General features: G+C 58.9%; 39 protein-coding genes (1 of these 39 only partly in view). 8 read left to right on the forward strand and 31 right to left on the reverse strand.

Going from position 1 to position 43,246, the window contains the following annotated elements:
* Positions 1-111: the end of a hypothetical protein gene (locus BK662_RS11200; protein ID WP_123358092.1), read on the forward strand. 213 nt of this gene lie to the left of the window's left edge; the window shows 111 of its 324 coding nt (coding positions 214-324); the start codon falls outside the window, past its left edge; its stop codon occupies positions 109-111.
* Between the two features lie 449 nt (positions 112-560).
* Here BK662_RS11200 and BK662_RS11205 read toward each other — a convergent pair whose 3' ends face one another.
* The 5 genes from BK662_RS11205 to treP form a co-directional block, all read right to left on the reverse strand.
* Positions 561-851, reverse strand: coding sequence for a PTS sugar transporter subunit IIB (locus BK662_RS11205; protein WP_123358093.1), 291 nt, complete (start codon positions 849-851; stop codon positions 561-563).
* 2 nt (positions 852-853) lie between these two features.
* Positions 854-3,388, reverse strand: coding sequence for a phosphoenolpyruvate--protein phosphotransferase (ptsP, locus tag BK662_RS11210; protein ID WP_123358094.1), 2,535 nt, complete (start codon positions 3,386-3,388; stop codon positions 854-856).
* Positions 3,389-3,548: 160 nt separating this feature from the next.
* A complete protein-coding gene (locus BK662_RS11215; protein ID WP_123358095.1) occupies positions 3,549-4,772 on the reverse strand; it encodes a maltoporin in 1,224 nt (407 codons plus the stop codon).
* A gap of 107 nt (positions 4,773-4,879) precedes the next feature.
* The gene (gene treC / locus BK662_RS11220) at positions 4,880-6,529 is read right to left on the reverse strand and encodes an alpha,alpha-phosphotrehalase (protein WP_123358096.1); all 1,650 of its coding nucleotides are present in this window, start codon (positions 6,527-6,529) and stop codon (positions 4,880-4,882) included.
* Positions 6,530-6,646: 117 nt separating this feature from the next.
* Complete coding sequence (treP, locus tag BK662_RS11225; RefSeq protein WP_123358097.1) at positions 6,647-8,089, reverse strand: PTS system trehalose-specific EIIBC component; 1,443 nt, start codon at positions 8,087-8,089, stop codon at positions 6,647-6,649.
* 237 nt (positions 8,090-8,326) lie between these two features.
* On the opposite strand from treP, the gene treR reads away from it, so the two are divergent.
* Entirely contained in the window at positions 8,327-9,031 is a 705-nt protein-coding gene (treR, locus tag BK662_RS11230; protein ID WP_123358098.1) for a trehalose operon repressor, read from the forward strand.
* 99 nt (positions 9,032-9,130) lie between these two features.
* The gene (locus tag BK662_RS11235; RefSeq protein WP_123358099.1) at positions 9,131-12,100 is read left to right on the forward strand and encodes a membrane-targeted effector domain-containing toxin; all 2,970 of its coding nucleotides are present in this window, start codon (positions 9,131-9,133) and stop codon (positions 12,098-12,100) included.
* 76 nt (positions 12,101-12,176) lie between these two features.
* On the opposite strand, the gene guaA is transcribed toward BK662_RS11235, so the two are convergent.
* The 4 genes from guaA to BK662_RS11255 form a co-directional block, all read right to left on the reverse strand.
* Positions 12,177-13,754 (reverse strand): glutamine-hydrolyzing GMP synthase, encoded by a 1,578-nt coding sequence (gene guaA, locus BK662_RS11240; RefSeq protein WP_007903619.1) that lies wholly within the window; start codon positions 13,752-13,754, stop codon positions 12,177-12,179.
* 93 nt (positions 13,755-13,847) lie between these two features.
* Positions 13,848-15,317 (reverse strand): IMP dehydrogenase, encoded by a 1,470-nt coding sequence (gene guaB / locus BK662_RS11245; protein ID WP_123358100.1) that lies wholly within the window; start codon positions 15,315-15,317, stop codon positions 13,848-13,850.
* A 216-nt stretch (positions 15,318-15,533) separates the two neighbouring features.
* Positions 15,534-16,082, reverse strand: a complete 549-nt coding sequence (locus BK662_RS11250; protein ID WP_123358101.1) for a sugar ABC transporter ATPase — start codon at positions 16,080-16,082, stop codon at positions 15,534-15,536.
* 163 nt (positions 16,083-16,245) lie between these two features.
* Positions 16,246-17,013, reverse strand: coding sequence for a sulfite exporter TauE/SafE family protein (locus tag BK662_RS11255; protein ID WP_123358102.1), 768 nt, complete (start codon positions 17,011-17,013; stop codon positions 16,246-16,248).
* 100 nt (positions 17,014-17,113) lie between these two features.
* Between BK662_RS11255 and BK662_RS11260 the strand changes: the two genes are divergently transcribed.
* The 3 genes from BK662_RS11260 to BK662_RS11270 all read left to right on the forward strand — a co-directional run bounded on the left by BK662_RS11260 (position 17,114) and on the right by BK662_RS11270 (position 20,355).
* The gene (locus BK662_RS11260) at positions 17,114-18,061 is read left to right on the forward strand and encodes a LysR family transcriptional regulator (RefSeq protein WP_123358103.1); all 948 of its coding nucleotides are present in this window, start codon (positions 17,114-17,116) and stop codon (positions 18,059-18,061) included.
* Positions 18,062-18,150: 89 nt separating this feature from the next.
* On the forward strand, positions 18,151-19,530 hold the full coding sequence (gene xseA / locus BK662_RS11265; RefSeq protein ID WP_123358104.1) for an exodeoxyribonuclease VII large subunit: 1,380 nt from the start codon (positions 18,151-18,153) through the stop codon (positions 19,528-19,530).
* A 3-nt stretch (positions 19,531-19,533) separates the two neighbouring features.
* On the forward strand, positions 19,534-20,355 hold the full coding sequence (locus tag BK662_RS11270; protein WP_123358105.1) for a peptidoglycan DD-metalloendopeptidase family protein: 822 nt from the start codon (positions 19,534-19,536) through the stop codon (positions 20,353-20,355).
* 136 nt (positions 20,356-20,491) lie between these two features.
* On the opposite strand, the gene BK662_RS11275 is transcribed toward BK662_RS11270, so the two are convergent.
* Positions 20,492-20,848 carry a hypothetical protein gene (locus BK662_RS11275; protein ID WP_123358106.1) on the reverse strand — a complete coding sequence of 119 codons (357 nt, stop codon included), beginning with the start codon at positions 20,846-20,848 and terminating at the stop codon, positions 20,492-20,494.
* 396 nt (positions 20,849-21,244) lie between these two features.
* Between BK662_RS11275 and leuA the strand changes: the two genes are divergently transcribed.
* Positions 21,245-22,924 carry a 2-isopropylmalate synthase gene (gene leuA, locus BK662_RS11285; RefSeq protein ID WP_123358107.1) on the forward strand — a complete coding sequence of 560 codons (1,680 nt, stop codon included), beginning with the start codon at positions 21,245-21,247 and terminating at the stop codon, positions 22,922-22,924.
* A 205-nt stretch (positions 22,925-23,129) separates the two neighbouring features.
* On the opposite strand, the gene BK662_RS11290 is transcribed toward leuA, so the two are convergent.
* From BK662_RS11290 to trmJ, 21 genes are all read right to left on the reverse strand, one after another.
* Entirely contained in the window at positions 23,130-23,921 is a 792-nt protein-coding gene (locus BK662_RS11290) for an amidohydrolase (RefSeq protein ID WP_123358108.1), read from the reverse strand.
* Positions 23,909-25,057: a pyridoxal phosphate-dependent aminotransferase gene (locus BK662_RS11295; RefSeq protein WP_123358109.1), complete on the reverse strand. Its 1,149-nt coding sequence runs from the start codon at positions 25,055-25,057 to the stop codon at positions 23,909-23,911. Before BK662_RS11295 ends, BK662_RS11290 begins: the two co-directional genes overlap by 13 nt.
* Before the next feature lie 292 nt (positions 25,058-25,349).
* Positions 25,350-26,819 (reverse strand): ribosome biogenesis GTPase Der, encoded by a 1,470-nt coding sequence (der, locus tag BK662_RS11300; protein ID WP_123358110.1) that lies wholly within the window; start codon positions 26,817-26,819, stop codon positions 25,350-25,352.
* A gap of 140 nt (positions 26,820-26,959) precedes the next feature.
* Positions 26,960-28,111 (reverse strand): outer membrane protein assembly factor BamB, encoded by a 1,152-nt coding sequence (bamB, locus tag BK662_RS11305; RefSeq protein ID WP_123358111.1) that lies wholly within the window; start codon positions 28,109-28,111, stop codon positions 26,960-26,962.
* Positions 28,104-28,745, reverse strand: a complete 642-nt coding sequence (locus BK662_RS11310; RefSeq protein ID WP_007903605.1) for a tetratricopeptide repeat protein — start codon at positions 28,743-28,745, stop codon at positions 28,104-28,106. The genes bamB and BK662_RS11310 overlap by 8 nt, the downstream gene beginning before the upstream one ends.
* Positions 28,746-28,785: 40 nt before the next feature.
* The gene (gene hisS, locus BK662_RS11315; protein ID WP_123358112.1) at positions 28,786-30,075 is read right to left on the reverse strand and encodes a histidine--tRNA ligase; all 1,290 of its coding nucleotides are present in this window, start codon (positions 30,073-30,075) and stop codon (positions 28,786-28,788) included.
* A 37-nt stretch (positions 30,076-30,112) separates the two neighbouring features.
* The gene (ispG, locus tag BK662_RS11320; RefSeq protein WP_010457850.1) at positions 30,113-31,222 is read right to left on the reverse strand and encodes a flavodoxin-dependent (E)-4-hydroxy-3-methylbut-2-enyl-diphosphate synthase; all 1,110 of its coding nucleotides are present in this window, start codon (positions 31,220-31,222) and stop codon (positions 30,113-30,115) included.
* Positions 31,223-31,225: 3 nt separating this feature from the next.
* A complete protein-coding gene (locus BK662_RS11325; RefSeq protein ID WP_123358113.1) occupies positions 31,226-32,257 on the reverse strand; it encodes a RodZ domain-containing protein in 1,032 nt (343 codons plus the stop codon).
* Positions 32,257-33,015, reverse strand: coding sequence for a type IV pilus biogenesis/stability protein PilW (pilW, locus tag BK662_RS11330; RefSeq protein WP_007903601.1), 759 nt, complete (start codon positions 33,013-33,015; stop codon positions 32,257-32,259). Before pilW ends, BK662_RS11325 begins: the two co-directional genes overlap by 1 nt.
* Before the next feature lie 12 nt (positions 33,016-33,027).
* The gene (gene rlmN, locus BK662_RS11335; RefSeq protein WP_007903600.1) at positions 33,028-34,176 is read right to left on the reverse strand and encodes a dual-specificity RNA methyltransferase RlmN; all 1,149 of its coding nucleotides are present in this window, start codon (positions 34,174-34,176) and stop codon (positions 33,028-33,030) included.
* A gap of 28 nt (positions 34,177-34,204) precedes the next feature.
* On the reverse strand, positions 34,205-34,630 hold the full coding sequence (gene ndk / locus BK662_RS11340; protein ID WP_007916882.1) for a nucleoside-diphosphate kinase: 426 nt from the start codon (positions 34,628-34,630) through the stop codon (positions 34,205-34,207).
* A gap of 202 nt (positions 34,631-34,832) precedes the next feature.
* Complete coding sequence (gene iscX, locus BK662_RS11345; RefSeq protein WP_123358114.1) at positions 34,833-35,033, reverse strand: Fe-S cluster assembly protein IscX; 201 nt, start codon at positions 35,031-35,033, stop codon at positions 34,833-34,835.
* Between the two features lie 14 nt (positions 35,034-35,047).
* The gene (gene fdx, locus BK662_RS11350; RefSeq protein ID WP_008014719.1) at positions 35,048-35,389 is read right to left on the reverse strand and encodes an ISC system 2Fe-2S type ferredoxin; all 342 of its coding nucleotides are present in this window, start codon (positions 35,387-35,389) and stop codon (positions 35,048-35,050) included.
* A complete protein-coding gene (hscA, locus tag BK662_RS11355) occupies positions 35,389-37,254 on the reverse strand; it encodes a Fe-S protein assembly chaperone HscA (RefSeq protein ID WP_123358115.1) in 1,866 nt (621 codons plus the stop codon). Before hscA ends, fdx begins: the two co-directional genes overlap by 1 nt.
* 51 nt (positions 37,255-37,305) lie before the next feature.
* A complete protein-coding gene (gene hscB, locus BK662_RS11360) occupies positions 37,306-37,827 on the reverse strand; it encodes a co-chaperone HscB (protein WP_030129844.1) in 522 nt (173 codons plus the stop codon).
* Between the two features lie 8 nt (positions 37,828-37,835).
* On the reverse strand, positions 37,836-38,159 hold the full coding sequence (gene iscA / locus BK662_RS11365) for an iron-sulfur cluster assembly protein IscA (protein ID WP_007903589.1): 324 nt from the start codon (positions 38,157-38,159) through the stop codon (positions 37,836-37,838).
* A 34-nt stretch (positions 38,160-38,193) separates the two neighbouring features.
* Complete coding sequence (gene iscU / locus BK662_RS11370; RefSeq protein WP_003443374.1) at positions 38,194-38,580, reverse strand: Fe-S cluster assembly scaffold IscU; 387 nt, start codon at positions 38,578-38,580, stop codon at positions 38,194-38,196.
* 85 nt (positions 38,581-38,665) lie between these two features.
* Positions 38,666-39,880 (reverse strand): IscS subfamily cysteine desulfurase, encoded by a 1,215-nt coding sequence (locus BK662_RS11375; protein WP_123358116.1) that lies wholly within the window; start codon positions 39,878-39,880, stop codon positions 38,666-38,668.
* A gap of 50 nt (positions 39,881-39,930) precedes the next feature.
* Positions 39,931-40,422, reverse strand: a complete 492-nt coding sequence (gene iscR / locus BK662_RS11380) for a Fe-S cluster assembly transcriptional regulator IscR (protein WP_007903581.1) — start codon at positions 40,420-40,422, stop codon at positions 39,931-39,933.
* 238 nt (positions 40,423-40,660) lie between these two features.
* On the reverse strand, positions 40,661-41,437 hold the full coding sequence (cysE, locus tag BK662_RS11385; protein WP_123358117.1) for a serine O-acetyltransferase: 777 nt from the start codon (positions 41,435-41,437) through the stop codon (positions 40,661-40,663).
* 2 nt (positions 41,438-41,439) lie between these two features.
* Entirely contained in the window at positions 41,440-42,210 is a 771-nt protein-coding gene (trmJ, locus tag BK662_RS11390) for a tRNA (cytosine(32)/uridine(32)-2'-O)-methyltransferase TrmJ (RefSeq protein WP_123358118.1), read from the reverse strand.
* Between the two features lie 146 nt (positions 42,211-42,356).
* Between trmJ and suhB the strand changes: the two genes are divergently transcribed.
* On the forward strand, positions 42,357-43,175 hold the full coding sequence (gene suhB / locus BK662_RS11395; protein WP_123358119.1) for a type III secretion system regulator SuhB: 819 nt from the start codon (positions 42,357-42,359) through the stop codon (positions 43,173-43,175).
* Positions 43,176-43,246: the final 71 nt, after the last annotated feature.

The following is a 43,246-nucleotide window of genomic DNA, read 5'->3' on the forward strand; positions in this document are numbered from 1 at the left end:
GATTCGGTGATTCTCAGCGACTTCGCTTTACTCTGCGCCATTCCGTTACGGGATGGGTGTGATGTGCTGGATGTGATTGGGCGGCGGTTGCGGGCTCGGCCTTCGGACTAGAGCCGAGTGGCTTTTGTGGTGAGGGGGCTTGCCTGTGGCGAGGGAGCTTGCTCCCGCTGGGCTGCGGAGCGGCCCCAAAGTCAGCAGCCCGGTTTTGCCAGGCATACCGCGGTGTTTGGTTTGGCGACTGCTGCGCAGTCGAACAGGGGCGAGCTCCCTCGCCATAGGGTTTTGTGGTGGTCTCAGGTTTCTTGGGGCTGCTGCGCAGCCCAGCGGGAGCAAGCTCCCTCGCCACAAGGGCAAGATCAAAAGATCGCAGCCTTCGGCAGCTCCTACGAGAGGCCTTCTTATGCTTCTGTGTCGAGAGAGGGGCCGCGCTGCGACCCAACGGGGGCGAGCCCCCTCGCCACAGGGTTTTGTAGTGGCCTCAGGTTTTTTGGGGCTGCTGCGCGGCCCAACGGGAGCAATCTCCCTCGCCACAGGCAAGCCCCCTCACCACAAAGGTCCGGTTATGGCTGAAGACCGGTGACCAGATGAACCACTCCATCCTCCAGCATCATCACTCCCGGCACCCCTGCCACCGTCAACGCCTGCCGATCCATTTGCGTCATATCCCGCAATTCCACCCGCACCCGGGTCAGCGCCACCGGCTGTTGCGACTTGAGGTTATCCATACCGCCAAGCGCGGCCACGACATTCGCGGCCAAACTGCAAACAGGCTGAGCCACCACTTTCGGCTCATCCACCACCAGGTCCGGCGTCAACGCTTTCCAGAACGCCCGCTGCATTTTCTCGAACATGCTCAGTTCTCCAGAACCAGTGAAGTATCGACCGTCGCCTCATGGTGCAGCCGCAATGCCTCGCGTACCTGCTCGGCACTTTCCAGCCCCAGTACTTGCTGGGCGATGGCTTGGCAATCCAGCAGGTCCACTTCGCGAACCGCCGCTTTGATCGCCGGAATCAACGGCACGCTCACCGACAGTTCATCCACCCCAAGTCCCAGCAATAGCGGCACCGCCAGTTTTTCCGAAGCCAGGGCGCCGCACACTCCGACCCATTTGCCATGGGCATGAGCGGCTTTCACAGTGTTGGCGATCAGGCGCAGCACCGACGGATGAAAACTGTCGGCCTGACTGGCCAGCCGTGGGTGATCGCGATCCATGGCCAAGGTGTACTGGGTCAGGTCGTTAGTGCCGATGGAGAAGAAATCCACCTCGGGCGCAAACAGATCAGCCATCAGCGCCGCCGCCGGTACTTCGATCATGATCCCCAGCTTCGGCAATTCAGTGAGGCCCAATGCCAGCGCCTCTTCTTCAAGTAGCTGACGAGCCAGCCGCAACTCCGACAACTGCGTGACCATCGGCAGCATGATGTGCAGGCGCGCCAGCCCGGCGCTGCTCAGAATTGCCTTGAACTGATCGCGCAACAGCTGCGGACGCTCCAGGCACAAACGAATCCCGCGCATACCCAAAAACGGGTTGGTTTCATGGTCCATCGGCACATAGGCCAATGGTTTGTCACCGCCGACATCCAGGGTCCGCACCACCAGATTGCGCGTCGGCCCCAGGGCACGGGCGATGGCGCTGTAGGTGGAGGCCTGCTCGTCATGGCTCGGCGCGTGATTGCGATCCAGATAAAGAAATTCCGAACGCAATAGACCGACGCCCTCGCCACCCAGCGCCATGGCCTGTTCGGCTTCGGCCAGCGAAGCGATATTGGCGGTGATTTCAACGTGATGCCCATCACGGGTACAGGCAGCCAGCCCTGCATGTGCCAGCTCATATTGCTGGCGCTTCTTTTGTTGCTGGCGATTGGCTTGCAACTGCTCAATGGTAGCCAGGTCAGGATCCAGTTGTAGTTCGCCTTTGTCGGCATCGAGCAAAACCCGGGTGCCATTGATCAGTGTCAGCACCTGAACCGGCAACCCACAGATCGCCGGCAAACCAAAGGCCCGCGCGAGAATTGCCACGTGGCTGGTAGCGCCACCGCCGACCGTGGCGAACCCCAGCACCTTATGCGTGTCCAGGCCAGCCGTTTGGGAGGGCGTCAGTTGCTCGGCAATCAGAATCGCCCCGTCCGGCAACTCCATCGCACGATCCTCCACGCCAAGAATCAGCTTGAGCACCCGTTGACCGACATCGGCCAGGTCTGCGGCCCGTTCGGCCAGCAAGGCATTGCCCAGGCTTTTGAACAAGGCTGCCGTCGACTCGGTGGCCGCACGCCAGGCGAAAGCGGCGCTTTTGCCTGCATCGATCAGTGCCAGGGCCTGATCCAGCAGGCCTGGGTCTTCGAGCAGTTCCTGATGAGCCTTGAAGATGTCTGCCTGGGCGTCACCCGTGGCCTTGTCTCGCAACTGCTGCAAGGACAGAATCGCTGCCGCCAACGCTTGGGACAGGTGCTCACGCTCAACCTGAGAACTGACGCCGAACTCACTCACCTCAAGGGGCTGCTCGGCAATCTGCACCACCTGCCCAAACGCCGACCCCGGCGAGGCACAGACGCCGCGCAGCATCTTCAGCGATGAGGCCTCAACGGCAACCGTCTCAACTTCTGCCAACACCGTCACGGCTTCCCCGCAACCGGCGGCCAGCAACTCGGCCAGCGTCTTGATCGCCACTTCGGCATCCGCGCCCGCCGCGCTGACCTGCAGGACATCACCATGGGCGGTCTGCAAAGCCATGATCGCCACCAGGGATTTGGCGTTCGCGCTGCCCTGCTGTTTATGCAGGCAAATGCTCGCCGAAAAACCTTTCGCCACTTGGGCAAACACTGCCGCAGGGCGCGCGTGCAAGCCGTTGGCATTGGGCAGCGTCACCGGTTTGGAGAATAGCGCCTCGCCCTCTTCCGGCATCGGCTCATCGACCGCCACTTCGGATGGATTCAAACTCAGCAGTGGCTGACCGCTTTCCACCACACCCGTTGCGGGCGTCAGCCAGGTGAACGGCTCGCCGCTGACCACCAGCATCAAGGTCAACAGACTGCGGGCGTTCAAGGCAATGTAATCGGCATCAAACTCGATCAGCGCCTGCCCCACCGCCACCCGCTGACCTTCCTCCACCAACCGGGTGAAACCCTTGCCGGCCAGGTTCACGGTATCGAGGCCGATGTGCATCAGCACCTGCACGCCATTGTCGTCGGTGATGCTGACGGCATGCCCACTGACTTGCACATTGCTGATCACGCCAGCCAGCGGTGCATGCAAGGTTTGCGAAGTCGGATCGATGCACAGACCGTCGCCGATCACGCGACTGGAAAACACCTGATCGGGCACTTGGTCCAGCGGCATCAGCACGCCGGACAAAGGTGCCAGCAGTTGCAATTGTTGGGGTGTGGCCATGACGTCACCTGCTGTTTTGTTCTTTAAAAGACGCTTGCGATCTCGCGGTACCTGGTAGGAGCTGCCGAAGGCTGCGATCTTTTGATCTTCCGCTTGAGATTCAAGTGAGCCCAAGAGAAAGATCGCAGCCTTCGGCAGCTCCTACGGGGTTATGCGGCGTTTATTTCCACCAATACTCGACCTGCAATCCGACGTTCGAACCGTGTCGCGCCGTGCCGAAGGTGCCGGTGTCGGACAACGCCGAGCCCGCCGCCAGTTCATTGGCCGCCCGTTTGGCCGCCTCGTTCCAGCTGGCATAGGTGTAATACAGACGCACCTCGGGGCGCGCCCAGAATTCCGGGCCCTTGGGCGACCACGTCGGGGCGAAGGTGAACTTGCTCAGCTTGCGCGTCCCGCCCGTGGCTTCAACCTGATCGTGGCCCAGTTCGGTCACCAGTTTGAACTGCTCGGTGATCGCATACGCCGGACGAATCCCAAGGGAAATCCAGTTCTGGTCGGCACCGTCCGGGCGAATGTCTTTCTGGTAGACCGCTTCGACCTGCCCGCCGAAACGCGGCGTCACTTGCCAGTCGAAGAACTCCACCACCCGGTAGCTTTTGCTGCTGTCATCCAGCTTCACGTTACCGGTATAGCCCAACCCGGTGCCCGGACCTTCGCCGTACTGAAAGGCCAGTTTATTCTTGCCGCCCAGAAAGCCCTTCTGCACATGCTGGGTGGTAATCGCCCAACCGTGATGAGCGTCGAGGCTGTCGGGTTTGTCGATGTAGCTCAAGCCGAATTCCAGCTCACCGCCAGGATTGGTGTTGAAGCCGGCGACGTTGAAATCGTGACGGTTGATGTAGTCCTTTTGGTACAGGTTGTCCTTGCGCGAAAAGGCGTAGCTGTACTTCAGATCACCGATCAGCACATCTTCGATACCGCCGCCGGTGGCGCTCTGGTTCCAGTAGTAGAAGTCGGAAATGTGGATATCGTTCCGTTTGTAGTAACGCCGACCGGCCCACAGCGAACCGCCGTTAAGACTGGGCATGTTCGACCGTTGCGCATACAGCTGCGGCAGCCGCACCGAGCCGTTGTCGCCGTTGAACGTCAGGTCCTTGTCGTACTGGTTATACAACGATGCCATGCCGTCGACGCTGAGCACCGAACCATCGTCCAGGGTGTACAGGTCCTGGCGCAATTCAAGTTCAGCGTATTGCTCGCATTCGTTACCCAAGCGGTATTTGGTCTGCGCTCCCGGCAGCTGGAAACACTGCTGTTTACCGCTGTTAACCGAGGTCCCGACGCCGCTGCGCAAGTAACCGGCGAATTCCAGCGCCTGGGCCGACAGTGGTAATGCCAGGCACACGCCCGCCGCCACAAGGCTGCGATTTATTGTTGTTTTCAAGAACCACCTCATTATTTTTATTGTGTGATGCAGCAAAAACGGCGCGCAAAACTCCCCCGCGCAGCGTTCTGCGTGTTTTTTAAAACGGTGTTTTTATTGGTTAAGCGTTAGTGGTCGCTCAGGTGCAGAACGAACGACTCATAAGGCCGTAAAAAGACCTGTCGGCTTCGATCCGGACAGTCCGGGTAGTTGCTGATTACCAGACGTCGAGCCATCGCTTCGCTGATCACCTCATCCGGCAGTTCAACTTCGCACGGCGCGCCGTAGAAGTTGTTCAGCACCAGCAAACGCTCGCCATGACCTTCACGCATATACGCCCATATTCGCGTGTGCTCAGACAATAACTGCCGATACACGCCGTCGGACATCAGCGTTTCACGGCGGCGCAGGGCAATCAGCTGACGGTAGTGATGCAGCACGGAATCCGGATCGTCGAGTTGATGCGCGACGTTGATCTGCGCCGCGTTGGCCGGCACGCCGATCCAGGGCTCGACCGCACTGAAACCGACATTCGGCTCGGCGTTCCAGTGCATCGGCGTGCGACCGTTGTCCCGGGACTTCTGCATGATCGCCGCCATATTGTCGGCGTCGCTGCTACCGGCTTCGCGCTTGAGCCGGAAGATGTTCAGGGTTTCGACATCGCGGTACTGATCGATGTGATCGAAGCCCGGATTGGTCATGCCCAGCTCTTCACCCTGGTACACGAACGGCGTGCCCTGCAGGAAATGCAGCGCCGTGCCGAGCATCTTCGCCGACACCACCCGATGCTCACCGTCATGACCAAAACGCGAGACCACACGCGGCTGATCGTGGTTACACCAGAACAGCGCGTTCCAGCCGCCGCCAGCCTGCATCCCGGTCTGCCAGTCGGAGAGGATGCGCTTGAGTGCGAGGAAGTCGAAATCGGCGCGAACCCACTTTTGCAGGTTCGGGTAATCAACTTTCAGGTGATGAAAGTTAAAGGTCATCGAGAGCTCTTTCGACTCCGGTCGCGAGTAGCGAATGCAGTGTTCCAGGCTGGTGGATGACATCTCGCCGACGTTGATCAGGTCATGGCCTTCGAACACTTCGCGGTGCATCTGCTGCAAGTATTCATGGACGTTCGGGCCGTCGGTGTAGAAGCGTCGACCGTCGCTGTTGTCCTCGGGGAAATCCGCCGGTTTGGAAATCAGGTTGATCACGTCCAGTCGGAAACCGCCCACGCCTTTGTCGCGCCAGAATCGCATCATCTTGAAGACTTCGGCGCGCACCTGGGGATTGTCCCAGTTCAGGTCGGCCTGCGTGTGGTCGAACAAGTGCAGGTAGTACTGACCGGTCTGGGCCTCGTACTCCCAGGCCGAACCGCCGAACTTGGATTCCCAGTTGTTCGGCTGGTCGCGCCAGATGTAGAAATCGCGGTAAGGGTTATCGAGGCTGCTGCGGGCCTGCTGGAACCAGGTGTGCTCGATCGAGGTGTGATTGACCACGATGTCGAGCATCAATTTGATCCCGCGCTTGCCGGCTTCGGCGATCAGCAACTCGCAATCGGCCATGGTCCCGTAGCTTGGATCAATGCCGTAATAATCGCTGATGTCGTAACCGTTGTCGCGTTGGGGCGAACGCAGGAACGGCGTGATCCACAGGCAATCGACACCCAGCCAGTGCAGGTAGTCGAGCTTGGCCACGACGCCGAGCAAATCCCCTGTGGGGTTGCCGGCGTGGCTGTGAAAACTCTTCGGGTAGATCTGATAGATCACCGAACGTTGCCAGTCTTGCATGGCGGGATTCCTTCAATAAGTTTTGTATTGGGCTTGAGGGCCCCTTCGCGAGCAGGCTCGCTCCCACAGTTGATCGCATTCCAATGTGGGAGCGAGCCTGCTCGCGATAGCGATCTATCAAGCGACCCGATACCCAGGCCGGACAATCCTCATGCTCAACCCGCAGGTCAGAACAAACGGCACGACCATGGCAATCACCATCCCGACCACGAACATCGGAATGAACTGCGGAATGATCGAGATGAAACCGGGCAAGCCGCCGACACCGATTGCCGAAGCCTGGACCTTGTTCAGCGACAGGAAGATGCAGCCCATCGCCGAGCCGATCAGGGCCGCATAGAACGGAAACTTGTAGCGCAGGTTGACCCCGAACATGGCCGGCTCGGTGATGCCGAAGTAGGCAGAAATCGCCGAGGTCGAGGCCATGCTTTTGTCCCGCACACTGCGGGTCATGTAGAACACCGCCAGTGCCGCGCTACCCTGCGCAAGGTTCGACATGACGATCATCGGCCAGATGAAAGTGCCGCCCTGGGTGGAGATCAGTTGCAGGTCGACCGCGAGAAACATGTGGTGCATGCCGGTGATCACCAACGGTGCGTAGAGCAGCCCGAAAATCGCGCCGCCGACCATGGGCGCCAGGTCGAACAGGGCGACCACGCCTTCGGTGATGAGAATCCCCAGATGGCGGGTTACCGGGCCAATCACTGCCAGCGCCAGCACCCCGGTGACGACGATGGTGGTGATCGGCACCACCAGCAATTGCACCGCGTTAGGCACCCGCGCCCGCAGCCACTTTTCGATGACGCTCATCACATAGGCCGCCAGCAGGATCGGCAGGATTTGCCCCTGATAACCGACCTTCTCGATCTGAAACATACCGAGGATGTCGAAGTACGGCAGGCTCTGCCCCTCCAGCCCGGCCACCGCTTTGCCGTAGTTCCAGGCATTGAGCAGATCCGGGTGAACCAGCATCAGGCCAAGCACAATGCCGAGGATTTCGCTGCCGCCAAAACGCTTGGCCGCCGACCAGCCCACCAGCGCCGGGAGAAACACGAACGAGGTATTGGCCATCAGGTTGACCAGGCTCCAGAGCCCGTCAAGCTTGGGGTAGGCGTCCAGCAGGGTCTTGCCCTCGATGAACATGCCCTTGGCGCCGATCAGGTTGTTGATGCCCATCAACAGGCCGGCAATGATCAGCGCCGGGAGGATCGGCATGAACACGTCGGAAAACACCCGCACCAATCGCTGCATCGGGTGGATCTTGTCAGCGCTTTTTTGTTTAACGTCGGCGATGGTCGAGGCGGCGAGACCGGTTTGCCGGCGCAGCTCGGCGTAGACCTTTTCCACTTCGCCGGGGCCGATCACCACCTGGAACAGGCCACCGGTAAAGAACGAACCCTTGACCAGATCGATCTGGTTCAGCGTGGCGCTGTCGACCAGTTTCGGGTCCTTGAGGGCCAGGCGCAGCCGTGTGACGCAATGCGCGGCCTGCTCGAGGTTGTCGCTGCCACCGAGGCTGTGCAACAGCTCAGAGGCGATATTCGGATAGTCGTGGCTCATGCTTGTTCTTCCACTGTAGTTTTTTGTTATTGGCAGCACGCCGAAGCGGAAAGTACTCGTCTGTACGAGTTATTGCAACAACTCGTACAGACGAGTTTGATTTTGTTTACCCTGAACCCGACAGGCGGCGACATTTCCTACCTCCGAAGTCAAAGAAACCCAAAGCCGCATGGACAAACCCCTACCCTGCCCTTAAGGTTCAAAACCTTGAGCACAGCGCGGCACAGAGCCATCCCCATGAGTAAATACAACCAGATCTACAGCGATCTGCTTGCCAGCATCACGACCGAACGTCTGGAGCGCGGCGCACGACTGCCTTCCGAAACCGAACTGATGGACAGCTATCAGGCCAGCCGCGGCACCGTGCGCAAGGCCATCGAGCAATTGCAGGAGCGCGGTTTCGCCCAGAAAGTCCATGGCAAAGGCACCTTCGTGCTGTCGACCAACCCGATCGAATTTCAGCTCGGCGGCATCGTCAGCTTCCAGGAAACCTACCCACGACTGGGCAATGACGTCAGCACCGAGGTGGTCGAATTCGCACAAATACCCCTCGAAGGCCCACTGCTCGAACACATCAAGGCCAAAGAAGGCAGCCTGATCACACGAATCAAGCGAGTGCGGCGGATCGACGGCAAACGGGTGATCCTCGACATCAACCATTTCGTCAGCGACGTGATTCCCGGCCTGTCCCGCGATATCGCCGAACAATCGATCTACGCCTTCATCGAGCAGACCCTGCAACTGCAAATCGCCTACGCCCAACGAACTATCGAAGCCGTACCGTGCAGCAAGGATGATCAGCAGCATCTGGACCTGGACGGCCAGAGTCATGTGATTGTGGTTAGCAACCAGACTTTTTTGCAGGATGGACGGCAGTTCGAATACACCCAATCGCGTCATACGCTGGACAAGTTCTATTTTTCCGATGTGGCGCGGCGTTGAGCTACACGATTCAGCTTCGGATGTGGGCATAACTATGTAGTGCACTTGCCTTGCGTAAACAGGTCATGTTTGCCGCCTGTTTCTCAAGGAGAAGAACGCATGACATCGACCGAAAACCGCCAGCTGCCGAATGCGGCAGACAAGGCCATCCTCAAATCCATTGCCACCCAGGTGGTGCTCAACTGCCCGAGCCTGCAGGACACCGCTCACGAACTCGCCACCGACTTGTTGAAGAAGCTTGGCGTGGCGGATCTCGACCCGGATCACGTGTACTACCACCGGTTCAAAACCGCCCAAAGCAACTCGCGGACTTTTACCGGCTGGGAGCACACCTTTGAAAAGCCCTATGAATCGCTGACCTTGACGCAACTGGTGATCCACCGTTTTCGTGCCACGGATCAGGACAATGCCGACCTGCTGGATCTTTACGGCGGCTTTTACTCGGCCGGCCCGCAAACCGATATCTTTGACGAGCGCAATGAAGTTCGTCTGCATGGCAGCGAAGTGCTGAAGGACTTCTGGGGCATTAACTTCAGCGACCTCTATCGCAATAAGCTGCATGCATTCTGGACAGATTACTCAGACGATTTCCGCACCCTGGCCAAAGGCAGTTTTCTGAGTAAAGCCATTGAGGCTCGCGAGAACGGTCAGTTGAGTGTTGTTGATTTTCAGTCAGTGCTCACGGCTGTCATCGGCTCTCTGTCGTGGCCCGTCAGTTTGCAAACTTTGAAAACCGAAACCTTGAGCGGCGCCGGCCTGCGAGTCTGCGCACTGGATATTGCCGGTCATGTTGCCACCGACATTTTGCGAATCGTCGACAGCAACGGCCGACAGATACTTTACGTTCCCGGGCAAACCCAGGCTTTCCAGGTACTCGAAACCCCTACGGACATGCATTGGTGGATGCTGGGTCAGATGAACGATCCATTCAACCGTCAGACGTTCCTGAATCATTTTGCGCTGGCTGACCGCCAGGAAATAAATCAAAACATAACCGACCTGATGGATCGACTGGTGAGCACCTGGGGTCGCGGGGATCACCATTTGATCAACCAGAAAGACCAGCTCGTGACAGGGGATGCATTCACCTGGCTGCGCAACGCGGCAAGGACCGCAATGTCTGCCGAGGCCGACCTGTCGTTGACCTCTAATGGCGACCTGCGCAAACGGTTATGGATTGGCTACCTGAGCGCAGGCTTGAAGGTATTTGGGCCAATGGCTGTGGTTGGCTGGCCCGTCGCCTTGCCGGTGATCGGCGCCAGCCTTGCCAACATGGGGCTCAACGTCGACCAGGCAGTCAATGGCAAGACGTCCTCCGAACGCAAGGCCGGGGTAATCGGCGCGGTCTTGAGTGCCATTGATGCGCTCTTCAATCTGCCATTTCTCAAAGGGGCGGGCAGCCTGGCTGAAGGCGGTGCTGAAGCGGGCGAAGCCATCGAATCGGTTGTGTATGAAGAAACGGCCCCCGAAACAGATATCACCAACGAAACGGGAGCAGCAGGGCCTTTGCTGGAAGATATTTCGCCCGGTCTGTCCGAGTACGGACAGCGTCCTCCGGTGCCGAATAACTGGCAAGCCAATGAATTGCTCGAAGGCGAAACACCCAACCGCGAAATCGGGAAGTTCCAGGGGATCTATCAACTGCAGTCGAACCCGTCGACTGCAATCATGATGAACGACACCGCCTATTACGTACGCTATGAAAATAACGTCAACGGACCAGGCCATTGGGCAATCATCAATCCGGAAAACCCAGACGCCTTTGCGGAGTCGATTCCCGTGCGCCTGACTGAAGAAGGTCTTTGGGAAACGGTGCCTCGAAACGGCCTCGTGGGCGGCGGAAAAGCTGCCACCACCGGCACGCCCCCGCCCCGGTTGTCGACTTATGATGTCCCCCTGCAACTCAGGGACGTTTTGACCAATGCTGCGCAAGGCTTAGAAGACCGGGCCCTGATGGATGTTTTTGACTCCATGAGCGAGGTCGATCCCTACAGGGATTTCAAGGCCATCAGGAAGCGGCTTTATCAGGATGCCAGCCAATTTTACGAAAACCCTCAGCTACCCCCGAGGCCACCGGTGCCCCTACTGGCAGCGGCCTCCGACGGTGAAACCATTATCCAAACCGTCCTTGAAGACGCCCGCGGCCTGGTCGTCGGCGAAAGCCATAGCGAAATCGGCAGTAAACAGTTCCTCATCGACAACATGGACACATTAGCTCGAAGAAACGTTAAAACACTTTATATGGAGCACTTGCTGACAGACTTCCACCAAGTGGATCTGGACTTTTTCTTCGAAAACAAAGTGATGCCTGCATCGCTTGAAAAGTATCTCAACGGCCTCGACGCCGGCCAAATGACCGATCCGCTAAAACGTTACACATTTCTGGAAGTCGTCAGGGCGGCAAACAAAAGCGGGGTCAGGGTCCAGGCAATCGATTGCATGGCCAGCTACCGGCTGACCGGCATGAGGGTTGCCTCAAGCGAATCTCGCACCGCTAGTACAGCGCGCCAGAAAATGATGAACTTCTACGCCAGAGAGGTTATACGTGCCGACCAGGCGGCCCAGGGTGCGCACAAATGGGTTGCACTGATGGGGAACAGTCATGCCAACACCTTTGAAGGTGTCGCGGGCGTCAGTGAGATGGAAGAAGCCATCGGCATACGGATTGAGGATGTCGCCGAAGGTACTTCAAAGGGTATTGAAGTCGATCCAGGCAGAACATTGCTGGACGGAAATATCGGTTCATCATCGAGCAGGGTTAAAAGCGACCTGCTGTTGCAAGTCGAAATACCATGGGCAGCACGAACGATGCCCGAGATTGAAAATCTTCTAAGCAGTCCTGGTACGTACACGTTGAAGCAGGAGCCACGGAGCCTCTTTCTTGTACATCGCAGCAAAGACAATTCAATCGTACGAACAGCCATCGAAGAAACGGGCGGGCGTTATTACATTGAGCGTCCCTCCTGGGGGTCCATGAACAGCCAACGCTTTAACAGCATACCGGCCCTCCTGAAAGGTCTCGACCAAATGGGAATGAAACTGGCGGGCTGGTCAAAACCCTTGCTGTAACCACAAACAAAAAGGCCGTGTGAAATTGAATTTCACACGGCCTTCCAGTTGTTACGGACGATCCATCAGACCGGGATTATTCCCACTCAATCGTCGCTGGCGGCTTGCTCGACACGTCATAAGTGACGCGGGAGATGCCTTCGATTTCATTGATGATCCGGCCGCTGACAGTTTCCAGCAGCTCGTAAGGCAGGTGTGCCCAACGCGCGGTCATGAAGTCGATGGTTTCCACGGCACGCAGGGCAACGACCCAGGCGTAACGACGGCCATCGCCAACCACGCCAACCGATTTCACCGGCTGGAACACCACGAAAGCCTGGCTGACCTTGTGGTACCAGTCGGCCTTGCGCAGTTCTTCGATGAAGATGTGGTCGGCGCGACGCAGCAGGTCGGCGTATTCCTTCTTCACTTCACCGAGGATCCGCACACCCAGGCCCGGGCCCGGGAACGGGTGACGGTAGACCATGTCGTACGGCAGGCCGAGTTCCAGGCCCAGACGACGGACTTCGTCCTTGAACAGCTCGCGCAGCGGTTCAACCAGCTTGAGGTTCATTTCTTCCGGCAGGCCGCCCACGTTGTGGTGCGACTTGATCACGTGAGCCTTGCCGCTTTTCGCGCCAGCCGACTCGATCACGTCCGGGTAGATGGTGCCTTGGGCGAGGTACTTGATGTTATCCAGTTTGTTGGACTGGGCATCGAAAACGTCGATGAAGGTACGGCCGATGATCTTGCGCTTCTTCTCCGGGTCGCTTTCGCCTGCCAGATTGTCGAGGAACTGGTCTTCGGCATTGGCGCGAATCACCTTGACGCCCATGTTCTCGGCGAACATGGCCATCACTTGCTCGCCTTCGTGCAGGCGCAGCAGACCGTTGTCGACGAAGACGCAGGTCAACTGGTCGCCGATGGCCTTGTGCAGCAACGCAGCAACCACCGAGGAGTCAACGCCGCCGGACAGGCCGAGCAATACGTTGTCGGTGCCAACCTGGGCGCGGACCTGGGCGATGGCGTCTTCAGCAATCTTCGAAGGTGTCCACAGGGCTTCGCAGCCGCAGATGTCGAGGATGAAGCGCGAGAGGATGCGACCGCCCTGCTTGGTGTGGGTCACTTCCGGGTGGAACTGCACGCCGTAGTAGCCGCGAGCATCGTTGAACATGCCGGCAATCGGGCAGCTCGGGGTGCTGGCCAGGATGTGGAAGTCTTCCGGCATCTTGGTGACCTTGTCACCGTGGCTCATCCACACGTCGAGGCCGAACAGGCCGTCGGCGTCGATGTGGTCTTCGATGCCATCGAGCAGACGGCTCTTGCCGACCACGTCAACGCGGGCATAACCGAACTCACGCAGCTCGGAACCTTCGACCTTGCCACCCAGCTGTTCAGCCATGGTCTGCATGCCGTAGCAGATACCGAAGACCGGTACGCCCAGGTCAAACACCGCTTGCGGGCAGCGCGGGCTATCGGCTACATGCACGGACTCGGGGCCGCCGGCGAGAATGACGCCTTTTGGAGCGAATTCGCGAATCGCTTCGTCGTCCATGTCGAACGGATGCAGTTCGCAGTACACGCCGATTTCACGCACGCGGCGGGCAATCAGCTGGGTGTACTGGGAACCGAAGTCGAGGATCAGGATGCGGTGGGCGTGAATGTCGAGGGCCATGTGGTCAGTCTCGTCTATGCAGTTCGGTGAAGAGAATCAGAAACAACTCGGGGCTGAAAACAGCCCCGGTTACTTAACTTATTGCTGGAAGCCTCAACCTACGCGGTAGTTTGGCGCTTCTTTGGTGATTTGCACGTCGTGAACGTGGGACTCGGCCATGCCAGCGCCGGTGATCCGCACGAACTCAGGCTTGGTGCGCATTTCTTCGATATCGGCGCTACCGGTGTAGCCCATGGAAGAACGCAGGCCGCCCATCAGTTGATGGATGATGGCGCTCAGGGTGCCCTTGTACGGAACACGCCCTTCGATGCCTTCCGGAACCAGTTTCTCGGCGCCTGCCGAGGAGTCCTGGAAGTAACGGTCGGAGGAACCTTGAGCCTGGGACATGGCGCCCAGCGAACCCATGCCGCGGTAAGCCTTGTACGAACGGCCCTGGAACAGTTCGATTTCGCCCGGCGCCTCTTCGGTACCGGCGAACATCGAGCCCATCATCACGCAGGAAGCACCGGCAACGATGGCCTTGGACAGGTCACCGGAGAAACGGATGCCGCCGTCGGCGATCAACGGAACGCCAGTGCCTTCAAGGGCAGCGGCGACGTTGGCGATGGCACTGATTTGCGGAACGCCGACACCGGCGACGATACGAGTGGTGCAGATCGAGCCAGGGCCGATACCGACCTTGACTGCGTCAGCGCCGGCTTCGGCCAGGGCCTTGGCGGCAGCGCCGGTGGCGATGTTGCCGCCGATGACCTGCACTTCAGGGAAGTTCTGTTTGACCCAGCGAACGCGGTCGATCACGCCTTTGGAGTGACCGTGAGCAGTGTCGACCACTACCACGTCAACGCCAGCGTGGACCAGGGCAGCTACGCGGTCACCGGTGTCTTTACCGGTACCGACTGCAGCGCCAACGCGCAGACGACCTTGATCGTCCTTGCTGGCCAGCGGGTAAGCCTTGGCTTTTTCGATGTCGTTGACGGTCATCATGCCTTTGAGGGCGAATTTGTCATCGACGATCAGCACGCGTTCGATACGGTGCTTGTGCAACAGCTCACGGACGTCGTTCTTGTCGGCGCCTTCCTTGACCGTGACCAGACGCTCTTTAGGCGTCATCACTTCACGGACGGAGGCGTCCATGCGGTTTTCGAAACGCACGTCACGGGAAGTGACGATGCCGACCAGGTCGCCATCGTGCAATACCGGAACGCCGGAGATGTTGTGCAGGCGAGTGAGTTCGAACAGTTCACGAACCGTGGCGTCAGCCTCGATGGTGATCGGGTCCTTGACCACGCCGGCCTCGTACCGCTTGACCTTACGCACTTCGGCAGCTTGCTGCTCGATGGTCATGTTCTTGTGGATGATACCGATGCCACCTTCCTGAGCCATGGCAATTGCCAAACGGGCTTCAGTAACGGTGTCCATGGCAGCAGAAACCAGTGGAATATTCAGCTCGATGCCACGGGTAAGGCGGGTCTTGAGACTGACTTCGTTAGGAAGAACCTCGGAATAACCGGGCACTAAAAGAATGTCGTCGAAGGTCAGAGCTTCTTGGCTGATACGCAGCATCGCGGGGGCTCCCGAGCGGGAAAATGGAAGCGCGCCATTATAGTCAGACACCCCCTCGGGTTCAATGTAAAACTCTGTCTATTATTGGCATTACTGACATACGGAAAAACAACGTCCCTGTAGGAGCTGCCGAAGGCTGCGATCTTTTGACTTTGATTTTCAAAAACAAGATCAAAAGATCGCAGCCTGCGGCAGCTCCTACAAAGGCGTCGGCGTTCAGAGTTCGACTTTGACCCAGCTCACGGGTTGATCCAGCCAATCGGCAAATTCATCGATAAAGCTCTGTTTGAACCCGGCCTCGAGCCAGTTGTTGAAGATGAAACCCAGGTTGGAAAAGCCGCATTCCTGCAAGAACAGAAATCCGTTGATGTCGTCTTCATGCCCGCATTCAGGGCAGGTGAAGTTATCGGTGCGACCCGGCATCCACTCTTCCAGGCTTTCGAACAGCGCTTCACCGATTTCCTTGCGACACTCGGCGCAGCCGGCTTCTTCGAGAAACCCCTTGGCCGGTGTATAGATGCAGCGCTTGGTGATGATCTCCAGACCATTGACCGGCTCGCCGAACGGCAGCGCATCAGGGTGCAGGACCACGGCACGGGCACCGTCGGCGATGGCGTGGGCCATACGATTGCCGGTCCGGCCACAGGTGGTCAGTTCTTCTTTAATGATGTTCTTGCGCACCAGCCAACGCACGACCGCCCGGGCCCGGGGTTCGTGTACCGGCAGGGTGGAGATTTTCGGGACGATGATGCTTTGGGAATTCATGGTGCAAGCCTACAAATGCTGAATGATCCACCCTTGTGGGAGCGAGCCTGCTCGCGATGAGGCCATTGCAGCCAACATTGTTGTTGCCTGACCCACCGACATCGCGAGCAGGCTCGCTCCCACAGGATTTGCGGCCGGCAGCTTAATCCCTGACGAAATCCGGTCAAGTACTCAAATAGCGCCCGATCAAGGCAATCCCGCTGGCCAGCACCAGCCAGGTCACCAGCCGCACGAATGCCTCGCGGGACAATTTCATGATCAACCGCCGACCGATCCACAACCCCAGCGCCATTGCTGGCAACAAACACAACGCCAATACCAACAAGGGTAGCTCGGCATACACACCGGCGATGGCAAACAGGCTTAAACGCACCACGGTGCTGCAACTGATCAACGCACTCTGGGTTGCCCGGGCCGCATCCTTGGGCAACCGACTGTTCAAATAGATTGCATATAAAAAGCCGCCACTGCCAAACAGCGCCCCGAACATCCCGCCCACGGTGCCCATCGGCACCGCCCACCCGGCGGACAATTGCCCCGGACGGGTTTTAATCCACAGGCTGTAAATCGCATAGGCGCTGATAAACAACCCCATCAACAGCAGCAAAACATCGGATTTCAGGTTCAGCAGAAAAATCACTCCCAACGTGCAGCCCACCGCCATGCATGGCAGCAGCCGCAGCAATTCGGGCCTCGCCACATCCCGTCGCGAGGGCAGCAGATTGCCGAACGCCGCGACGAAATCCAGCAACACCAACAGCGGCACGATTTTCGACAGTGGCATGAACAAGATCAGAATCGGCCCGGCCACCAGCGCGGTACCAAAACCGGCGATGCCGAACACGATGTAGGCCAGGGCAACGCCCAACCCGATCACCAGCCAATCCACCGCATCCCACGGCCATTGGTTTAACAACTCCAGCACACTCATCGTCACGGCTTCCTTTAATTCCTGTGATGACTTTAGCCAGCGCCGAGCGTTGCGACTAATATCTTCAATGTCGACTACCCATCTCGAAAAGGCATGCCTTGTGCTTTCAACCCGTCAATTGCGCTACTTCGTGGAAATCGCCGAGAGTGGCAGCTTCAGCGCTGCAGCCGAACGACTGTTTATTGCTCAATCGGCCTTGAGCCGGCAGATCAAGGACATGGAGACCCGGCTGCAAACGCCGCTGTTCGAACGCACCGCGCGCCAGCCCCGACTGACAGCGGCGGGTGAAGCCTTTTTGCCTCGGGCGAAAAACCTGCTGAACGAACTGACCAAGGCCAGTGAGATGGCCACTCAGGTGGGCACCGGTCAACTCGGTGTGTTGCGCCTGAGTCATTCCAGCACCGTGCCCATGAGCGGTCGGCTGCTGCGAGGTATCAGTGTCTATCTGCATCGGCACGCCGGTGTGTCCATGGACATCGTCAAGCTGTCCTCCGAGGCGCAACTGGAAGAATTGGCCGAAGGTCGCCTCGATGTGGGCCTGTTGCGCCTGCCGGTGCTGCGTCAACGTGAAGGAGTGCAGATTGTTCCGCTGTACAGCGAGCGCCTGTTGCTGGCGGTGCCGCCGAATCATCGGCTGGCTGTGGATAAGTCCGCGCAAGGCATCGATCTGGCGCAATTGAAGAATGAAGCGTTTATTTCCATCCCTCATCCACAGCGTGGCGGCCTGAGCTATTTGTCCGCCGAGTTGTGCATGCGCCAGGGATTCTTTCCCCAGGCGGCTCGGGTGGTGTCGCGTAAAACCACGCAACTGCAATTGATCCAGGCCGGGTTCGGCATCGCACTGTTACCGGAATCGATGCAGGACATCGCGCCGCCGGATATCCACTTTCTGCCCTTGGCCGACCCGGATTGCCACAGCACCGTCGCCCTCTCCTATCGACAACATCCCACGGCACTGGTCCAACACTTCATCAAAACCTGCACAGATCATTGTGGGAGCGAGCCTGCTCGCGATAGCGGTTCAACATTCAACATCAATGTCGACTGACACACTGCTATCGCGAGCAGGCTCGCTCCCACAGGGGATTTTCGCCGGATCATGGAGATTGATCGCCGAATGCCTTTAAACTGCGCCCCATGATTAAAGATCCCTTTGCAAGACTCGGCCTGGACCGGGAAGTCCTGACTGTCAGCCAGCTCAACGGCCGCGCGCGGGTGTTGCTCGAAGACGTGTTCAGCAACATCTGGGTCGAAGGCGAAATCTCCAACCTCGCCCGCCCGGCGTCCGGCCATGTGTATTTCACCCTCAAGGACAGCGGCGCCCAGGTGCGTTGCGCGCTGTTCCGGCAGAATGCCGCTCGGGTTCGCCAGGCGTTGAAGGACGGCTTGGCGGTCAAGGTTCGCGGCAAGGTTTCGCTGTTTGAAGGCCGTGGCGACTACCAACTGATACTCGACACCGTGGAACCGGCCGGTGACGGCGCCCTGCGTCTGGCCTTCGATGCGTTGAAGGAAAAGCTCAGCGCCGAAGGTCTGTTCAGCGCCGAGCGCAAAGTGCCGCTGCCGGCGCACCCGCAACGTATCGGCATCATCAGCTCGCCCACCGGCGCAGTGATCCGCGACATCATCAGTGTGTTCCGCCGCCGCGCGCCGCAGATCCAGCTGACGCTGATCCCCACCGCCGTGCAAGGCCGCGAAGCCAGCGCGCAGATTGTCCGCGCGCTGAAACTGGCGGATGCCCGCGGTTTCGACGCGTTGATCCTGGCCCGTGGCGGCGGCTCGCTGGAAGACCTCTGGTGTTTCAACGAAGAAGCCGTGGCCCGCGCCGTGGATGCCTGCGTGACGCCGATTGTCAGCGCTGTCGGCCACGAAACCGACGTGTCGATCAGTGACTTCGTCGCCGACGTCCGCGCCCCGACACCGTCCGCGGCGGCCGAACTGCTCGCGCCGGATTCCAGCGATCTGGTGCGGCGCGTCGAAAGTCTGCACCGGCGTCTGGTGATGCGCATCCGCGACCGCTTGATGCGTGACCGGCTGCGTCTGGAAGGCATGGCCCGGCGCCTGCGTCATCCCGGCGAACGACTGCGTCAGCAAGCACAACGTCTGGATGACCTGGACATGCGCATGCGCCGCGCGTTCGAACGCAGCCTCAATACTCGTCGCGAACGTTTGATCCGCCTGGAAACCCGCCTCGCCGGGCAACATCCCGGGCGACAACTGGCAATGCTTCGCCAGCGCCTCGACAGCCTCGCCGAGCGTCTACCCCGGGCCATGCGCGAAGGTCTTAAATCCCGCCGGCTGCAACTGCAAAGTCAGATGCAGACGCTGCACGTGGTCAGCCCCTTGGCGACCCTCGCGCGTGGCTACAGCATTCTGCTGGACGAGCGCGGCAACGCGATTCGTAGCGCCGCGCAGACCCATACCGGCCAGCGCCTGAAAGCCAAACTGGGCGAAGGCGAGCTGCAAGTGCGCGTCGAAGACAATCACCTGACGCCTGTCACCCTTTCTTTACTGGATTGATCCATGCCGCGTTTTTTAGCTCCGCTGCTGTTGCTGTGCCTGACCTTCAACGCCCACGCCGACAGTTACATCACCCGCCTGTTGAACAAACCGGTGCCGGGTGGCGTGGCGGTGGTGGATCTGGGCAGCTCCGCCCAGGCACCAAAAGCCAGCTATCAAGGGAGACCGGTATTGGTGGTCAAGGAACAGAACAACTGGCTGGCCATTGTCGGCGTGCCGCTGACTGTCAAACCGGGCAGCCAGTCGCTTAGCAGTGGTGGTCGCAACCTGAGCTTCACCGTCGGCGGCAAGAAATACCCGGAACAGCACATCACTCTGAAAAATACTCAGCAGGTCAATCCGAACCCGGAGAATCTCAAGCGCATCGAGGGTGAGCTGGCTGAGCAGATCCAGGCCTACCGCAGCTTCAGCCCGAATACCCCGAGCAATCTGCTGCTGGATAAACCGGTCAATGGGCCACTGTCGAGCAAGTTTGGCGTGCGCCGCTTTTTCAATGGCGAAGAACGCAATCCCCACGCGGGCCTCGACTTCGCGGTGCCCGCCGGCACGCCGATCAAAACCCCGGCCGCCGGCAAGGTGATCCTGATCGGCAACTACTTCTTCAACGGCAATACGGTGTTCGTCGACCACGGCCAGGGCTTTATCAGCATGTTCTGCCACATGTCGAAGATCGACGTGAAGGTTGGGCAGCAATTGGCCCGCGGTGGCGTGGTCGGCAAAGTCGGCTCCACGGGGCGCGCGACCGGGCCGCATATGCACTGGAACATCAGCCTGAATGATGCGCGGGTGGATCCGGCGATTTTTATTGGGGCGTTTCAGCCTTAAATGGTTGTTGAGGCTGATGGCCTCATCGCGAGCAGGCTCGCTCCCACAGTGGATTTCGTCGTACACAATATCTGTGTCTCATGAAGATCAAATGTGGGAGCGAGCCTGCTCGCGAAGGCGGCCTCATTGGCACCGCTTATTCCGCCTCAAGGTCCTCAATCCCGTGGACCTCCCTGTGCGCCAGACGCTCTTTGATCCAGGCCTGGGTTTCCTCCGAGAAACCAGCCAATTCTTCAGATGTAATCAGCTCATGAGTACACAGCCCCAGCAGGTGAGCAGGCGCCTCATTGCGTGAGTGACTGAAAACGCCAAACGCCCAATACAGCTCCTGCTGACCGGCCTTCAGCCTTTCTTCACTGGCTTCAATACGTTCATAAGGCGCCAGGCTTTTATCCAGCACCGTACGCTCGACCTCCTCCATGATCCGGATACACATCCGCTCATGGGCTACCGGACGCAGTGCGCTATAGAGCTTCCAATCCGACTCGTTCATCGCCAACTCCTGCTTGCTGGTCGCCTGGTTGAGGCTTTAAGAATAGCTGCGTCGACCGAACTGCAATCGCCAACCTTCAATTGCGCATCGCTCAAACCTCGCGCAAACATCAATACAATCTCTGCCATTCACCGCAACAAAATCTCAATAATCTCGACTTTTCGAGTATTCCTCTCAATTTTTTTCGACTGCTTGCCATCCTTCCCCCCCGCGGTTAGGGTTGAAGGCATGAAAACCTCTCACACCCTCATTCAGCTTCGCCAGCACCGCAGCCTGTGCCTCGTCAGCGCACGACTGCCAGGCTGAATTGCGGTGCCTCGTCTTACGCTTTACCCCCAGAACATTTGATCCACCGGCAGGCCGCCTTTTTTCGGCCCACACAATAAGGATTTCCCGATGAGCATGCTCAAAGACCCGTCTTCGAAATACCGCGCGTTCCCGACCATCGACATCCCGGACCGCACCTGGCCATCGAAGACCATCACCGCAGCGCCAATCTGGTGCAGCTCGGACCTTCGTGACGGCAACCAGTCGCTGATCGAGCCCATGGACGCGGTCAAGAAGCTGCGTTTCTGGAAAACCCTGGTGCAAGTCGGCGTGAAAGAAATCGAAGCCTCGTTCCCGGCCGCTTCGCAGACCGACTTCGACTTCGTGCGTACGCTGATCGAAGACGGCCACATCCCGGACGACACCACCATTCAGGTGCTGACCCAGGGCCGTGAAGACTTGATCGCACGTACCTTCGAATCCCTGCGCGGTGCCAAGAAAGCCATCGTTCACCTGTACAACGCGACCTCCCCTTCCTTCCGCCGCATTGTCTTCAATCAGGACAAGGACGGGATCAAGGCCATCGCCGTGAACGCTGCCAAGCTGTTCGTCAAATACGCCGCCCAGCAGCCGGAAACCGAGTGGACCTTCGAGTACTCGCCAGAAACCTTCAGCGCCACCGAACTGGAATTCGCCAAGGAAGTCTGCGACGCGGTAATTGAAGTGTGGAACCCGACGCCTGAGCACAAGGTGATCCTCAACCTGCCTGCCACCGTCGAATGCGCCACCCCGAACATCTATGCCGACCAGATCGAATGGTTCGGCCGCCACATCAACCGTCGTGACAGCGTGATCATCAGCCTGCACACCCACAACGACCGTGGCACTGGCGTAGCCGCCACCGAGCTGGGCCTGATGGCTGGCGCCGACCGTGTCGAAGGCTGCCTGTTCGGCAACGGCGAGCGTACCGGTAACGTCGACCTGGTGACCGTGGCATTGAACCTCTACACCCAGGGCATCCACCCTGAACTGGACTTTTCCGACATCGACGGCGTGCGCAAAGTCGTCGAAGAATGCAACCAGATCCAGGTGCATCCACGTCACCCGTATGTCGGCGACCTGGTTCACACCGCGTTCTCCGGCTCGCACCAGGATGCGATCCGCAAAGGCTTCGCCCAGCAGAAACCGGACGCCCTGTGGGAAGTGCCGTACTTGCCGATCGACCCGGCCGACATTGGCCGCAGCTACGAGGCGGTGATTCGCGTCAACAGTCAGTCGGGCAAGGGCGGTATCGCTTACCTGCTGGAACAGGAATACGGCATCAGCTTGCCACGCCGCATGCAGATCGAGTTCAGCCAGGTCGTGCAACGTGAAACCGATCGTCTGGGCCTGGAGATGACGGCTCAGCAGATTCACGCATTGCTGCACAGCGAGTACTTGCAGGCCAACACCCCATACGCGCTGGTCAGCCATCGCTTGCAGGAAGAAAACGGTCACAGCGCCGTCGAAGTGGAAGTATCCAGCAAAGGTCAGGGCGAAACCAACCTGCACTGGCGTGGCAAGGGCAACGGCGCGCTGGAAGCACTGGTAGCCGGCCTGCCGATTCCGGTGGAAATCATGGACTACAACGAACACGCCATCGGTGCGGGCACCAATGCCAAGGCTGCGGCCTACATTGAACTGCGCGTAAACGGTGAGCGTGCGGTGCATGGCGTCGGTATCGATGAAAACATCACCACTGCCAGCTTCAAGGCTCTGTTCAGTGCGCTGAACCGTTCCCTGAGCCAGCCGGAAGCGAAAGCGGCGTAAGTCTGCGCTGCAATGCAAAAGGCCCCGGGGTGTGAACCTCGGGGCCTTTTTGTTTGCTTGGGATTTTTGTGTTGCCTGTTCTGGCCTCTTCGCGAGCAAGCCCGCTCCCACAGTGGATTTTTAGTGTACACAAAATCTGTGTTCACACCGATCAAGTGTGGGAGCGGGCTTGCTCGCGAAGACGGGCGGTCAGGCAGCGAAAATCTCAGGTGAACTCGAAGGTATCCGCATCCAGATTCGCCGGAAACCGTGCGCGATAAGCCGCCAGCTCCGCCGCGTCCAGGACAACCTTGAAGACCCCATCGGCATCGCCTGCGCTGAGCAACGTCTCACCCTGAAAATCCAGCACCTGACTGTCACCGGTATACGCAAAGCCTTTGCCATCGGTACCGATGCGATTCACCGCCGCCACATAGCAGAGGTTTTCAATCGCCCGTGCCGGTAGCAAACGATTCCAGTGCTGGCGCCGGGCGCCCGGCCAATTGGCGGTGTATAGCAACAAGTCGGTGTCTTGAGGGTCGCGGCTCCAGACCGGGAAACGCAGGTCGTAGCAAATCAGCGGCCGTACTCGCCAACCCTTCAATTCGAACTGCACCTGACGCTCGCCCGGGGTGAAATGGTTGTGCTCGCCCGCCATGCGGAACAGATGACGCTTGTCGTAGTGCCACACCTCCCCATCCGGCCGCGCCCACAACAGACGATTGCGATGGCTGCCATCAGGCACCTGGACAATGATGCTGCCGGTGATCACCGCGTCCAGTTCCGCCGCCTGAACCCGCAGCCATTTACTGGTGGGGCCATTTTCCGGCTCGGCGAGGGTTTCCGACTCCATGGAGAAACCGGTGGTGAACATCTCCGGCAGGATGATCAGGTCCGCGCCGCGAGCCTGTTCCAGCAAGGGTTCGAAATGCTGCAGATTGGCCTGGCGATCATGCCAGGCCAGGGTGGTCTGGATCAGCGCGACATTCAGATTGGGCAGAGCACTCAGATCACGCATAGTTTTGCCGCTGCTTCGCGCAGGGTCTCCTCGCGTTTGGCAAAGCACAGACGCACCAGGCGCTGGCCTTCAGGTGGCGTCTGGTAGAACACCGAGATCGGGATGCTCGCCACGCCATGTTCGCGGGTCATCCACAGCGCCATCTCGACGTCATTGAGGTCCGGGCGAATATGCGAGTAATCGACCAACTGGAAGTAAGTACCGGCCACGCGGGTGAAACTGAAGCGTGACGGCGTCAGCAGATCGCAGAACAGATCGCGCTTGGCCTGATAGAAGTCCGGCAATTCTTCGACGTGTTCCGGGTGCTCGGCCATGTAATCGGCCAACGCGTATTGCAACGGCGTCACGCCGCAGAAACTGACGTATTGGTGAACCTTGCGCAGCTCCGCTGTCAGGGCCGGTGGTGCGACCACGTAGCCGGTTTTCCAACCAGTGACGTGGTAGGTCTTGCCGAACGAACTGACCACAAATGCGCGTTGATAGAGCTCTTCGTGAGCCAATACGCTGACGTGAGGCACGCCGTCGAACACCAGGTGTTCGTAGACTTCGTCACTGATCACATAGATATCGCGGTCGCGGATCAACGCCGCCAGTTGATCCAGCTCGGCACGGCTGATCAGTGCGCCGCTGGGGTTGTGCGGGGTGTTAAGAATGATCATCCGCGTACGCGGGCTTAGCGCATTGGCAAGCTTCTGGAAGTCGATGCTGAAATCGTTGAGGCCCAGTTGCACATGCACGCAACGGCCACCGGCCAGCTCAACCGAAGGTTCATAACTGTCGTAGGCCGGATCAAACACGATGACTTCGTCACCGCTGTGGATCACCGCTTGAATGGCGCAGAAGATCGCCTGAGTCGCGCCGGGGGTGACCGTCACTTCACTGTCGGCATCGACATGGGTGCCGTAACTGCGAGCAATCTTCGCCGCAATCTGCTGACGCAACACCGGCAAGCCAGTCATCGGCGAATACTGGTTGTGGCCACTGGCGATATGCCGACCGACCGCATCGCGCAGGGCCTGCGGGCCATCGAAATCGGGAAAACCCTGAGACAGATTGATCGCCCCGGCTTGCGCCGCGAGCTGAGACATCTGCGTGAAGATAGTGATGCCGACATTCGGCAGCTTACTGGTGATCATCGGTGATTCCCTGCTCTACACCCAGCTCTAACGACGGCATGGGAGAGCTCGAGAATAGCCCAAACGGCGCCCATAAAAAAAGGGCGCCCATTGGCACCCTTCTTCTAAAACATTCACCGCAATACCTGTGGCGAGGGAGCTTGCTCCCGCTGGACCGCGAAGCGGTCCCAATCTCTGCAACCGAAGTCGTTCAGGCAGAACGCATCGACTGATTTGCGACTGCTGCGCAGCCGAGCGGGAGCAAGCTCCCTCGCCACATCAAGCCCCTCACAAAAAAGAGTGAGGTAGTGAATCAGCGCTTGTCGCGGCGCTTCTTGTCGGCTTTCTTGTGGTGAGTCATCAAACGACGCTTCTTGTTGACCTGACGGTCGGTGAGCGTGTTCTTGTTGCCTTCGTACGGGTTCTCGCCGCCCTTGAACTCGATACGGATCGGCGTACCGACCAGTTTGAGCACGCGACGGTAGGTGTTTTCCAGGTAACGGACGTAAGACTTCGGCACCTTCTCGATCTGGTTACCGTGAATCACGATGATCGGCGGGTTTGCACCACCCAAGTGGGCATAGCGCAGCTTGATCCGGCGGTTGTTGACCATCGGTGGCGCGTGCTCGCCAACTGCATCTTCCAGAATCTGGGTCAGGCGGTTGGTCGGCCAGCGGGTGACCGCGGACTTGAACGAGTTCTGTACCGACGCGTAGAGATTGCCTACGCCAGTGCCGTGCAGGGCCGAGATGAAGTGGATGTCGGCGAAGTCGACGAAGAACAGTCGACGTTGCAGCTCGACCTTCACGAAGTCGCGCTCGCTCGGCGTCATGCCGTCCCACTTGTTGATCGCGATGACCAACGCACGACCTGCTTCAAGGGCAAAGCCCAGCAGGTTGAGGTCGTGGTCCACCACGCCTTCGCGGGCGTCCATCACGAAGATCACCACGTTGGCGTCTTTGATCGCTTGCAGGGTCTTGACCACGGAGAACTTTTCGACTTCTTCGTGGATCTTGCCGCGCTTGCGCACACCGGCAGTGTCGATCAGCGTGTACTTCTCGTCGTTACGCTCGAACGGGATGTAGATGCTGTCGCGGGTGGTGCCGGGCTGGTCATAAACGATGACCCGGTCTTCACCGAGCATGCGATTGACCAGAGTCGACTTGCCGACGTTCGGGCGGCCGATGATGGCGATCTTGATACCGTCTTTTTCGCTTGGGCCAGGAATGCGCTTGGCTTCCTCACCTTCGGCAACGATCTCTTCTTCGCCTTCTTCCGGTTCTTCCTCGTCTTTCGGGAAGTCGCTCAGGGCGATTTCCAGCATCTGGGTGATGCCTCGACCATGAGCACCGGCGATCGGGATCGCGTGGCCCATGCCCAACGGAGCGAATTCGGCGCGGGCCATTTCAGGGTCGATGTTGTCGACCTTGTTGGCAACCACGTAAGAACGCTTGTTACGTTTGCGCAAATGCTCGGCGATCATCTGGTCGGCGGCGGTGAAACCGGCCTTGGCATCTACCAGGAATAGAACGACATCCGCTTCTTCAATGGCCAGCAGCGACTGCTCGGCCATTTTTTCGTCCATACCGTGCTCGTCACCGGAGATACCGCCGGTGTCGACCAGAATGTAGGAACGCCCTTGCCACTTGGCCTCACCGTACTGGCGATCACGGGTCAGACCGGACAAGTCGCCGACGATGGCGTCGCGAGTCCTGGTCAGGCGGTTGAACAAGGTGGACTTGCCGACGTTCGGTCGGCCCACCAGGGCGATTACGGGAACCATGCGGCTCTCCACTTCGTTATTTCAGAAAATACAAAAGCCGCTGCGAGGCAGCGGCTGGTGCTCGGGGCAGCGCCTGTAAGCGCTGCGAGCCCCGCAGAACGGGGCCGCTTGGGGGTTAAACCCCAAGCATAGTCAAACCTTTACTTAATGGTCAGGGCTTCCAGTTTGCCACTGTTGCCATACAGATAAATCGTGTCACCCACCACCAGCGGACGGGCACGCAGGCCGTCGCTGTCGATGCGCTCGCGGCCGACGAAACGACCGTCCACCTGACTCAGCAGGTGCAGGTAACCTTCCATATCACCGACTGCAACATAGCTGGAGAACACTTCCGGAGCCGACAGTTGACGGCGGGCCAGCGAATCGTTGCTCCACAAAGCCGTGGTGGAACGTTCGTCGACGCCTTCAACGGTGCCTGCGGACAGGCTCACGTAAACGCTGCCAAAACCCTGAGCAACGCCGGCATAGCTGGAAGCATCACGCTGCCAGAGTTGACGACCGCTTTCCAGGTCCAGTGCCGCGACACGACCCTGGTAGCTGGCGACATACAGCGTACCGCCGGACAGCAGCAAGCCACCGTCGATATCGACTACACGCTCCAGTTCCGAACGACCTTGCGGAATCGCTACGCGCTGTTCCCACACCGGCACGCCATTGGAAATATCCAGAGCGACCACTTTACCAGTCGACAGGCCAGCCACCGCGAGGCGGTTGGTGACGATCGGTGCGCTGGTGCCGCGCAGGGTCAGAACCGCTGGCGTGCTGTCATACAACCAGCGCTGGTTGCCGGTAGCGGCATCCAGACCGATCAGACGGTCATCCTGGGTCTGAACCACAACAACGTCACCGTTGGTGGCCGGCGGCGCGAGCACTTCACTGGTCACGCGAGCGCGCCATTTCTCTTCACCGCTGCTGGCGTCCAGGGCAACGATTTCGCCCTTGAGCGTGCCGATCATGACCAGACCGTAACCCACACCAACGGCGCCGGAGACAGGCAGTTCGAGATCTTTCTTCCATTTGACGTCGCCATTGCTGCGATCCATCGCCATTACCACACCGGTAACGTCGGCGGCATAGATGGTATCGCCATCGATTGCCGGAACCAGCATGTTGTAGGTTTCGCCCTGACCGTCACCGATCGAACGACTCCACTGCTTTTGCAGAACCACTTCTTCTTTGAAGTCGGTCAACTCGGCCGGTGGCAATTCTTTTTTGCTGTTGCTGCTGCAACCCGCGGCCAGTATGGCCAGAGCCAGCAATGCTGCATGTTTCCAACGGATCACGTCACGCATCCCCTTTGGCCAGGTCGTCCAGCTTGATTTGTAGCCCACCGACCGCCGCTTCATCCGACAGTGCCGCCTTGGCTTTTTGATACGCCGTGTTCGCTTCGTCGGTACGACCCAACTGCACCAGCAGGTCGCCTTTGAGTTCTTCGCGAGTGGCCAGGAAAGCTTTGTCGGCATCGCCTTCGAGCAGCTTCAGGGCTTCATCGACCTTGTTCTGCGCGGCCAGTACCTGCGCCAGGCGCTGACGGGCAATTTCGCCGAGTGCCGGGTTGGCCGGCTTGGCGACAATGGCTTTCAGCTCGCTGGCTGCGTCGTCCAGCTTGCCGCTGTCGACCGCGACTTTTGCCACGAACAGGCTGCCGTATTGCGCGTAAGCGGTGCCGCCGAACTCGCTGTTGAGCTTGCCAGCCAGATCCGAAACACGTGCAGCATCAGGCTTGCCATCAGGCGTCAGCGTGGTTTCGAGCAATTGCTGATAGAGAATCGAGGCGCCTTGCGACTGATTGCTCTGATACTTCTGAAAGGCCTGCCAGCCGAACACGATAACCAGCGCCAACAGGCCGCCAGTGACCAGGGGCTTGCCGTTGCGTGTCCACCAGTCCTTCAACTCCGCCAGATGTTCGTCTTCGGTACTCGACACCCCAATACTCCTTAATCGCTAAATCGGCTGTTTGACAGCTTCAACCCTGCACGACGCAGGTGGCCAGGTGTGCAGCAAGCGCATCCCAGGCAATGCTTTGTTGTTCGCCCTGGCCACGCAGGGGTTTGAAACCTACCACTTGCTGGGCCATTTCGTCGTCACCGAGGATCAATGCGTACAGCGCACCGCTCTTGTCGGCTTTCTTGAACTGGCTTTTGAAGCTGCCGGCGCCGGCATTGACTTGCAGGCGCAGGTTGGGCAATTGATCACGAACACGCTCGCTCAGGGCCAGACCGGCCAGCTCGGCGGCTTCACCGAAGGCGCAGAGGTAGACATCGACCTGACGGGAGATTTCTTCGGGAATCTGCTCCAGGGTTTCAAGCAACAGCACCAGACGCTCGATGCCCATGGCGAAACCGACGCCCGTGGTCGGCTTGCCGCCCATCTGCTCCACCAGACCGTCGTAACGACCACCGGCACACACGGTGCCCTGGGCGCCCAACTTGTCGGTGACCCATTCGAAAACGGTCTTGCTGTAGTAATCCAGCCCGCGAACCAGCTTCGGGTTGATCACATAAGGAATGCCGGCGGCGTCCAGACGAGCCTTGAGGCCCTCGAAGTGCACACGGGATTCTTCGTCGAGGTAGTCGGCCATTTTTGGCGCGTCGGCCAACGCCGCTTGAGTGTCGGGATTCTTGGTATCCAGAACCCGCAGCGGGTTGGTCTTCAGACGGCGCTGGCTGTCTTCGTCCAGTTGATCCAGGCGAGCGGACAAATATTCGACCAGTGCTTCACGATAACGACCACGGGACTCGCTGGTCCCCAGGCTGTTGAGTTCGAGCTTGACCGCATCGCGGATACCCAACTCGCCCCACAGGCGCCAGGTCAGCACGATCAGCTCGGCGTCGATGTCCGGACCGTCGAGGTTGAAGACTTCGCAACCGATCTGGTGGAACTGGCGATAACGACCTTTCTGTGGACGTTCGTGACGGAACATCGGGCCGATGTACCAGAGTTTCTGCACTTGGCCGCCGCCGGTGATGCCGTGCTCGAGCACCGCACGCACGCAGGCCGCCGTGCCTTCAGGGCGCAGGGTCAGGGAATCGCCGTTGCGGTCCTCGAAGGTGTACATCTCTTTTTCGACGATGTCGGTCACTTCACCGATGGAGCGTTTGAACAGCTCGGTGAACTCGACGATCGGCATGCGAATCTGCTTGTAACCGTAGTTATCCAGCAGACGCGAGACGGTGCCCTCGAAATGACGCCACAGGGGAGTCTGTTCAGGCAGGATGTCGTTCATGCCACGTATGGCTTGCAGAGACTTGCTCACTATAAATCCTTAAATTCGTTCGGCTCTTCAGTCGGGCTCAGCCGCGCGCAATGACTGCTGCGTCAGCTTCGACCTTTTCGGCCGCTTTCTGACGGATCAAGCGTTCAAGCTCATCCACCAGATTGTCATTCGTCAGTTTCTGCGACGGCTTGCCGTCGATGTAAATCAGGTTTGGCGTGCCGCCAGTCAAGCCGATATGGGCTTCCTTGGCTTCGCCCGGCCCGTTGACCACGCAACCGATCACCGCGACATCCAGCGGCACCAGCAGGTCTTCGAGGCGCCCTTCCAGCTCGTTCATGGTTTTGACCACATCGAAGTTCTGCCGCGAGCAGCTCGGGCAGGCGATGAAGTTGATGCCACGGGAACGCAGGTGCAGGGATTTGAGAATGTCGTAGCCGACTTTCACTTCCTCGACCGGGTCGGCCGCCAACGAGATGCGAATAGTATCGCCAATCCCTTCGGCGAGCAGCATACCGAGGCCCACGGCGGATTTCACTGTGCCTGAGCGCAAACCACCGGCTTCGGTGATCCCCAAGTGCAGTGGCTGGACGATTTCCTTGGCCAGCAGGCGGTAGGCAGCGACGGCCATGAACACGTCGGAGGCTTTCACGCTGACCTTGAAGTCCTGGAAATTCAGGCGCTCCAGGTGTTCAACGTGACGCAAGGCGGACTCGACCAGCGCAGCGGGGGTCGGCTCGCCATATTTCTTTTGCAGGTCTTTTTCCAGGGAACCGGCGTTGACGCCGATGCGGATCGGAATCCCGCGATCACGGGCGGCATCGACCACCGCACGCACGCGGTCTTCACGACCGATGTTGCCCGGGTTGATCCGCAGGCAATCGACGCCCAGTTCGGCTACGCGCAAAGCGATCTTGTAGTCGAAGTGGATGTCGGCCACCAATGGCACTTTGACCAACTGCTTGATCTTGCCGAAGGCTTCGGCGGCGTCCATGTCCGGTACGGAAATCCGCACGATATCGACGCCAGCGGCTTCCAGACGATTGATCTGGGCCACGGTGGCGGCCACGTCATTGGTGTCGCTGTTGGTCATGCTCTGCACAGCGATAGGCGCATCGCCGCCCACGGGCACGTTACCGACCCAGATCTTGCGGGATTCGCGACGTTTGATTGGAGATTCGCCGTGCATGACTTATTGACCCAACTTCAGGCGAGCAGTCTCGCCACTGGTGAACGGAGCGACATCGACCACCTGCCCGTTGTAGCTGACCTGCGCGCCACGGGCGAAGCCCAGACGCACGGAAAAAGGCGGTTTGCCGCTGACAGTAACATTTTCGCCTTTACGCTTGAGACCACTCAACAGCACCTTACCCGTGCCGTCGGTCACTTGCGTCCAGCAATCGGCGGTGAATTGCAGTTGAACCTGGCCTTGGCCAGCCATCGCAGCTGCCGGAGCTGAAGCTGGGGCGGTCGGAGCAATCGGAGCAGTGACAACCGGTGCCGGAACAGCGGGAACAGCCGGTGCAGGCGCCGCCGGTGTCGCGACAACCGGAGCAGTGCTGTGGACAGCAGCCGCAGGCGTTGCTGCCGGAGCAGCAGGCGCGGGAACCGGTGCGCTCGTTTCGGCACTGACTGGCTCCTCGGCCGAAGTCTCGGTCTGAGGCAGCGCAAGAGGCGTCTCACCTTCAGCCTGACCTTGTGCAACGGCCTGGTCTTCCGGCTCGTCCAGTGGATGGATCTGTGTGGTGCCGTCGGCGCCTTCGACTTCAACGTGTTCGGGAGCCAGGCCAACCAGGTCCTTGGTGCGCAATGAGGTTTGATCCTGCCACCAGACAAAACCACCGCCAATCACCGCGAGCAGCAACAGCAGGCTGACAATTCGCAAAATGGTGTGGGAAACCCGAACCGGCTCTTCGATACGACCCAGGCTGTGGACGTTGCTGCCCTGGGAGTCGGTACCGGTGGATTGGTCGAACTGCTGGACCAGAACGGCTTGGTCCATGCCGAGCAATTTGGCATACGCGCGAATATAGCCACGAGCAAAGGTGTGCCCTGGCAGCTTGTCGAAAGCGCCGGCTTCCAGATTACTCAGGGAGTTGACGGTGAGGTTGAGCTTGAGGGCCACTTCGGCCAGCGACCAGCCATTGCTTTCGCGGGCCTGGCGCAAAGTCTCACCGGGGTTAACGCGATTCGCTGCTACAACTTCGGGATGCGCCGCTTTCATCATTGCTCCGACAGGTATTGCTGATATTCCGGCGTACCGGGATAGAGTCGTTTTAATTGCAGGCCAAAACTGGCGGCCTTGTCGCGATCTTCGAACACTTTTGCCAGCCGAACGCCGAGCAACAGACTACGTGCATTTTGTTCGGTGAGCAGGCTAAAACGGTCGTAATAGTCACGCGCGGGCACATAATGCCTGTCTTCGTAAGACAACTCAGCCATTTCCAGCAATGCACGTGGCTGTTGGCGATTCAAACGCAGGGCTTTTTCCAGTTGCTGGCGGGCCAGATCACGCTGGCCAAGCTTTGAAGCGGTCATGCCCAGGTTTTCGAAAACCCGTGAGCGCTCAGGATACAGGGTATCGGCGGCGGCCTGTTCGAAGCGTTCGTACGCCTCCTTGTAACGTTTCTCTTCGAAAAGAAAACTGCCGTAGTTATTCAGGATTCGCGCATCGGCGGGACGAGAAGACAGTGCCTTGCGAAAATGCTGATCGGCCAGTTCGGGCTCCATCTCGGCCTGGAACACCAGCCCCAGCGCCGCGTTGGCGTCAGGATCCGAGCTATCCAGGTCCAAAGCCTTCTTCAACGGGACTTTGGCACGCTCGGTCATGCCCTGCTGCAGATACCCCAAGCCCAGCTGCACGTAGGCGGCACGCGCTTCATCACGGCCCTTGCTGGTCTTCATCGGGTTGAAATCGCCCGACAGGACACAACCAGCACAGAGGCTGGCCAACAGCACAAGCAGCGCGAAGCGCAGGGACATAGAGATCCTCTCTTAATTATTGTTCGCGGCGTTTGTTGCGATATCGTTTTCGGCGCTCAACTCGCGCACGGCGATATAACGTTCGCTGCGACGGGTGCGATCCAGCACCTGCCCTACCAATTGGCCACACGCGGCATCGATGTCTTCACCGCGGGTGGTGCGTACGGTGACATTGAAGCCTGCATGGTGAAGCTGATCCTGGAAACGGCGAATCGCGTTGTTGCTCGGGCGCTCGTAACCGGAATGCGGGAACGGGTTGAACGGAATCAGGTTGATCTTGCACGGGATGTTCTTGAGCAACTCGATCATCTCAACGGCATGTTCAACCTTGTCGTTGATGTCCTTGAGCAAGGTGTACTCGATGGTCAGCACGCGCTTTTCGCCCAGGGACGACATGTAGCGCTGGCACGACTCGAGCAGCATCTTAAGCGGATATTTCTTGTTGATCGGCACCAATTGGTTACGCAATGCGTCGTTTGGTGCGTGCAGCGACAACGCCAGGGACACGTCGATGTGCTTGGACAGCTCATCGATCATCGGCACCACGCCCGAAGTGGACAGGGTCACACGGCGCTTGGAGATCCCGTAGCCCAGGTCATCCATCATCAGATGCATGGCGGCCACTACATTGTCGAAGTTCAGCAGCGGCTCACCCATGCCCATCATCACCACGTTGGTGATGGCACGGTCGGCGGTCGCCGGGATGCTGCCGAACGATTTATTGGCAATCCACACCTGACCGATCACTTCGGCGGCGGTGAGGTTGCTATTGAAACCTTGCTTGCCGGTGGAGCAGAAACTGCAATCCAGGGCACAGCCTGCCTGGGACGAAACGCACAGAGTGCCGCGTTTGCCCTGGGGAATGTACACGGTCTCGACGCAGCTACCGGACGCCACGCGCACCACCCACTTACGGGTGCCATCGGTGGAGATGTCCTCGCTGACCACTTCGGGGCCGCGAACTTCAGCAATGGCCTTGAGTTTGTCGCGCAAGGCCTTGCTGACGTTCGTCATGGCGTCGAAATCATCAACGCCAAGGTGGTGAATCCATTTCATTACCTGACCGGCACGGAAACGCTTCTCCCCGATTGAGTCGAAGAATTTTTCCATTTCCTGTTGAGTCAGACCCAGCAGGTTGGTTTTTACAGTCGATGTAGTCATGGATTCACCTTCACTCTTAAGCCAATGCTTAGCGAGTGGTTACTTCAGTAGCTGCGAAGAAGTACGAGATTTCGCGAGCGGCAGCGGCTTCGGAGTCCGAACCGTGTACAGCGTTGGCGTCGATGGAATCAGCGAAGTCAGCGCGGATGGTGCCGGCAGCAGCTTCTTTAGGGTTGGTAGCGCCCATCAGCTCACGGTTCAGAGCGATAGCGTTTTCGCCTTCCAGAACCTGAACGACAACCGGACCGGAGATCATGAAAGCAACCAGGTCGCCGAAGAAACCACGAGCGCTGTGCTCAGCGTAGAAGCCTTCAGCTTCAGCTTTGGACAGTTGCTTCAGTTTCGAAGCTACAACGCGCAGGCCAGCTTTTTCGAAACGAGTGGTGATCTCGCCGATAACGTTTTTTGCAACAGCGTCAGGCTTGATGATGGAGAAAGTACGTTGAACAGCCATGGTGTAACTCCAGAAACGGTAATTTGCGAAAAATTAAACCCGCGAATTATACGCGGGTTCTTTGGTATTGCCTAACTGCGTAAAGGTCGCGACCTCTGCCCTCTGTAGGAGCTGCCGAAGGCTGCGATCCTTTGATTCTGCTTTGCGCTTGAGATTCAGGTCGCTTTGAAAAAGATCGCAGCCTCGCTTCGCTCGTCAGCTCCTACTCTGCTTCTTCGATCCAGGCGGCCTGAATGGCTTCAAGCACCTTCTCGCCACCGCGGGTCGGATCATCACTGAACTCCGGCAATGCCAGCACCCATTTGTGCAGATCGACGAAGTTCAAGTAACGCGGGTCCACATCTGGCTTGGTTTCAGCCAGCTGGATCGCGATTTCAAGCACATCAACCCATTTCAGACTCATGTCGATTCCTTGAATCAGTGCGGCGCTTCGGCTGCATGGTTGAGCGAGTATTTCGGAATTTCGACGGTCAGGTCTTCAGTCCCGACGATCGCCTGACAGCCTAGACGCGATTGCGCTTCCAGACCCCAGGCCCGATCAAGAAAGTCTTCTTCCAGTTCATCCGCCTCTTCCAGCGAATCAAAACCTTCGCGGATGATGCAATGGCAGGTAGTGCAGGCGCAGACGCCGCCACAGGCGCTTTCCATCTCGATATGGTGTTCGTGGGCCAGTTCGAGAATGGAAATACCGGGCTCAGCCTCTACAACCATGCCTTCCGGGCAGAACTTCTCGTGTGGCAGAAAAATGACCTGCGGCATCAGTTATCCTCGATTTCATTCAGGTTGCGCCCCGCCAGAGCGGCTTTCACCGTCGAGTCCAGGCGGCGGGCAGCAAAGGCATCGGTCACTTGCGACAGACGCTTGGTCTGCTGCTCGATAGCGTAACCATCGGTGCCTTTCATCAGTTCGGTCAGTTCCTGCATCTGCAATTCGATGACCATGCGCTCTTCGGCGTCGAGCAAGCGTTCGCCATCAACCTCCAGAGCGCCCTGCACCGCCTCGATCAGGCGCTGGGCATCGACCTGCTGTTCACGCAATACGCGGGCGACTTTGTCGTCGTTGGCGTGCTGGAACGAATCCTTGAGCATTTTGGCGATTTCGCCGTCGGTCAGGCCGTAGGACGGTTTGACCTGGATGCTGGCTTCGACGCCCGAACCCAATTCGCGGGCCGAAACACTGAGCAGACCGTCGGCGTCGACCTGGAAGGTCACGCGAATCTTCGCCGCGCCGGCCACCATCGCCGGAATACCGCGCAATTCGAAGCGTGCCAGGGAACGACAGTCGCTGATCAACTCGCGCTCGCCCTGCAGTACGTGGATCGCCATGGCCGACTGGCCATCTTTATACGTCGTGAAGTCCTGGGCCCGGGCGACGGGGATGGTGGTATTGCGCGGAATCACCTTCTCCATCAGGCCGCCCATGGTTTCCAGCCCCAGGGACAACGGAATCACGTCGAGCAACAGCAGTTCGCCGCCGTCACGCTTGTTGCCGGCCAGGGTATCGGCCTGGATCGCGGCACCGATGGCGACGACTTGATCCGGATCGATTTCGGTCAGCGGTTCGCGACCGAAGGCGTGCGCAACGGCTTCGCGGACACGAGGCACGCGCGTCGAGCCGCCGACCATAACCACAGCATGAACGTCTTCCAGCTCGATGCCGGAATCACGCACCGCGCGACGGCAGGCTTTCAGGCTGCGAGCAACCATCGGCTCGATCAGCGCATTGAAGGCTTCACGGGTCAACTCGGCCTTCCAGTCGCCATAAGCGACTTCGACGGACGAGCAATTGGTCAGGGCTTCTTTGGCCGCACACGCGGTTTGCAGCAGATTACGTTGCGTACCCGGATCGAGATCGGCCGACAGACCGGCGCTCTCGATGATCCAGCCAGCGATAGCGTGGTCGAAGTCATCGCCACCCAGGGCGCTGTCGCCGCCGGTAGCCAGCACTTCGAAGACACCGCCGGTCAGGCGCAGAATCGAAATATCGAAGGTGCCGCCGCCCAGGTCATAAATCGCGACCAGGCCTTCGGCGTGCTGATCCAGACCGTAAGCGACCGCGGCGGCGGTTGGTTCATTGAGCAAACGCAGCACGTTCAGACCGGCCAGCTTGGCTGCATCTTTGGTAGCTTGACGCTGAGCATCATCGAAATAGGCCGGAACGGTAATCACCGCGCCAACCAATTCGCCACCCAAGGTCGCTTCAGCGCGCTGACGCAGCACTTTGAGGATATCGGCGGAGACTTCGACCGGGCTTTTCGGGCCTTGCACCGTGTCGATGAACGGCATGTGCGACTCGCCGTCGACAAAACGGTACGGCAACTGATCGCCCAATTGCTTGACGTCGGAAAGACCACGACCCATCAAGCGCTTGACCGACAGCACGGTATTCAAAGGATCGGACGCGGCGGCCAGCTTGGCCGACTCGCCGACTTCGACGCGATCGGCGTGATAGCGCACGGCAGAAGGCAGGATGACCTGCCCTTGCGCGTCGGCCAGAGGCTCGGAAAGACCACTGCGCAATGCAGCGACCAGCGAATTGGTAGTGCCCAAGTCGATCCCCACAGCCAGACGACGCTGGTGCGGTTGAGGACTTTGGCCGGGTTCGGCGATCTGCAGTAGGGCCATCGTTATCAGGACTTATCTGTATATCAGGCGTGCGACCGGAGCGGCACTGGGTTAATCGTCGAGGCGCTCTTCTAACTGGCGCACTTCGTAGGTGAGCTTGTCGAGGAACTGCATGCGCCGCATCAGGCGTTCGGCCTGTTCACGTTGCGCTGCATCATCCCAACAGGCTGCGAAGCTTTCGTTCAGTTCATCCTGCGCGGTCTTCAGGCGACGCTTGAACACTGCGACACCCGCCAGATCGGCGCTGTCTTGCAGGTCTTCGAGCTCTTCACGCAACTCCATTTGTTGCAGAAGAAACTCCGGATCATGCACCGTGACCTCCAGCGGCAGCTCGCGACCACCCATGGCGAGCAGGTAGCGCGCGCGTTTGGGGGGACTTTTGAGCGTCTGGTAGGCCTCGTTGAGGCTCGCGGATTGCTCGAGCGCCAGCCGCTGCTCACGCTCGGAAGCGTCGGCAAAGCGGTCCGGATGAACACCGCGCGCCAACTCACGGTAGCGCGTGGCCAACTGCTCGAGATCCAGACGGAAACTCGGCTGCAGTTCAAATAAAGCGAAATGACAAGGAGTACCCACGAGCAGCCTCAGATATTGAAGCTTTCGCCGCAGCCACATTCACCGCGCACGTTGGGGTTGTTGAACTTGAAGCCTTCGTTCAACCCTTCCTTGACGAAATCGAGTTCGGTGCCGTCCAGGTAGGCGAGGCTTTTCGGGTCGATGATCACTTTCTCGCCGTGACTTTCGAACACCTGATCCTCTGCCACCACCTCGTCGACAAACTCCAGCACGTAGGCAAGGCCGGAACAGCCTGTGGTGCGAACACCCAGACGAATCCCTTCACCTTTGCCGCGCCCGTTGAGGGAGCGTCGCACGTGTTGAGCAGCCGCTTCTGTCATGCTGATAGCCATCGGTGACTCCTTACTCGTCGCCAAATCTTGAAAGTCAGATCAAGCCTTTCTTCTGCTTGTAGTCGCGAACGGCCGCTTTGATAGCGTCTTCAGCAAGTACGGAGCAGTGAATTTTTACTGGCGGCAGGGCCAGTTCTTCGGCCAGCTGAGTGTTCTTGATGGTCTCTGCTTCATCCAGAGTCTTGCCTTTCATCCACTCGGTCGCCAGGGAGCTGGAGGCGATCGCCGAACCGCAACCGTAAGTCTTGAACTTGGCGTCTTCGATGATGCCTTGTTCGTTGACCTTGATCTGCAGGCGCATCACGTCGCCGCACGCCGGAGCACCGACCATGCCGGTGCCGACATCAGGATCTTCCGCGTCCATCTTGCCGACGTTGCGCGGGTTCTCGTAGTGGTCGATGACCTTTTCGCTGTAAGCCATGATTCTTAATCCTCACTCATCAGGAGTCGCTCTTGAAGCCCTGCCAATCGTGGATTTGCAGGGCCCGGTTGCGGCGACTTGAATATCAGTGCGCCGCCCACTCGATTTTCGAAATGTCGACGCCATCTTTGTACATGTCCCACAGCGGCGAGAGAGTGCGCAGCTTGGTAACGGCCTCGCAGACTTTCTGCGCGGCGTAGTCGATTTCTTCTTCGGTGGTGAAACGGCCGAAGGTGAAGCGAATCGAGCTGTGTGCCAGTTCGTCGTTGCGGCCCAGGGCACGCAGTACGTACGAAGGCTCAAGCGATGCCGAGGTGCAGGCCGAACCGGACGAAACCGCCAGATCCTTGAGCGCCATGATCAGCGACTCGCCTTCAACGTAGTTGAAGCTCAGGTTCAGGTTGTGCGGCACGCGGGAGGTCATGCTGCCATTGACGTACAGCTCTTCGAGGCCTTCGACCTGCTTGAAGAAACGGTCGCTCAGGGCTTTGATGCGCACGTTCTCGGCAGCCATGTCTTCCTTGGCTACACGGAAAGCTTCGCCCATGCCAACGATCTGGTGGGTCGCCAGGGTGCCGGAGCGCATGCCACGTTCGTGACCGCCGCCATGCATGGTCGCTTCGATGCGAACACGCGGCTTGCGGCTGACGTACAGCGCGCCGATGCCTTTAGGGCCGTAGGTTTTGTGGGCAGAGAACGACATCATGTCGACTTTCAGTTCCGACAGATCGATCTCGACCTTGCCGGTGGACTGAGCGGCGTCGACGTGGAACAGGATCCCCTTGGAGCGGGTCAGTTCGCCGATGGCTGCGATGTCGTTGACGGTGCCGATTTCGTTGTTCACGTGCATGATCGACACCAGGATGGTGTCATCGCGCAGGGCAGCTTCGACCATCTCTGGAGTGACCAGACCGTCTTCGCGAGGGTCGAGGTAGGTCACTTCGAAACCTTCACGCTCCAGTTGGCGCATGGTGTCGAGGACAGCCTTGTGCTCAATCTTGGTGGTGATCAGGTGCTTGCCTTTGGTGGAGTAGAAATGCGCCGCACCCTTGATTGCCAGGTTGTCGGACTCGGTGGCACCGGAGGTCCAGACGATTTCACGCGGGTCGGCGTTAACCAGGTCAGCGACCTGACGACGAGCGTTCTCGACGGACTCTTCAGCTTTCCAGCCGAACACGTGGGAACGGGACGCCGGGTTACCGAAGTTTCCGTCGACCAGCAGGCATTCACTCATCTTTTGCGCGACACGTGGATCAACCGGGGTCGTCGCAGAGTAATCAAGGTAAATCGGCAATTTCATGGACTATCTCCTAAATCAGGCTGGCTGGCGTGCCGCTAGCTCTTTGGCTGTCATTCGACGGCGGACGCTTCAATCTTGTCCAGGCGTGGCGCCTTGCTGTTGCAACGACGCTGGTCCTGACGCTGGGCTACTTCTTGCACCTCACGGCGAGTTACAAGGTCAGCCAAGCTGATACCGCTCAGAAATTCGTGAATCTGCAGGCTCAGATCGCACCACAAATGGTGGGTCAGGCAGGTGTCGCCTTGATGGCAATCACCCTGGCCCTGGCATTTGGTCGCATCGACCGATTCGTTCACCGCATCGATCACCTGGGCGACCTGGATGCCCTGCATGTCGCGGGACAACTGGTAACCACCGCCTGGACCGCGAACACTGGACACCAGATTGCTGCGGCGCAATTTGGCAAAAAGCTGCTCGAGGTAGGACAGGGAGATGCCTTGGCGCTCGGAGATATCGGCCAGGGACACCGGCCCGTGCTGCGCGTGCAACGCCAGGTCAAGCATGGCGGTCACGGCGTATCGGCCTTTTGTAGTCAGTCGCATGGACAATTACCACGGAGTTCGGAATGGGGCGAGTATGCAATTCCCGAGTATTTAAGTCAACTATAAGACCTAGTGCTTTAGTCAGGTTTACCCGCAAAAGAGCGCGCGCATCATAGCAAAGGCTGGCCGCGTACAGCCAGCAATTGCGCGTTATCGTTCATCGCGAGCAGGCTCGCTCCCACAGGAAACCACATTTCAAATGTGGGAGCGAGCCTGCTCGCGATGAAGTTGACTCGGTCTAACTGGCCCGGCTCTGATCCTTGTCCTTCACACAGGCAAAGTCTTCTTCGCGCAGTTCAGGCAGATCTTTCGCACAGTAATTGCTACCCAGGTCCTTCAGCGCCCCGCACATCCCTTCTAGGCGACCATCTACAGCCTGCAGATGATCGAGCAACTGGTTAATGGCTCGAGCGACCGGGTCCGGCATGTCTTCGCCGACACCATAGGCATCGAAACCGATCTTCTCGGCCATGGCCTTGCGCTTGGCGTCCTGCTCTTCATCGGACTTGACAATGATCCGCCCCGGAATCCCCACTACTGTCGCCCCGGGCGGAACCGCCTTGGTGACCACGGCATTGGAACCCACCTTGGCCCCGGCACCCACCGTAAACGGACCGAGCACCTTGGCGCCCGCCCCGACCACTACGCCATCTTCCAGAGTCGGGTGACGCTTGCCCTTGTTCCAGCTGGTGCCGCCAAGGGTCACGCCTTGATACAGAGTGACATCGTTGCCGATTTCGGCGGTCTCACCGATAACGATGCCCATGCCATGGTCGATAAAAAAGCGACGACCGACCTTGGCACCCGGATGAATCTCGATCCCTGTCAACCAGCGACCGAAATTCGACACCAGCCGCGCCAGCCATTTCCAGCCCATGCCCCACAACGCTGACGACAGGCGATGGATCCAGATGGCGTGCATGCCCGGGTAGCACGTCAGAACCTCAAAAGCATTACGCGCCGCTGGGTCACGATGGAAAACACTTTGAATATCTTCACGCAAACGCTCGAACATCATTAATCCTTCCGCTTTAGAAGCTCGCCACGGGCCGCTTTCTGGGTTTCCGTGAGGATGCCACGCAATATATTCATTTCCGCCCGGCTGACCGAGCTGCGTCCGTACAACCGGCGCAGACGCGCCATCAAGTGCCGTGGTTTTTCCGGGTCGAGAAATTCGATGGCCACCAGCGTCTGCTCCAGGTGTTCATAGAATCGCTCCAGCTCATCCATGGTCGCCAGCTCACCACTTTTGGTGGACGCCACTTCATCCTTCTCGACCTTGCTCGGCTGACCTGCAGCCGCCAACCAGGACATACGCACTTCATAGCTCAACACCTGCACCGCCGCCCCAAGATTCAGCGAACTGAACTCAGGGTCTGATGGGATATGCACGTGATAATGACATCGCTGCAACTCTTCATTGGTCAGGCCGGAATCTTCACGACCGAACACCAATGCGATCTCGGCACCCTGCTCCGCCTCCACCACCACCTTCACACCGCATTCGCGGGGATCGAGCAACGGCCAGGGAATACGACGATCACGAGCACTGGTACCGAGCACCAGATTGCAGCCGACCAAGGCATCTTCCAAAGTGGCGACGACCTGAGCATTTTCAAGGATGTCACCGGCGCCGGACGCACGCGCATCGGCCTCGTGATGCGGGAACAACCGCGGTTCGACCAGCACCAGCCGCGACAGGCCCATGTTCTTCATGGCACGCGCAGCCCCGCCGATATTTCCGGGGTGACTGGTATTGACCAGGACGACACGAATGTTTTGCAGCAAGGGAGGCGCTCTCGAACACTTTAATAGGGAGCAGAATCTTACAGTTCATCCTACCGTTAAGCTATGAAAGCGAACACCGACCTTCACCTGTAGAAACTTTCTGATAGAATGCCCGGCTTTCTTTAACAACCTTAGGTGACACATCCATGCAGCCCATGCTGAATATCGCGCTGCGCGCCGCCCGCAGCGCCAGTGAATTGATTTTCCGCTCCATCGAGCGCCTGGATACCATCAAGGTCGACGAAAAAGACGCCAAGGATTACGTATCCGAGGTGGATCGCGCCGCCGAACAGAAAATCATCGATGCGCTGCGCAAGGCTTACCCTAATCACTCGATCATGGGTGAAGAAACCGGCATGCACGCCGGCAGCGGCATCGAAGGTGAAGAGTACCTGTGGATCATCGATCCGCTGGACGGCACCACCAACTTCCTGCGCGGCATTCCTCACTTCGCTGTCAGCATTGCCTGCAAATACCGCGGTCGCCTGGAGCACGCTGTTGTTCTGGACCCGGTTCGCCAGGAAGAATTCACCGCCAGCCGTGGTCGCGGCGCCCAACTGAACGGTCGCCGCCTGCGCGTCAGCGGCCGCACCAGCCTGGACGGCGCCCTGCTGGGTACCGGCTTCCCGTTCCGCGACGAGCAGATGGACAACCTCGACAACTACCTGGGCATGTTCCGCGCCCTGGTTGGCCAGACCGCCGGCATCCGTCGCGCTGGCGCAGCGAGTCTGGACCTGGCCTACGTAGCTGCCGGCCGTTTCGATGCATTCTGGGAATCAGGCCTGTCCGAGTGGGACATGGCTGCAGGCGCCCTGCTGATCCAGGAAGCTGGCGGCTTGGTGAGCGACTTCACCGGCGGTCACGACTTCCTTGAGAAAGGCCACATCGTCGCCGGCAACACCAAGTGCTTCAAGGCAGTACTGACGGCGATCCAGCCGCACCTGCCAGCTTCGCTGAAGCGCTAAACGCAAAAGCACCTCAAGAAAACGCCCCGACTGGTTCGTAATGCTGTTCACTTAAGTGGAGCAGCCTTACG

Source organism: Pseudomonas frederiksbergensis (assembly GCF_003732275.1).
GTDB classification, from domain to species: Bacteria; Pseudomonadota; Gammaproteobacteria; order Pseudomonadales; family Pseudomonadaceae; genus Aquipseudomonas; species Aquipseudomonas frederiksbergensis_H.

Excerpts from the sequence above, each read along its gene's own strand:
- BK662_RS11205 (WP_123358093.1), bottom strand. The coding sequence starts at position 851 with ATGTTCGAGAAAATGCAGCGGGCGTTCTGGAAAGCGTTGACGCCGGAC.
- ptsP (WP_123358094.1), bottom strand. The coding sequence starts at position 3,388 with ATGGCCACACCCCAACAATTGCAACTGCTGGCACCTTTGTCCGGCGTG.
- treC (WP_123358096.1), bottom strand. The coding sequence starts at position 6,529 with ATGCAAGACTGGCAACGTTCGGTGATCTATCAGATCTACCCGAAGAGT.
- treP (WP_123358097.1), bottom strand. The coding sequence starts at position 8,089 with ATGAGCCACGACTATCCGAATATCGCCTCTGAGCTGTTGCACAGCCTC.
- treR (WP_123358098.1), top strand. The coding sequence starts at position 8,327 with ATGAGTAAATACAACCAGATCTACAGCGATCTGCTTGCCAGCATCACG.
- BK662_RS11235 (WP_123358099.1), top strand. The coding sequence starts at position 9,131 with ATGACATCGACCGAAAACCGCCAGCTGCCGAATGCGGCAGACAAGGCC.
- guaA (WP_007903619.1), bottom strand. The coding sequence starts at position 13,754 with ATGGCCCTCGACATTCACGCCCACCGCATCCTGATCCTCGACTTCGGT.
- guaB (WP_123358100.1), bottom strand. The coding sequence starts at position 15,317 with ATGCTGCGTATCAGCCAAGAAGCTCTGACCTTCGACGACATTCTTTTA.
- BK662_RS11250 (WP_123358101.1), bottom strand. The coding sequence starts at position 16,082 with ATGAATTCCCAAAGCATCATCGTCCCGAAAATCTCCACCCTGCCGGTA.
- BK662_RS11255 (WP_123358102.1), bottom strand. The coding sequence starts at position 17,013 with ATGAGTGTGCTGGAGTTGTTAAACCAATGGCCGTGGGATGCGGTGGAT.
- xseA (WP_123358104.1), top strand. The coding sequence starts at position 18,151 with ATGATTAAAGATCCCTTTGCAAGACTCGGCCTGGACCGGGAAGTCCTG.
- BK662_RS11270 (WP_123358105.1), top strand. The coding sequence starts at position 19,534 with ATGCCGCGTTTTTTAGCTCCGCTGCTGTTGCTGTGCCTGACCTTCAAC.
- BK662_RS11275 (WP_123358106.1), bottom strand. The coding sequence starts at position 20,848 with ATGAACGAGTCGGATTGGAAGCTCTATAGCGCACTGCGTCCGGTAGCC.
- leuA (WP_123358107.1), top strand. The coding sequence starts at position 21,245 with ATGAGCATGCTCAAAGACCCGTCTTCGAAATACCGCGCGTTCCCGACC.
- BK662_RS11290 (WP_123358108.1), bottom strand. The coding sequence starts at position 23,921 with ATGCGTGATCTGAGTGCTCTGCCCAATCTGAATGTCGCGCTGATCCAG.
- BK662_RS11295 (WP_123358109.1), bottom strand. The coding sequence starts at position 25,057 with ATGATCACCAGTAAGCTGCCGAATGTCGGCATCACTATCTTCACGCAG.
- der (WP_123358110.1), bottom strand. The coding sequence starts at position 26,819 with ATGGTTCCCGTAATCGCCCTGGTGGGCCGACCGAACGTCGGCAAGTCC.
- bamB (WP_123358111.1), bottom strand. The coding sequence starts at position 28,111 with ATGCGTGACGTGATCCGTTGGAAACATGCAGCATTGCTGGCTCTGGCC.
- ispG (WP_010457850.1), bottom strand. The coding sequence starts at position 31,222 with ATGCACGGCGAATCTCCAATCAAACGTCGCGAATCCCGCAAGATCTGG.
- BK662_RS11325 (WP_123358113.1), bottom strand. The coding sequence starts at position 32,257 with ATGAAAGCGGCGCATCCCGAAGTTGTAGCAGCGAATCGCGTTAACCCC.
- pilW (WP_007903601.1), bottom strand. The coding sequence starts at position 33,015 with ATGTCCCTGCGCTTCGCGCTGCTTGTGCTGTTGGCCAGCCTCTGTGCT.
- rlmN (WP_007903600.1), bottom strand. The coding sequence starts at position 34,176 with ATGACTACATCGACTGTAAAAACCAACCTGCTGGGTCTGACTCAACAG.
- ndk (WP_007916882.1), bottom strand. The coding sequence starts at position 34,630 with ATGGCTGTTCAACGTACTTTCTCCATCATCAAGCCTGACGCTGTTGCA.
- iscX (WP_123358114.1), bottom strand. The coding sequence starts at position 35,033 with ATGAGTCTGAAATGGGTTGATGTGCTTGAAATCGCGATCCAGCTGGCT.
- fdx (WP_008014719.1), bottom strand. The coding sequence starts at position 35,389 with ATGCCGCAGGTCATTTTTCTGCCACACGAGAAGTTCTGCCCGGAAGGC.
- hscA (WP_123358115.1), bottom strand. The coding sequence starts at position 37,254 with ATGGCCCTACTGCAGATCGCCGAACCCGGCCAAAGTCCTCAACCGCAC.
- iscA (WP_007903589.1), bottom strand. The coding sequence starts at position 38,159 with ATGGCTATCAGCATGACAGAAGCGGCTGCTCAACACGTGCGACGCTCC.
- iscU (WP_003443374.1), bottom strand. The coding sequence starts at position 38,580 with ATGGCTTACAGCGAAAAGGTCATCGACCACTACGAGAACCCGCGCAAC.
- BK662_RS11375 (WP_123358116.1), bottom strand. The coding sequence starts at position 39,880 with ATGAAATTGCCGATTTACCTTGATTACTCTGCGACGACCCCGGTTGAT.
- iscR (WP_007903581.1), bottom strand. The coding sequence starts at position 40,422 with ATGCGACTGACTACAAAAGGCCGATACGCCGTGACCGCCATGCTTGAC.
- cysE (WP_123358117.1), bottom strand. The coding sequence starts at position 41,437 with ATGTTCGAGCGTTTGCGTGAAGATATTCAAAGTGTTTTCCATCGTGAC.
- suhB (WP_123358119.1), top strand. The coding sequence starts at position 42,357 with ATGCAGCCCATGCTGAATATCGCGCTGCGCGCCGCCCGCAGCGCCAGT.